Here is a 57,671-nt window from a genome sequence, read left to right as displayed (position 1 = left end):
TCTACGGTGCCGCAAAAAAAGATCCGTGGGAGCTCTACTGGATGCGCATCGAGGGCAGATCCCTGGACCGCATCGCCGAACTCCTGCAAGTGCGCTCGCAGCCCGTTCTCGAAGGCATCAATGAGCAGGCGGTGAAGCAGGAGTTTGAGCGCGCCTTCCAGTACATGAGCGGCACCCGCCCCAGCGATGCCGCTCTCGCCAGCGCCGCCGTCGCCTCCATCATCGGCCTCGCATTCCACGTGCGCCTCTCGGAGCCGGGCCTCGTTCAGCCCGAGCTCCCCTCCGCCGTCTCCAAGGCGCTGGAGCGCATGCGCCTCTACTTCCATCTGCCCATGCGCGTGATCGAGCTCGCCCAGCTCAGCGGCATGAGCGAAAGCCACTTCAGCCGCCAGTTCAAATCGGCCATCGGCACCAGCCCCATCGACTGGCTACGGCGTGAGCGCATCAATCAGGCCAAGCGCCGCCTCATTGAATCCGACGATCCCGTCAAAGAAATCGCCCGCCAGGTCGGCTACCACGATCAGTTCTTCTTCTCCAAGGACTTCAAGAAAATGACCAAGCTCACCCCCACGCAGTTCCGTGAGCAGGAAAAGCAGCCCTAGCAACTTCTCCGTTCTGAGTACGTAGTTCGGGCTTTAGCCCGTTCTGGAAGCCTCCGCATCTTCCCAAAACCTAAAACCGCCCTGCGCACGTATTGTAGTCCCGGCTTTAGCCGGAATCTGGAAGCTTGGTTCGAGCAAACAGCTTCCAAAGAACCTCTCCTTTCACTCTCCGGTCCCCAATCCAGCCCCCAGGTTCAGTCGCTCCACACCGCCTAACCCACCAGCGCCTTCTGCTTCACTCGCTGCTCCACCCACGCATGCGTGCGGCGGAAAATAAAGTCCAGCAGCAGCGCCAGCATCGCGCCTGCAAACGCCCCGCCGATGCCGCCATACACGGCGATCATCCAGCTCTCATCCACATGCTCCAGCACTGACCGGCCCACCCAGGCAGTGACCGCTCCGGCGGGAATGCCCGCCAGAATGCCGCACTGCAGCAGCAGCGCCCGCACCGCGGTGGCAGGCCGCTTCGTGAGAAAGCCCAGCGCCACAGAACTGGACACCACCCCCAGCATTGCCAGCCCCGCTGCAATCGCGCAGGCAAACAAACCAATGCCGATGCCCGCGCCGACAAGGACGACCATGACGAGCAGCATGATGAGGCCGGGGATTCCCATGGCAGCAGCATCAAACCCAAATCTCGAATTTCAAATGCTCATTTCATCGCCACTGTTGCACACATGACCACCCCCCCCGCACCCCAGGGACTCCTCGGCATGAAGCCGGAGGAGATCGCTGCCGTGTTCGCAGAGCTGGGCCAGCCCGCCTTCCGTGCCAAACAGCTCGTCGAGTGGGTCTTCGCCAAACGCGCCGCCACCTTCGAGGAGATGACCAATCTCCCCAAAGCCACCCGCGAAGCCCTCGCCACCCGCTTCGTCACGCGCACGATGACCATCGCCAAAGTCGCTGGCTCCAGCGACACCACGCGCAAATTCCTCCTCAAGCTCCACGACGGCCGCTACGTCGAAACCGTGCTCATCCCGGCCAATCCCGCCCTCTACGGCGGCAGTTCGGATCGCCGCACCCTCTGCGTCTCCAGCCAGGTCGGCTGTGCCTACGACTGCAAATTCTGCGCCAGCGGTCTTGCCGGTTTCGCGCGCAATCTGACCGCCGCCGAAATCGTCGAGCAGATCGTGCAGGTGGAGGCCTATGCCGGAGAGCGCGTGGACAATCTCGTTTTCATGGGCATGGGCGAGCCCCTCGCCAATTACTCGAACGTCACCAAGGCCATCGAGATCCTGAATGCCGAATGGGGCATCGGCATCGGCGCACGCCACATGACCGTCAGCACCAGCGGCCTCGCCCCGCAGATCAAAAAGCTCGCCGATTTCCCCCTGCAGATCCGCCTCGCCATCTCGCTGCATGGCGCCACCGATGAAGTGCGTGAGAAAATCATGCCCGTGAACCGCAAGCACAATCTCGGTGAGCTCTTTGAAGCCCTCGATTACTGGAATCAGAAGCGGAAGCAGTTCCTCACCTTCGAGTTCATCCTCATCGCCGACGTGAACGACAGCCTCCAGCAGGCCCACGCCCTCGCCAAACGCGCCCGCAGTGCCAATGCCAAGGTCAATCTGATCCCCTACAACACCGTCGATGGCCTGGACTGGGTGCGCCCCAGCGAAGCCACCCAGGATGCCTTCCTCGCAGTGCTCACGAATGCTGGCGTCACCGCCACCCTCCGCCGTGAAAAGGGCCACGACATCGCCGCCGCCTGCGGTCAGCTCCGGCTGAAACAGGAAACCGAACTCGGCATCATCGAATCCCCCATCCCCGCCAAACGCATCACGATTGGCGGCGGTGCGGAATGATCCGACGGACTACCTCACCCGCGCCGGCTTCCTCACCACCTTGGCAGGGGCGCGTTTCACCGGTCGCTTAAGCTTTGGCGCACTTGCCGGTTTGGCAGCCGCTGGTTTCGCGCCAGCCTTGGCTTCCTTCAGCTCGCGCAGTTCCTTCTCGACCTCGGCCAGACGGCGCGAAGTGGCCTCCAGCTTGCGCACAACTAGACGCGCGACGAATTCATACAGCGCCGCATGGAAATCCGGGTCTTCCTCGCGCGGATGGATGTCCTGCAGGAATTTCTGGTCCACCGCCAGACACACCGCCTTCGTGGAGGCGATGACGGACGCGAGACGCTTGTCGTGGTTCACGAGCGCCAGCTCGCCGAAAACTTCCCCAATGCGGGTGATGGCAGCCACTTTCTTGGTGCCGACCCGCACCTCCAGCTCACCGCTGAGCAGGACGTAGATGCGGGAGTCGATGCTTCCCTCCTTGATGATGTGATCGCCCGGCTCGCATTGCAGCAGGCTGCTCGAGTTCAGCACATCATCAAGCTGGTCATCGCTAAAACTGGCGAGGGCAGGCACCGCGCGCAAAGGCGACGGGCTGTTTTTCTCGTCATGGATGTAAGCAAACTCTTTCATGGAATTCGCCCGGATTCTGTCAGGAGGAAGGCGGGGGGGAAAGATAAATTTTGGTCATTTTCCGCCACTCTTCACCGCCGCATCATACGCGGGCCAGAAGCTGGCGGGAGGCATCAGGTCCTTGCCGCCGTCGTCAAAGCGCGTCCCGATTTCCTGCAGCGGCAGTGATTTCGCCACCTCAATACCCGCCGTGATGTTCGCCGGAGTAAACACAAGACGCGTGAGCTTCATGCCCTTCAGCGGCGTCAAATCCGTCACCGGTGTCTCGGCAATGTGCAGACGCTGCAGCGCCGTGCCGGTCAGTGGGGAGAGATCCTTCACCTTGGTGCGGTGCAGCGTCACACTCACCAGCGGCACCGTTTTCAGCGCGCTGATGTCCGCCACCGGGCAGTCCGTCAGCCACAGCATCTGGATCGGGCATTTGGCTATGCCCGAGATGTCACCAATCGGGCAGCCCACTGCGTTCAGCTCCACCAGCGGCATGTTTTCCAGCGCCGCCAGATTTTCCACCGGCGTGCGGCTCAGGTACAGTTTTTCCAGCGGCATGCCACGGATCGGCGAAAGGTCCCGCACCTTCGTGTCTTCAAGATAAAGCTCCACCAGCTTCTTTCCCTTCATCGGCCGCAGGTCGGTGATCGGCGTCTCGCTCAGATCCAGCGCCAGCGGTTCGATGTGTTCGAGAAACTTCACGTTCTCAATCTTCGCCCCACGCAGGCTCAGCGCCACCACGTTCCCGCCTTCGATGTTGAACTGCCCGTTCCCCGCATACCCCGGATTGTGAAACTTGATCTCCGTATGCATCATCTCCTGCGTCCAGTACACCTTCTTCGGCGCATCCTTGGCCGGAGCCGGGGCGGCAGTCGTCGCCGCCGCAGGCTTTTCCGCCACGGGCTTCGCCGCAGACGCAGGTTTCTTGGGCTCATCACCACACTGGGTCAGAAGGAGAGGAAGGAGGAGCAGGCTGGGCTTCATGCCATGGGCATGCCGGAATTCCGTGTGTGATGCAAGCCTGAAGTGAAACAAGAGCTGCAAACCCTCGTTTACCGCGCCTCACCATGCGCCCGCTCCTTGTCCTCGCCACCCTGCTGCTCAACGCATCCGCCTTCGCCGTCAAACCCAACGTGCTCCTCATCATCGCGGATGATCTCGGCTACCACGACCTCGGTTTCCAAGGCTCCAAGGAGATCCCCACCCCAAACCTCGACAAGCTGGCCGCACAAAGTCTCGTCTGCACCAATGGCTACGTGTCGCATCCGTTTTGCAGTCCCACCCGGGCGGGCATCATGACGGGCCGCTACCAGCAGCGCTTCGGGCATGAAAACAATCCCGCCTGGCTGCCGCAGGACACCGTGGCAGGCCTGCCGCTGACGGAAACAACCTATCCGCAGCTCATGCAAAAAGCGGGCTACACCACGGGTGCCGTGGGCAAGTGGCACCTCGGCGCGCATCCGCAGTTTCACCCAAACAAACGCGGCTTTGACGAATACTTCGGCGCTCTCGGCGGCGGGCACATGTACTTCCCGGGCACCAGCGGCGGCGCGGAATACAACATCCCGCTGAACCGCAATGGCAAGGATGAGGCCCAGACCAAATACCTCACCGAGCAGTTCGGCGATGAAGCCTCTTCGTTTGTGGAACGTCACGCCGCTGAAGCCAAGCCATGGATGCTCTACCTGGCCTTCAACGCCCCCCACACACCACTCCAGGCTCCGCAGAAGTGGCTGGACAAGTTTTCCCAGATCACGGACAAAAACCGCCAGACCTACGCGGCGATGGTGTGCGCCATGGATGAAGCCGTCGGCGGCGTGCTGTCCAAACTCGACGCCACCAAGCAGCGCGAGAACACACTGATCTACTTCGTCAGTGACAACGGCGGCCCCAATCTGCAGGGAAAGAGCGGCTCCAATTTCACCAATAACTCCCCGCTGCGTGGTGCCAAGGGCATGGTCTACGAAGGCGGCATGCGCGTACCCTTCTTCGTGAGCTGGCCCGCCAAAATCAAACCGGGCAAATACGACCAGCCCGTCATCGCACTCGATTTCCTGCCCACCTCACTCGCCGCCGCAGACTCGTCTGACTTGACCCCGAAGAATCTGGATGGCGTCAATCTGCTGCCCTTCCTCAGCGGTGAAAAAACCAGCGCCCCTCATGACACCCTCTTCTGGCGCACCGGCGGCCCCGGCGGCAACAACGCCATACGTCGCGGCAGTATGAAACTCGTGCGCCTCGGCAAAGCAGATCCCGAGCTCTACGATCTCGCCACCGACATCGGCGAATCCAAGAACCTCGCCGCTGAAAAGCCCGAGGTGGTGAAAGAGCTCGTCTCCGCCATTGCCGGATGGGAGAAAGGCACCATCGCCCCCATCTTTGAAAGCCCGAAGGCTGGCAAACCTGCCGCGAAGAAGAAAAAGAAATAGGCTGCCACATGGCGTTTCTGGCAGGATGAGTTTCTTCATGCTGCGCTCGCTCACTTTTCTTCTTCTCTGCTCCTTCGCGCACGCGGATGAGTTCGACTCACTGCGTGCCGTGGTCAGCAAAGCCGTGGCCAAAGGCAATCCACCCGGGGCCGTGCTCTGGTTCGAGAGCGGTGACAAAAAGATGACAATGGTCGAAGGCCAGCGCGCGCTTGTCCCCGAGAAGGAGCCCATGACCGAGGACACCGTCTTTGACGCCGCATCACTGACCAAGGTGGTGGCCACGCTGCCAAGTGTGCTGATCCTCATGGAGCAGGGAAAGATCGAGCTGGAGGCCGAAGTGCGGCGCTACCTTCCAGGATTTCGCAGCGGCATCACCGTGCGTCATCTCCTCACCCACACCTCCGGCCTGAAAGCCGGCCTTCCCAAAGAGCCCGAATGGACCGGTTACACCGCAGGCATCGCCCTTGCCATCGCATCAGAACCAGAAGGCCCTCCCGACCGCTTCTTCCGCTACTCCGACATCAACTTCATCCTCCTCGGCGAGATCGTTCGGCGCGTGAGCGGCATGGGCTTGAACGAGTTCGCCGACAAGCACGTGTTCGCGCCACTGCACATGGACTCCACACGCTTCCTCCCACCGGAGGATTGGCGGCCACGCATCGCACCCACCGAGAAAGATGAGACCGGCATCATGCTTCGCGGCGTGGTGCATGACCCCACCTCACGCAAAATGGGCGGCGTCACCGGCCACGCAGGCCTCTTCACCACCGCCGGCGATCTGGCGAAGTACGCGCGCATGATTCTCGCGGGCGGTGCCGGCATATTGAAACCGGAGACGGTCAAACTCATGACGACCCCGCAGACCATCGCCACAGTCTTCGAACGCCGCGGCCTCGGCTGGGACATCGATTCCACCTTCAGCAGGCCCCGTGGCAAAGTGTTTCCCATCGGCTCCTTTGGCCACACAGGATTCACCGGCACAAGTTTATGGATTGATCCCACATCGAAGACCTTCGTCATCTTCATGAGCTCACGCCTCCACCCCCATGGCAAAGGCAGCGTGCGTGATTTGTATGAAGAGATCGGCACAGCGGCTGCCAAATGCGCAAATCTCATCCCCTCAAATGGCCCCCCATGGCCGCGCGCCGAAACGGAAGTGCCCACCGTGTTGAACGGCATCGACGTACTTACCCGGCGCAAGTTCGCCGACCTGCACGGCCTCCGCATCGGCCTCATCACCAATCAAACCGGCATCGATGCCCAGCGCCACAGCACCATTGATCTTCTGGCCAATGCCCCCGGCGTGAAATTGAAAAAACTCTTCAGCCCCGAGCACGGCATTCGCGGTGAACTCGATCAGGAAAAAATCAGCAACTCCACCGACAAGAAAACCGGCCTCCCCGTGCTGAGCTTGTTCGGCGAGCAGCGCGCCCCCACGCAGGAACAACTCGCAGACATCGACGCCCTGGTCTTCGACATCCAGGACATCGGCTGCCGCTTTTACACCTACATCGGCACCATGCGTCTTTGCATGGAGGCAGCGGCCAAGGCAAAAAAGACGTTCTATGTTCTGGACCGCGTCAATCCCATCGGCGGCATCCAAGTCGAAGGCCCCGCCGTCATCGATGCCGAGAAACCCACCGCCACGCACGCCATCCCGCTCCGCCACGGCATGACCGCCGGCGAACTCGCGGCCATGATGAACACCGAGCGCAGCATCGGCTGCGACTTGAAAGTGATCCCCGTCGAAGGCTGGCAGCGCCACATGCGCTTTGATCACACCGGCCTGCCCTGGATCAATCCCTCGCCCAACATGCGTTCATTGAGCGCCGCTCTGCTTTATCCAGGCATCGGCCTCCTCGAGTTCAGCATCACCGTCGGGCGCGGCACCGACACCCCGTTCGAAGTCCTCGGCGCACCCTACGTGGATGATCTGAGCCTGTCCTATGAGCTGAACAAGCTCGGCCTCACCGGCGTGCAGTTCACCCCCATACGCTTCACGCCCACCGCCAGCATCTTCAAAGGTGCTGCCTGTGGCGGCGTGCGCATGTCGATCACAGATCGCGCCGCCTTGAATTCAGTCGAAGTAGGCATCGCCATCGCCAGCACATTGCAACGGCTGTATCCAAAAGAGTTCAAGCTGTCGCTGGTGGACACCCTCCTCAATCGTACCGCCAGCGTGAAGGCCCTGCGCGGTGGCGATGCATGGAAAAAAGTCGTGGCAGACTGGTCTGCGGAGACACAGGCATTTGAGGAAAGGCGGCGGACTTTTCTCCGCTATTGATGGAGAAGACGAGCTCGTGTTAGCATACCCATGATGAAACTCCGCCACATCCTTCTGGCCTCCACCCTCCTGCTTGCCGCATGCGGCAAGACTTCGGATCAGCATGCGGAATCCAAAGGCACCATCGCCGTGTCCCTGCTCTCCTTGCAAAATCCCTTTTTCAAAGTGATCGGCGACAGCATCATCGCCGAGGCTAAGAAGAACGGCTATGACACGCTCGTGGTCAGCGCAGACGGCGACGTGGCGCGCCAGAGCAACCAGATCAAAGACTTCATCGTGAAAGATGTCGCCGCCATCGTGCTAAGCCCTACGGACTCGAAGGCGATTGTAACTGTGATCCAGGAAGCCAACGCCGCCGCCATTCCCGTCTTCACCGTGGATGTGCCCTGCAACGAGCCCGGCGTGAAAATCGCCACCCAGGTGGCCACCGACAACTTCGGCGGCGGCAAAATGGCGGCAGAGGCCATGATCGAAGCGCTGCAAGGGCAGGGGGGGAAGATCGGCGTGCTCGACATGAAGCAGGTGGAGTCCTGCATCCTGCGCGTCAAAGGCTTCAAGGAAGTTCTGGCCGCTCACAACGCCACGGCGGCAAGAAAAATCGAGATCGTGAGCGAGCTCGACTGCCACGGCGCCAATGACAAAGGCTACAAAGCCACCGAAGACATGCTGCAGGCGCAGCCAGACCTCGTCGGCATCTTTGCCATCAATGACCCCGGCGCACTCGGCGCACGCGGAGCCATTGAGAAGGCGGGCCGCACGGACAAGGTCGTCATCATCGGTTTCGACGGCCAGCCCGAAGGCAAGCAGGCGATCAAGGAAGGCAAGATCTACGCCGACCCCATTCAGTTCCCGGACAAGATGGGTGCCGAAGTCGTGCGCGCCTTCATGCGCTACTCGAAAGGTGAAGAACTTCCTCCTCAGATGCTCATTCCGACAAGTCTTTATCGCAAAGCCGATGGCGCGGCGGATGCTTCGCTGAAATGATCCCATGCTCACTCTCATGAACCCGCTCACCGCCCTCGCCCTGCTGGCGCTTGCCACCTCCGTCGTCTCTGCCGCGGATCCAAAACCCGAGTCCGAATTCACCACCACCGACCCCAAGAAGGTTAAAATCCTCGAAGACTCGTCACGCGAAAAAGATCCCGAGATCGATCACTTCAGGCATCTCTGCCCCGGTCTTGGCGGCTATCAGGTCATCCATGAAGGCGGCGATCTTCGTAGCTGGATCAATCTGATCTACGACGGCAGCAAGACCGACCTCATGAACGACACCCTCACCGCCTGCCCCGGCCAGTTCCCGGCCAAGGCGAACAACGTCGTGCAATGGCGCGGCTTCCGCAAAGGCGGCTCCTTTGCCCCTTACGCCATCATCTATCGCATGATGTCCAGCGCCGATGACGAAAAGCAGACGCGCCTTGAAACGTTCGTCATCATCAAACTCGACAAGGACAAATCATCCGTCGTCGGCCATGTGCCCGCGAAGGAGGGCAATGAAAAAGCCGAGATGCTCGCGGACAAGCTCTGCAAGCCATGAGCAAACACACATGAAGGCAGGCTCATCCATTCATTGGTCCCGACGCACCTGGCTGCTGGCAGCTCTCGCTGCTTGCTGCTGCTTGCCGGCGAAAGCCGCCGACGAGCTGCCGCAAGTGCGCATCCTCTTTCTCGGCAACAGCTACACCGCGTTCAATCTCCTTCCCGGCATGGTGGGAGAGCTCATGCTCTCCTCCCAAATGCTGGCACCGCACATCGGCAGCAGTCTTCAGGGCAACTACACCCTTGAGCGCCACACCACCAATGCGGAGGGCATGGAATTGCTGAAAAAAGGCGCTGACGACGGCAAGCCCTGGGATGTCGTCGTCGTGCAGGAGCACAGCGTCGTCTCCGCCGCCGCCGCCGTGGATGCAGATGCCAGAATGCTCATGGAAAACGGCCTCGCCAAGCTCGTCAAAGCCGCCCACGAATTGAACCCCAAAGTGCTGGTCGTCGTCTTTCAGGTATGGGCCCGGCACGAAAAGCTCTGGAAGGAAAAATCCGCCGATGCCCTCGCCACCGGCAACAATCCTGAGCAGGCCCTGGCCCGCATCCACGTCGCCAATGCGAACGCCGTGAAGGCAGCGCAGGAAAAAATTCCGGGCGCACAAATCATCGTCAGCCCCGTGGGAGATTTCTGGTGGCGCGTGCATGATCTCTATCCCGCGCTCTCGCTCTACGCCGAAGACGGCACACATCCCGATCTGCTCGGCACCCTGCTCAGCGCCTACGTCATTCTCGGCAGCATCGGCGGGCGCGAGGTTCTCGAACAATCCTCATGGCTGCCGCCAGACTGTCCCGCAGTTCAGGCAGCACGCGTGAAGAAAATGGTGCTGGATCACCCCGAAGTATTCAAGGCGGCTGGCAAATAGCCCCTCGCAGCAGTGGCCGGCTCATTTAGGCCGCCAGGAAGTGACGTCATCACTCGTGCCTGGGATCTGATCCTTGCCGCTGCTATAGACAGCCACCTTGGCGACAACATGCGCCGCCTGTCCCGTCGAGATTTTGGGGTCGGTATTGCTGACATCAGGATTCTTCACCTGATTGTCACCGTTTGTATCCATCAGGATGTGATAAGGCTGGCCGTACATGTCAGCGAGCTTGTAGGGGCGTGCGGCTCCTACCAAGCCATGGCGGCCATTGTTCGCAGGGGGAAATGATGCAAACGGCGTGCGTTTGGGATTCAGATCCACCGCGCCGCCCGACGCCGGAGGGATGCCCATGAGAGTATCCACCAGCGAATTGTTGCCATCGGTCAGCACTTCGGCTGCGTCCTCTCCGTTGGCACCTTGGGCAGTGACCTGAATGGGCCAGCGGCCGTAGTCGATCTGGAACTGCTCGATGCCATTCTTGAGATCCACCAGCACCGCTCGCACTTTCAGGCGATTGGCTTGGTCGATGGCATAGCTGATTCCCGCAGCTGTCATGCTCGCAAGGATCGCGATGATGGTGATCGTAATGAGCAGTTCGATCAGGGTGAACGCTCTCGTAGCAAGCTGCCGGTGCGTTTTCATATTCAGAGTTTACCTGAAATGCCATTGGCAGGTCAATACTGCTTTTTTCACCCTTGATCCCCCTCTGGAAACAGCGCACGGCTTGACTCCCCGTGAACAAACCAGCCGTCCTCGATCAAATTCTCTCCGTGCTCAATGCCGAACTCGCCGCACTCACCCGCGCCGCGCAGGGTGCCTTCGCCGCCGCCACGGACCCGGACAGCAAGGCGGAAAACAAGTACGACACCCGCACCCTGGAAGCCTCCTACGTCGCCCGTGGTCAGGCCCAGCGCGTGGCGGAGCTGCAAGAAGCCGTGCGCGCCTTCGGCGCCTTGTCTGGCAACACCCTGGATTCAACTGCCGCCGTCACCCTCGGAGCCCTCGTGACCTTGGAGACCCCCGGCGAAAAAACACACTACTTCCTCGGCCCATTCGCAGGCGGGACGGAGATTGTGCATGCAGGCCAGGAAGTCGTCGTCATCACCCCCGCATCCGCCTTGGGTCAAAAACTCATCGCCAAGCGGGCAGGGGACACCATCGCACTGCGCCCCGGCCTTTCCGCAAAGGTGATCGCAGTGGCCTGATCACGGCGAATCGAGCCCGTTATGCAGAATGCGACTGCACGTCCCTCAAAGCGTCGCACTGCATGGGGTCTGAAGGACCCACGGAGTCAGCCCAGGGCGCTGGAGCGCAGCGACAAGCCCTGGGTCACATGAGCCAATGCCCGGCGTTTCTTCAGGAAGCGCCCTGAATGGGCGCGGGAACAGGTGCTTTCGCCCCATCATCTCACTGTTCATGCTTCTTCTGGAGGTTTGCCAAATCAAGGACGGCCTGCGCTAGCAGTCACAGCCGCAGCATCCACATCCGTCGCCGTCGCAGGGATTGCAGTCGATCATGGAGCTCCCGCCGGTGCTCGATCCAGGACGGCAGCAGCGCACCACGTCACAGCATTCACAGCAGTTGCACCCATCGCATTTGTCCCAGCAGGAGCGTTTGCGCTCGGTGCCTTCAATGGGCGACTGCACATGCTTCGTGCCTTTCTCTCCTTTTCCCGCCACCTGCGCCACTCGCGCTTCCGCACCTACGATCAGCACCGCCCTCAGCAGGTCGCGATGACGCCGCAGCGGCAGGGCATCAAACGCACGCCGCAGGCTGGCCAGTGCTTGCTCAAGCGCAGGCAGCAACGCGGCACGCCGCCCCGCGAGATCAGGAAACGCATGCAGCGGGTTGAACTGTCCACGCTTCTTGTCCCGCGCCCAATCCTCCCACGCATCCTGCGCGTAGATGAGAAAGCCCAGGCTCTCACCGAGTTGATGCAGCAGAGGCTTGGCCTCCGGTGTTCCCGACACCTGCGCGAGGTGTCCCACGATTTCACCATACGCCGCACACGTCGGCCCGGCGCATGCGTCGAGGCTCGCTGAGGGATGCTCGATGTCACTTTGTCCGGCCATCCAGCCGCGAACATCGTGCACAGGAAAACGCATCGCATGCAGCAGGCCCAGCGCATCGCCGATGGGCCTGTCGAGCGCACTCGATCCCGCACGCGCCGCATGGCGTCGCCACCCCCGCTCATCCTGCGCTTCGTCGTCCAGCTTCGCGCTCAGGCCGCAAATCGTCACAGCGGCGGCATATTGCAGCACCGGGCTGTCCGCCACCAGATCACGCGGCGTTGCGAATGCATTGCAGCAGGTAGTCTTGCACAGCTCCGGCGGCGCTTCCGCCAGGGCGGAGCCCAGCAGCGTCAGAAAAGCGCTGTCCCTGTTCACCAGCCAGCGCGCCCACGCGCCATAGTGTCGGTGCAAACTCGTGCCGAGACCGCAAAAGTGCGCTCGATACAAAGACGCCGCCTTCTGGCAGCACATCGTGGGACCCGGGAGATGGCCGAACATCGCCGAAGATGGCGCAAACACCTCCGGCGACGAGTGATTTTCTCTTACCCCGCACGCCGCATCTCCGCGATCCATTCCGGTGGAATGCCCTGCCCGGGCACCGAGCTGTCCGGCTGGCGTTTCAGCCCCACCGTGTGCTCCAGCACCCACTCCAGCCCCTCCCAGAAATGCAGTGCATCCAGCACCGGGTTCAGCGCATTCGTCACCGGGCAGTAATGCACCTCCTTCGGATTCGTGTGGTGCACCGTATGGTGCTGCGGCGTCTGCAAAATGCGCAGGTCCTGAAGCATCGAGATGAAGCGCCCGTTTTCCCGCCGCGTCCGGTGCGACCACTTGTGCACCTCGTTCGCATTCCCACCCACCACAGCAAAGAGCCACACATGCCACGTCAGGCAGCCCAGCCACGCCGCCGCGATGATCAGCACCCCCATCGCCACCAGCAGCTCCTTGTTGCTCTCCCACCATGTGTTCCGCGTCATGCGCCGCGGCAGATGATGATGCACAATGTTCGGTCGCCCGATCCAGCGCCCCAGCCACGGCGTATCTTCGCGGATGTAAGCATCCTCCATCCAATGGACAAAACCGGCGGCAAAATCCGCAGCAAGCACCACGCCTGCCGCCTGTAGAGAGAGTGAGATAAGGTCATTCATGACCCCCCATCACTTGCCCACAAAAGCACGCCTCAGGACATTGATACTCTTGAAGCTTCGATTGAGGAGATCAATGATCTATATCACTGATCTTCACGCAGATCTCACTCGCAGTTCCCGCACTCGGTAATGAAATGGTGGCGAACACCTCCATGGCTTCGAGGGTGGGCAGTCATGTGCCCAATCAGGATGCCCTGGCAGTTCGTTTGGCAGGCTTCCTCGGCTTCCGAGGGAGGGGCTTGGCAATAAAGAAGCTGTTCTTGTTGCCGAGAACACCAGGAAAGTCGCCTTCAGCTTTGACGAGCTCCTTGAGGTGCTTGGTGAGGCGTTTCATTTCCGCCGGCGTCAGTTCAGAGAAGGGCTTTTGCATGGTGCCAAACTAATTCAGACCGATTTTGGGTTCAACTATGGTTTTGGGAAGGATTGGAGACGCCTGGCGAAACGGGCGATCTCGCGCTTTTCGATGGCAAAGTGGTCCTCCACGAGCTTGCCGAGCTGGCGCTGATAGAAGGGTGCTGAGTCGAGTGTGGCCTCGCCCCAGACACGTTTGCAACCCAGTTGTCGAGCGAGCAGGCAGATGGCCTGAAGTATCTGGAGGCCCACGGTCTTGATGCCGACCAACTTCCCGCAGATGTCCGGATGCACGAATAGGAAATCAATCATGAGATGGTGGCACCAAGTGCGGCGAACCATCGCCGCTCCCAAGATGCCTGGAAACCAGTCCGCAGTGATTTTGAGATGGAAACAATACTCGCCGTGCTGGTCCGCAGTGATCAGCTGAAGCAGCGCTTCAAGACTGGCAGCGAAGGTGCGGGTGTCCCGATAATGACGCCAGCGCTTCGCCGCGAGTTTGGCAAATTCGCACGCATCCGCTGCACGGGCGCGCATGGACATGTTGGCCCTCAACCGAGGCGAAACGCGCCATCTTTTGACACATTGCACGTCAGCATCGCTGGCGAAGCTCATGAACACCTCGGCCGGCAGGTCTTCCCGCATGACCGCGAAGCGAACCGGCATGAAGAATGAGTCTGCGGCTGGAGCTTTGGCGCTCATGTCAATGGGATGCGCATTGACGAATTCACTTCACCAGCCTCACCATCAAATCCTTGCTCTCCACACTCTCACTGATCTTCACGCAGATCTCCTTCACAGTCCCCGCAATCGGTGACGAAACCGCCGCAAACATCTTCATGGCCTCCAGCGTCAGGAGGGTCTCCCCTTCCTTCACCTTCTGCCCCACGCTCACCGCAATGCTCGCCACCATCCCCGGCATCGGCGCGCCCACCTGAGTCGGGTCCGCAGGATCTGCCTTGGTCTTCGTCACAGCATTCTTCGCCAGCGACTTGTTGGTCACCGTCGTATGGCGTGGGTAGCCGTTCAGCTCAAAGATCGCCGTCTGCTGACCCGCAGCATCCGCCTCGGTCATGTTGAGCAGGCGCACAAAGAGCGTCTTGCCTGCTTCCAGGCTGATGTGGATCTCCTCCTTGTCCTGCAGGCCGTAGTAATAGGCCGGCGTTGGCAGGGCGGACACGTCGCCGTAGGTCTTGCGGAATTCAGCAAACTTCAGGAACACATCCGGATACATGAGGTAGCTCCACACGTCGTCTTCAGTCGGCTCCTTCTTCAGCTTGCCCTTGAGCTCGGCTCGCACGTCCTCCAGCTTGATCTTCGCAGCATGCGTGCCCGGGCGGCCTTTGATCCGCTTGCCGCCTTTGCCCACGATGGCATCGGCCAGCGCATTCCACTTCTTGCGTGAATCCGCCGCCTTGGCCGACTCCATGCCGTAGAACGGTTCGCCCAGCCAGCCTTCAAACATGCTGGTCACGTCCTTGCTCCACTTGGTGCCTTGCAGATTGATGATGTCCGTGGGCTTCACGCCACGCGCCACGCACTCGATGGCCAGGTCGCCCACGACCTTGCTCGATGGCGTCACCTTGACGATGTCACCGCATAGCTGGTTCACTTCCGCATACGCATGCGCGATCTCCGGCCAGCGTGGCCCCAGGCCCATGCCGATGGCCTGCTCCTTGAGATTCGTGTACTGGCCGCCGGGCATCTCGTGCAGGTAGACTTCCGCCGTGCCGTAAGGTTCGGAGGTGTCGAAAGGCTTGTAGAAACTGCGCACCGCAGCCCAGTAGTCGCTGAATTCCTGCAGCGCCTCGACGTCCAGTCCGGTGTCACGCGGCGTGTTCTGCATGGCAGCCACAATGGAGTTCAGGTTCGGCTGCGAAGTGCCGCCAGACATGGATGCAATGGCCGCATCCACCACATCGACACCCGCCGTGGCGGCTTCGATGATGCTCGCGGCGTTCAGCCCGCTGGTGTCATGCGTGTGGAAGTGAATCGGGATGCCCACTTCATCCTTCAGCGCCTTCACCAGCTTCTTCGCGGCAAACGGGCGGACGAGTCCGGCCATGTCCTTGATGCACAGCATGTGCGCGCCCATCTTTTCCAGCTCCTTCGCCAGGCGGACGTAGTACTTCAGGTCATACTTGTCGCGCTTCGGATCCAGGATGTCGCCCGTGTAGCACAGCGTGCCTTCACAGATGGAGTTCGTGTCCTCGCGCACCGCATCCATCGCCGCCTTCAGGTTCGGCAGGTAGTTCAGCGAATCAAAGATGCGGAAGATGTCCATGCCGTTCTCGGCGGCATGTTTGATGAAGCCCTTCACCACGTTGTCCGGGTAGTTCGTGTACCCCACGGCATTCGAGCCGCGGAAGAGCATCTGCAAAAGGATGTTCGGCACCTTCGCGCGGATGTCGCGCAGGCGCTCCCACGGATCTTCGCGCAGGAAGCGCATCGTCACGTCAAAGGTCGCGCCACCCCACATTTCGAGCGAGAACAGGTTCGGCGTGCGCCGTGCCACGCTGTCCGCCACGGCCAGCATGTCAAAGGTGCGCATGCGCGTCGCCAGCAGCGACTGGTGCGCATCACGCATCGTCGTGTCGGTGATCAGCAGCTTCTTCTGCTTCGCAATCCAGTCGTTGCAGAACTTCTCCGGCCCCATCTCCGTGAGCAGCTGCTTTGTACCCTTCGCCGGCGCGATGCGGTGGTCAAACTTCGGCGTTGGCGGTGCGGTGAAGGCCTTGTTGACCTTGTGCCCTTTCGCGAACGGATTCCCGTTCACAATCGTGTCAGCCAGGTAGTTGAGCAGCTTCGAGGCGCGGTCCTTGCGCGCCACAAACTTGAGCAGGTCAGGATTGTTGTCGATGAAGCGCGTCGTGGCCTGCCCCGCCATGAATTCGGGGTGATGCACCACATTCATGAGGAATGGGATGTTCGTCTTCACGCCACGGATGCGGAACTCGCGCAGACCGCGGTCCATGCGGTCCAGCGACTGCTGGTAGGTGCGGGCATAGACCGTCATCTTCACCAGCATCGAGTCATAATACGGCGTGATGACCGCGTTCGTCGCGCCCAGCGCGCCATCCAGACGAATGCCAAAGCCACCCGCGCTGCGGTAGGTCAAAATCTTGCCAAAGTCCGGCGTGAAGCCGTTTTCAGGATCTTCCGTCGTGATGCGGCACTGGATCGCAAAGCCGCTCTTCTCGATCTTGTCCTGCGGCGGCAAGGCCAGCGGCTCCTGATGCACCTGATAGCCCTGCGCGATGAGGATCTGGCTGCGCACAATGTCGATGCCCGTGATCTCCTCCGTCACCGTGTGCTCCACCTGGATGCGCGGATTCATCTCAATGAAGAACCATTCGCCCGTTTCATGATCCACCAGGAATTCCACCGTTCCCGCGTGCGTGTAGTTCACCGCATGCGCCAGCTTCACGGCAGCATCGCACAAGCCATCAATGATCTCCTGCTTGATGCCGTAGCTCGGCGCCTGCTCGATCACCTTCTGATGCCGGCGCTGCACGGAGCAGTCGCGTTCATGCAGATGCAGCACGTTGCCATGCTTGTCGGCCAGGATCTGCACTTCGATGTGCTTCGCCTTGCCCACAAATCGTTCGAGGAACACCGCCCCGTTGCCGAAGGCACGTTCCGCTTCCGTCTGCGCCTCATCCAGCAGCTTTTCCAGGTCCTTGGACTCGCGCACGATGCGCATGCCACGCCCGCCACCACCAAAAGCCGCCTTGATGATCAGCGGAAAGCCGATTTTCTTCGCGGCCGCCAGCGCTTCCTTGCGGTCGCTCACCGGCTCATCGGTCCCTTCGAGAATCGGCACCCTCAGCTTGCGGGCCACATTGCGGGCCGCCGTCTTGTCGCCCATCATGTCGAGAATCTTCGCCTCAGGCCCGATGAAGATGATCCCGGCGTCTTCGCACGCCTGGGAGAACTTCGGGTTCTCAGACAGGAAGCCATAGCCGGGATGGATCGCGTCCACGCCCTTCTCCTTCGCCAGAGTCACGATGCCTTCGATGTCCAGGTACGCTCCCAGCGGCCCCTTGTCCTTGTTCAGCTCATAGGCCTCGTCCGCCTTGAAGCGGTGCGGGCAGAAGCGGTCTTCCTGCGCATAAATCCCCACCGTTTTCAGCCCCAGTTCAGTGGCCGCACGCATGACGCGGATGGCGATTTCAGAGCGGTTCGCGACCATCAGCTTCTTGATAGGGCGGATCGTGGTGGGGGCAGGGGTCTTCTTGGACATGGGGTGGGTTGGGAAATGCGGGCGCATAGTCTCGCGAAATCGTGGGGAGGCAAGGTGCGAGCGCAGTTTTCCGACGCCGGAATCCAAGATTGGCCGTTAACTTGCTAATAATGACGTAGCGGGCATTGAGTTCCCGTCCGCCCCCAACCCTTTCGCATGTCCATCCACGTCGCCCTTCACCACCGCACCAGCTACCGCTACGAGCGACCCATCGAGCTGGGCCCCCAGATTATTCGGTTGCGCCCCGCTCCGCATTCCCGCTCTCGCATCCTGAGCTACTCGCTCAAAATCACCCCGGAGAAGCATTTCCTGAACTGGCAGCAGGACCCCCAGTCAAACTTCCTCGCCCGGCTGGTCATCCCGGAGAAAACCAAGGAGTTCAGCGTCGAGGTGGACGTCGTGGTGGAGATGGCGGTGTTCAATCCCTTCGACTTCTTCCTGGAGCCTGAGGCTGAAAATTTCCCCTTCGACTACGATGCCACGCTGGATCATGAGCTCGCCCCCTTCCTGAAGTGTGGCGAACTCACGCCCAAATTCGCGGAATACTTCACCCAGGTCGAGAGCGAGCTCCTCGCCATGAAACCCTGGCCACCGCGCACGATTGACGCCCTCGTCACCATCAATCAGCGCCTCTGGAAGGACATTGGTTACACCGTTCGCATGGAGCCGGGCGTGCAGACGCCGGAGGAGTCCCTCACCAAGCGCACCGGCTCCTGCCGTGACACCTCATGGCTCATGGTGCAGCTCATGCGCCGTCTGGGCATCGCCGCACGCTTCGTCAGCGGTTATCTCATCCAGTTGAAGCCGGACGTGAAATCCCTCGACGGCCCCAGCGGCACCGAAGTGGACTTCACCGACCTCCACGCCTGGTGTGAGGTCTACCTGCCCGGCGCTGGCTGGGTCGGGCTCGATCCGACCTCCGGCCTCTTCGCCGGGGAAGGGCACATCCCGCTCGCCGCCACCCCAGACCCGGGGAGCGCCGCACCCATCAGCGGCATGGCTGAGCCTTGCGAAACGGAGTTCGAGTTCGACATGAAGGTCGACCGAATTTACGAATCACCCCGCGTCACCAAGCCCTACACCGAGGAACAATGGGCGGAGATCGAAGCTCTGGGTCATGCCTTGGATAAAGAACTGGAAGCCAACGATGTACGCCTGACCATGGGTGGCGAGCCGACCTTCGTCTCCATCGACGACGCCGAAGGTGCCGAGTGGAACACCGCCGCCGTGGGGCCCATGAAGGCCAAGCTCTCTGACATCCTCCTCAAACGCCTGCGCGACCGCTTCGCCCCCGGAGCCTTCCTGCACTATGGCCAGGGCAAATGGTACCCCGGCGAATCCCTCCCACGCTGGTCCTATGGCTGCCATTGGCGCAAAGACGGCCAGCCTTTGTGGGCCCACCCTCATCTGTATGCCGACATGCAGAAAGACTATGGCGTGAACGAGATCCACTCCGCACGCTTCATCCACGCGCTGGCAGAGCGCATCGGCTGCAGCACCAAATGGATCATGCCGACGTATGAAGACGCCTTCTACTACCTCTGGCGTGAGCGCAAGCTCCCGGTGAACGTCGATCCGCTCAAATCCAACCTCAAAGACAAGGAGGAGCGCACGCGTCTCGCCAAGGTGTTCGAGGAAGGGCTCGACAAAATCATCGGCCACGTGCTGCCGATCAAACCCGTGGACAATGGCTGGCAAACCGGCCCCTGGTTCCTCCGTGCGGAGCGCTGCTACCTCGTGCCAGGGGATTCACCCATCGGCCTGCGTCTGCCGCTCGATTCCCAGCCTTGGGTAAAGACCACCGACTATCCTTATCATCACGAGCAGGACCCCATGCAAGACCGCGATCCGTTGCCCTCGCGGCAGCAGTTTGTGCGTGGCATCGCCGGCGTGCCGCCCTCTTTCTGGAAAAAACTCGCGCAGCGTCGTGGCCCCTCCGATGCCGAAGGACTGACCGAAGAAATCGGTGAGGAAGATCAGCAGGGGATTGACCCCGCCGCCCAGCCGCCTGCCGTGGGACAATCTGCCGATCAGGTCGTGCGCACTGCCCTCTGCGTGCAGCCGCGTGATGGCAAGCTCTTCATCTTCATGCCGCCCACCAAGACGCTGGAGGAATACCTTTCCGCCCTGGGTGCCGTGGAGGATGTGGCGCTGGCGCTGGATCAGCCCGTCGTCATCGAAGGCTACCCGCCTCCCTATGACCCGCGCCTGCACGTTCTCAAAGTCACCCCCGACCCCGGCGTGATCGAAGTGAACGTCCATCCCGCCAAAAGCTGGGATGAAATGGTGAACATCACCGAATCACTCTACGAAGAGGCCCGTCTCACCCGCCTCGGCACCGAGAAATTCATGGTCGATGGCCGCCACACCGGCACCGGCGGTGGCAATCACATCGTCATGGGCGCGGAAACGCCCAAGGACAGCCCCTTCCTGCGGCGGCCCGATCTCTTGCGCAGCCTCACCAGCTACTGGCAGAATCATCCGTCGCTCTCCTTCATGTTCGCCGGCATGTTCATCGGCCCCACCAGCCAGAGCCCGCGTATTGATGAAGCGCGCAACGACTCGCTCTACGAACTCGAGGTGGCCTTCAAGGCCGCCTCTGAGGCCATGGCAAAGGGCGGAGAGGTGCCCCCATGGCTGGTGGATCGCTTGTACCGCAACCTTTTCATCGACTCCAGCGGCAACACCCACCGCGCCGAGTTCTGCATCGACAAACTCTACTCGCCAGACAGCAGCACCGGCCGACTTGGCCTGCTCGAAATGCGCGGGTTTGAAATGCCGCCTCATCCGCATATGAGCCTCGCTCAGGCGCTCATGCTCCGCACCCTCATCGCCCGCTTCTGGAAGGAGCCTTACGAGGCGCCGCTCGTGCGCTGGGGCACCGACATCCACGACCGCTGGATGCTGCCTCACTTCGCCTGGAGCGACATCGAGGACGTCTGCCATGACACGCAGCAGGCCGGGTTTGAACTGAAGCCCGAGTGGTTCGCCCCGCATTACGAATTCCGCTACCCGCTCAGCGGTGACTGGTGCACTCGCAACGTGAACGTGGAAATCCGCCAGGCGCTGGAGCCTTGGCACGTGCTCGGTGAGGACAACGGTGCCGGTGGTGCCGTGCGCTTCGTCGATTCCTCGCTCGAACGCATCCAAATCAAGGCGCAGGGGCTCGTCGAAGGCCGTTACGCCATCACCTGCAACGGCCGCACCGTGCCGATGCATCCCACCGGCACCAACGGCGAATACGTCGCAGGAGTTCGCTACCGCGCCTGGCAGCCGCCAAACTGCCTGCACCCCACCGTGGGCGTCCATTCACCGCTCACCATTGACCTCGTCGATCAGTGGAACCAGCGCTCCCTCGGTGGCTGCAGGTATCATGTCGCCCATCCCGGCGGCCTGAGCCATGAAACCTTCCCGGTGAACGCCTACGAAGCCGAAAGCCGCCGCTACGCCCGCTTCTTCCGTCACGGTCACACGCCCGGAAAGATGAAAGTGGAGCCAGCCAGGCCAAATCCCGAGTTCCCGTTCACTCTGGACCTGCGCAATGGATGAAAGTAAAGAATCGGGATGCACAATGCTTGAACGGTTCCTACTATCGCCAATCGCAAAGCTGTCCTCGCATTGATCTTCCAATCCCAAAGCTCCACCGCCGCTGCTCCCGTTCCACAACGGGCGGTGATGTCGCGCTTGGATGGTCCTGACACCCGCGGGCATTACGATGAACTGCGGGATGCCAGCGGCAAAGTGCGCCCGCATTACGAGCCGATCATCGCCGATCTCCACCGCCGGGATACCGCCGGCGTTAAGCGCCTGGCAGACACCACTCGCCGCCTGCTGGCGGAGCGCGGCGTCACCTTCAACATCTACGACGACAAAGGCCTCGACACCCCCTGGAAGATGGACCCGGTGCCGTTTGTCATTTCGGCTCGCGAATGGGAGGGCATCGAGAAGGCGCTGATTCAACGTGCGACCCTGCTGAACGCGATTTTGAACGACAGCTACGGTCCGCAGCAGTTGATCCGTGAGGGCAGCATGCCTGCGGCGCTCGTGCTCGGGCAGCCCGCCTACCTGCGGCCCTGCCACGGCATCAAGCTGCCAAACGCCAAGCCACTCCAGGTGTACGGTGCGGACCTCGCCCGTTCGCCCGACGGGCAGTGGTGGGTCATCTCCGACCGCACCCAGATCCCGACCGGTTCGGGCTACGCTTTGGAAAACCGCCTGATCACGTCGCGATTGCTGCCAGACGTGTTTCGTGATGCTCGCGTGCGCCGTCTCGCCGGGTTCTTCCGCCAGATGCAGCAGTCTCTCGCCGCCCTCGCGCCCCGGCCAGTGGAGGAGCCTCGCGTCGTGCTGCTGACCCCCGGACCCTACAACGAAACCTACTTCGAGCAGGCCTATCTGGCCCGCTACCTCGGCTACACCTTGGTGGAAGGCGAAGACCTCACCGTGCGTGACGACCGCGTCTATTTGAAGACCCTCAACGGCCTCGAACCGGTGGATGTGATTCTCCGCCGTGTGGATGACGATTTCTGCGATCCGCTGGAACTGCGCAATGACTCCATGCTTGGCGTTCCCGGCCTCGTGCGCGCCGTTCGTGCCGGCAATGTGTCCTTGGGAAACGCCCTCGGCTCAGGCCTCGCCGAAGCACCTGCCATGATGGCCTTCTTGCCGGGCCTGTGCCGCAAACTGCTGGGCTCAGAACTTCTGATGCCTTCCGTGGCCACCTGGTGGTGCGGACAGGAACGCCCCCGTGGCGAGGTGGAAAAAAACCTCGATCGTCTGGTCATCAAGAGCGCCTTCCGCGTGCGCGGACGTGAGGCTTGCTTTGGCGGGCGCCTCAGCGGTGCCGAGCGTGCCTCCCTCGCCGAACGCATGCGCTTTGCCCCGGACCGCTGGGCGGCTCAGGAAAAGATCGCCTTCTCCACCGCTCCGGTGTGGGAGGACGGTCACCTCGTCCACAAGCCCGTAAGCGTCCGCGTCTATCTCGTCGCGACCAAGGACGGCTACATGGTCATGCCCGGTGCCCTCACGCGCGTGGCCGCCTCCATGGATTCCCCTCTGGTGTCCATGCAGAAGGGCGGCACCAGCAAAGACACCTGGGTGCTCAGTGAAGGGCCGGTGGAAAACGTCACGCTGCTCTCCAGCACCAGCACTCCGGTGGAACTCCGCCGTACCGGCCACAATCTCGGCAGTCGTGTGGCGAATCATCTCTACTGGCTCGGTCGCTACGCCGAACGTGCTGAATCCAGCGCCCGCCTGCTGCGCTCCACCCTGCTGCGCTGCTCTCCGGAAAGCGGCATGAGCGAAACACCCCTCCTGCTTCCCTTGCTGGAGGCCTTGAAGAGTCTCACCGTTCTGGATGATGTCCCGGACGCCGCCTCACTCGCCTCCCAGCAGGAGCAGCTTGAGGCCCGGCTGCTGGAGGCCGTCTTCGATGCCAATCACCCTACCAGCATTCGTTCCAGCGTGGCTCACATCCAGCGCATCGGCGTCCTGCTGCGTGATCGCATATCCATCGATACCTGGCGCGTCATCAGCCAGCTTGGCGATGCGCTCGACGCTTACGACAACACGCCGAGCGTCACACCCATGTCGGACGCGCTGAACGTCCTCACCCGCATCATCCTCGAACTCGCCTCCTTCCACGGCCTCGCCAAGGAAAACATGACGCGCGCCCAGGGCTGGATGTTCCTCGACATCGGCCACCGCATTGAGCGCACCGTGTACATTTGCGAGCTTCTGCGCGCCGGACTCCGCAGCGCCGATGCCGAAAACCCCAGCCTGCTGGAGGCCATTCTCGAGGTGGGTGACAGCACCATCACCTACCGCAACCGCTACAGTCTTCTCCCGCAGCTCGCCGCCGTGTATGACCTGCTCATGCTCGACGACCTGAATCCTCGCGGCCTGCGCTTTCAGTTCGAGCGCATCCGCCAGCAGTTCAAGCATCTGCCCCACGAGCAAAACTCCGCAGTTCTCACGCCGGCGATGCGCGTGTTTTTGGAAAACAGCACCCGCTTGCAGCTGTGTGATCCCACAGAGCTCGCCCGTGTCGAGCCGGGTGGCTGGTCGCAGACCCAGGTGGCCAAGCTGCTCACCCAGCTCATCGAGGCCATGCCGGTCCTCAATGACGCGCTCACCGCCGGTTATTTCGCGCATTCCACCATCAGCAGCAGCGATGATGTGCCTGCTGACACACTGTCCACGTGATGAACTACCGCATCACTCATCGCACGACGTACGTCTACAGCTCGCGGGTGGTCGTGTCGCACCATGCCGCGCGTCTGCGCCCGCGTGATACCGAAACACAGCGCTGCCTGGAGTTCAGCCTCAGCTTTGACCCGGAGCCTGATCTGCTCACGGAGCATACCGATTCCTTTGGCAATCTGGTATCCTGCTTCTCGGTGCAGAAGCTCCACAAGCAATTTGAAGTGATCTCGCGCAGCCTCGTTTCTTTGATGCCGGTGCTGCAGCCCGATCCCCTCCAGACACCGCCTTGGGAGAACGTTGCCGCGATGTTTCGTGACCCCGTGGCCGTGGATCTCCTGGATCCCTGCCAGTTCGTCTTCGGCAGCCCGCTGCTGACCCATGAAATGCCGCTGCGTGATTTTGCCCTGCCCAGTTTCACCAAAGGCCGTCCCGTGCTCGCCGCCACCGCCGATCTCTGCCGCCGCATCTATCGTGAGTTCGTGTTTGATCCGAAGGCCACCACCATCAGCACCCCGCTGAACGAAGTGCTGGAGAAAAAACGCGGTGTCTGCCAGGACTTCGCGCATCTCGCCATCGCCAGCCTCCGCGCCATGGGCCTGCCTGCACGCTACATCAGCGGTTACCTGCGCACGCATCCGCCCGCAGGCAAACCACGGCTTCAGGGAGTCGATGCATCGCATGCCTGGGCCTCCTGTTTTGTTCCAGGCTTTGGCTGGGTCGATTTCGACCCCACCAACAACTGCTTCACTTCTCTCGACCACATCACCGTGGCCATCGGTCGTGATTTCTCGGATGTCAGCCCCGTGCGTGGCATCATTACTGGCGGTGGCAGGCACACCGTCGGCGTAGGCGTGGATGTCGAGCCGGTGGGAACCTGATCAAGACCCTCCAGCCGATGCCATTTTCAAAGACATTCAAACTCTGGCACAGGCCCTGCTATATTATATCACCTCATGTCGTCACTGTTTAACGACTACCAACCAGAGGGCTTCTTCGACGAAGTGTTTTCCAAATCCGGGAAGGCACGTCCGCACTACGGAGCCATGCTTGATAGTGTAGGTTCACTCACTCCGTCCGAATACTCCGCTCGCCAGAAGGCCGTGGATGCCGCGTTCCTTCGCCAGGGCGTGACGTTCACTGTTTATGGTGACGACCAAGGGACGGAACGAATATTTCCCTTCGATCTCATGCCGCGCATCATACCGCAGCGTGAATGGGAGACCATTGAGGCTGGGCTCATCCAGCGCATCACCGCGCTGAATCTCTTCCTCAATGACATCTACCACGGTCAGAAGATCATCACTGACAAGGCGGTCCCCGCCGAGCTGGTCCTCTCCGCCTCGCATTACCGGCCTGAGTTTCGTGGCATCAAAGTCCCTCACGGCATCTACATCCACATCTGCGGCACCGATCTCGTGCGCGATGGCAAGGGCGACTACTACGTCCTCGAAGACAATGGCCGCTGCCCTTCCGGCGCCTCCTACATGCTGGAAAATCGCAATGCGATGAAGCGCGCCTTCCCCGGCCTGCTGCAGCAGCTGCCCGTGCGTCCGGTGGATGCCTACGGCTCCATGCTGCGTGAGACGCTCGCCCACCTCGCCCCCAGCGGCGTCCTGGACCCTGCCATCGTCGTGCTCACACCCGGCATCTACAACAGCGCCTACTTTGAGCACTGCTACCTTGCCAAGCAGATGGGCGTGCCCATCGTGGAAGGCCGCGATCTCATCCTCCGCAATGACCGCGTCTTCATGCGCACCACCAAAGGCCTGGAGCAGGTGCACGTCATCTATCGCCGCATCGACGACGACTTCCTCGACCCCCAGGTCTTCCGCAAAGACTCCCTCCTCGGTGTTCCGGGCATCATCAATGCCTATCGCAAAGGCAACGTCGCCCTCGCCAACTCCATCGGTACCGGCGTCGCCGATGACAAGGCGGTCTACGCCCTCGTGCCGAAGATGATCAAATACTACCTCGATCAGGATCCCATCCTGCCGAACGTGCCCACCCATCTCGGCGTGGATGAAAAGGAATGCTCCTACATCCTCGACAACCTGGACAAGCTCGTGGTCAAGGCCGTGAACGAATCCGGCGGCTACGGCATGCTCATGGGGCCCCACGCTTCCAAAAAGGAGCGCGCAGAATTTGGCGAGCGCATCAAGAAGAACCCGCGCAACTACATCGCGCAGCCCGTTCTCCAGCTCTCCCGCCATCCCGTCTTTGTGGACGACCACTTCGAAGGCCGTCACATCGACCTGCGCCCCTATGTGCTCTGTGGCGACCGCGTTCGCGTCGTTCCCGGCGGTCTCACCCGCGTGGCGCTGAAAAAAGGCTCGCTCGTCGTCAATTCGTCTCAAGGAGGCGGCAGCAAAGACACCTGGGTGCTCTGGGATGATCCCCTCGACATGCCTGCCGAAACCCCACCCGCCGCCTGATCAAACGCCATGCTTAGCCGAGTCGCAGACAGCATTTACTGGATGGCACGCTACGTTGAGCGTGCCGAAAACCTCTCACGCCTCCTCCTTTCCACGCAGGACCTCCTGCTGGATGCCGGAGCCGAAGGCGTCGATGAAGCGCAGTTCTGGCAGCCCCTCCTCGCCACCACCGGCGATGAAGAGGCTTATTCCAAGCTGCATAAAAAAATCAAAGGCAAGGACGTCACCGAGTTCCTCGCCGTCCGCTCTGACAATCCCAACTCGATGCTCAACAGCATCCGGGCCGCCCGTGAAAACGCGCGCACCGTGCGGGATCAGATCTCCGATGAAATCTGGGAGTCGCTGAACTCCCTGCGCCTCTTCGTCGAATCCGCCGAAGGCAAGGCCATGCATCGCACCCAGAGCGCCGCCTTTTACGAGCGCGTGCTCCGCGGTTCCTATCAGTTCCAAGGCATCGCCGATTCCACCACCCCGCGCGGTGAGATCTGGCACTTCCTACGCCTCGGCACCTGCCTGGAGCGGGCGGACAAAATGTCTCGCCTGCTGGACACCTGCTCCGGCCTGTCCCTCGAACTACCCCCTCACGCACAGGCCCGGCCTCTGCGCTGGGCTGCCCTGCTGCGCTCCTGTTCCGCCTGGCATGCGTTCCAGGCCCATCACCGCCGCCTGGATCCTTCCAAAATCATTGCCTATCTGTTGCTCGACGAAACCTTCCCGCGCTCCATCGCCTGCTGCGTCGCAGAAGCTGAAACGGCCCTGAAATCTCTCTGTGCGGATGCCGGTCTCAAAGGCATGCCCTTGCCCCTCCGCCACGTGGGCCGTTTGCGCGCCGATCTGGCCTACACCACCGTTGAAGAAGTGCTCGCCACCGGCCTGCATGAATACATCGACGATCTTCAGCTGCGTCTGAATCAGATCGGCGAAGCCATCTTCCAGACCTTCGTGCAGCATGCCGAACTCTCGCAATTGAGCGACGACGACGCCCCGGTGGAAAACATCGCCCCAGGCGCCTACCACGCCCACGCCGACGAAGATCTCCAGGTCCAGCAACAGCAACAGCAGCAGCAACAACAACAGTAAAAATATCGTTGGCATCCCCTGCTGCTCGCCATGCGATTCCGAGTCTTCCACCGTACCCGCTACGTCTATCGTGCCGCGGTACGTGACAGCTACAACGAAGTGCGTTTGCGTCCCGTCACGGACGACAAATCACGTCTCGAATTCTTCCTGCTCAACGTCAAGCCGCCTGCCCGGCTCCAGCACTTCCGCGACAACTGGCTCAACTACGTTCACTACTTCGACATTCCAGAGCCGCATAAAGATCTGATCATCGAGTCCCAATCGACGATCAACACCACCAATCCCTACAAGGACGGCAAGCCCCTCGGCGTTCGCTTTGAAGCACTCAAAACTGAGACCGACGAAATGGTCTCCCCTTTTCTGGGCACCAGCCGCTACGTGGAAGTCACGCCCGAAGTCTGGCGGCTCGGCATCGACATCCGCAACGACAGCAACGACGTCTTTGAAACCGCAGAGGCGGTGATGCATCACATCTTCCGCGAGTGGACCTACGCTCCCAGCAGCACCACCGCCTCCACGCACATGAATGAGGTGCTGGAGAAGAAACAAGGCGTCTGCCAGGACTTCACCCATCTCATGATCGGCGTCTGCCGCTCCCTCGGCATTCCGGCCCGTTACATCAGCGGTTATCTCTACAACGGCCCCGACTCCCACCTGCGCGGTGCCCAGGCCTCCCACGCCTGGTGTGAGGTCCACATTCCCGGCAAAGGCTGGTTCGGCCTGGACCCCACCAACGACACCCTGGCCGACGAACGCCACATCAAAATCGCCACCGGCCGCGACTATCAGGACGCCGCCCCCGTCTCCGGCCACTTCGACGGCCCCCCCGGAGCCACTGCCGCCCTTCAAGTCGAACTCGAAGTGCGGCGCTTGGATGCATAATTCCTCGCGAGAATCTTCCGTTGTCTTTCCAACCCTGCCCGCTACATTTCTTCCATAGCGGGCCGCGCAACGGGGTTGGAAAACTTCAAAACCGATTCTGGAGCGAGGCTCCCAGAATCAATATTAAGTTTTTATGGGGTTGTTCTCTCTTCCGGTGGTGAAAATAGGGTCTGTGTCGATGGATGGCACGGAACCGGTCCTGATGCTTGGCCCTTGCGTAATCGAGAGCGAGGAATTCATCTGGGATGTCGCTGAAAAACTGGGTGCCATGGCGCAGCAGTACGGCTGGCGCTGGATTTTCAAAGCCTCCTACGACAAGGCCAACCGCAGCGCCATTTCCTCCTACCGCGGCCTCGGCTGCGAGGCCGGCTGCAAGCTGCTGGCCCAGATCGGCGCGAAACTCGGCGTCCCTGTCACGACAGACATCCACAGCGTCGAGGAAGCCCGGCAGGCCGCAGAACACATCGACCTCCTGCAAATCCCCGCCTTTCTCTGCCGTCAGACGGATCTGATCGTCGCAGCCGGTGAAACCGGCCGCGCAGTGAATGTCAAAAAGGGCCAGTTCCTCGCCCCGTGGGACGTTCGTAATATTGCTGACAAGCTGGTCAGTGCCGGCTGCCAAAATTTCATGTTCACCGAGCGCGGCACCACCTTTGGTTACAATAACCTCGTCGCTGACATGCGATCTCTCTACTGGATGAGGGAGCTCGGATATCGTGTCGTCATGGATGCCACCCACAGTGTGCAGCGCCCCGGCGGCCTTGGCACCGCCACTGGCGGAGATGGCAAGCTGGCTCCCGTCCTCGCCCGCGCCGCAGTCGCCACAGGATGCGACGGTGTGTTCATGGAAACGCACCCGGATCCTGCCAACGCCTTTTCAGACGGCCCCAATCAAATCCCGCTTTCGCAGATCGCTGAAGTGGTGGAAACCTTGCGGAAGATTCATGGCCTCGTTCGTGACATCACTTGAGCTGCTCTACCACCGCAGACTCGCGGTCTCCATCACGCTCGGCGTGCTGGCGGGCCTCGTCATGTTCGCCACCGCCCAGCAGCCGGCGCCGGCAGACTCCGGCATCAGCGCTTTTTTGCAGATGGTCCCGCCCGGAGCCGTGAACAAGGGCGCGTTCATCCCCTCCTTCGACTCCACCGGCCGTCGCACCTCGCTCATCACCGCAGACACGCTCCGCCGGGTGGATGACGAACGCATCTACGCGGAAAATCTCGTGGTCCAGATGTTCAATGCCGATCCGAAAAACGACGTCCGCATCGACCTCAAGACCGCCTTCTATCAGATGGCAGCCAGCGGCGGCATCCTGCGCAGCACGGAGCGCAGCCACGTCAGCAGTCCCACCTTCGACATTGAAGGTGACAGCCTCATCTTTGACACCGCAAAAAATCAGGGACGCATGACAGGAAACATCCACATGGTCATCTTTGACAGCAGCACTCTCAGCGGCGAGGTAACCCAACCTGCTGAATCACGCCCCACCAAGTGATATGAAGACGTCGTCCATACTGTACATTGCCCTGCTGGTCAGCAGCGTTGGCGCGTTGGCTCAAGGCCCCGGCGGCACCCGCCCGCTCTTTGATTTTCGCAAAAAGAAGGTCGATGAAGACACCAAGGCCAAGGCGATCGATGCCGCCAAGGATGCCGTCAAACAGGTGCCGGACGCGGTGAAGGACAAGGCCAAGGAACTGCTCCTCTCGCCCGACAGCGCCGAGATGCGCCAGAAGGCCCTGCAGGCTGCCCAGTCGATGATCCAAGGCCAGGGCTCGGCTTCCAGCCCAACAGCGACGACGCCCCCCGCCGCCGCAGATACCCCCCCTGCTTCTGTGCCAGCACCAGCCCCCATGGTGGCTGTCGTTGAAGCTCCTCCTCCGCCGCCCCCGGGCCCGCAGCCCAAACCTCTGCAGCCCTTGAACTTGGACGAGGCCCCCAAGGCCACCAAAGGTCAGATCGACATCACCGCGACCAAGAGCTCCTTCTTTGATGCCAACAACAACTATGGCATTTTTACCGGCGACGTGAAAGCACGTCACCCCCAGATGTACATCGAATGTGAAGAGTTGGAGCTCTTCATGACCAAGCAGGAAGGCGGAGTCCTCGGCGCCCCCAAGCCCAAAAAGGTCGGCCCAGCGGCCAAAGACGCGGACATCCTCGCAGCCCCCAAAAAGCCTGCCAACACTGATCCCCCCATCGACAAGGCGGACGCCCGCGGCCCGATGGTTACCATCGAGAAAATTTCGGAAGACGGTGAACTGCAGATCGGCCACTGCAAGCACCTCATCTACGATGGCAAAACCAAGCAGACCACCCTCCTCGAATGGCCGCAGGTTCAGGCTGGCAATCAGCTGCACAAGGCCACCGAAGCAGGCTGTATCATGATCATCGACAAGAATGGCAAGCTGACCACCACAGGTGGCCATGAGACCCTCATCCTCCAGGGAGATGAAGTGACGCCTCGTAGGAGTGGCTCGAATTCGCCCGCACCCGCACCGCAGTGAACATGGCTCCGCGAAAGAAAAGAATGAAGGATGCTGGTGGCCGGGAATCCCTGCCCGCCTCAGAACGTGCAGAATCCTGGCAGACCGCGCCTGATGCGGGTACGCCAAGGCCCATCATTCCAGACGAGAACACCCTCCTGCACACCGAAGGACTGAAAAAAGTCTATGACGGCCGCGCCGTGGTCAATGGCGTGGACATCGAAGTCAAAAGCGGTGAGATTGTCGGCCTGCTCGGCCCCAACGGTGCCGGCAAGACCACCACCTTCTACATGATCGTCGGCCTCGTGCAGCCCAACGGCGGCAAGGTCATGTTCGATGGCAAGGACACCACCAATCAGCCGATGTACATGCGCTCCCGGCTCGGCATGGGCTACCTCCCGCAGGAGGAGTCCATCTTCCGCCGCCTCACCGTGCGCGAAAACATCATGGGCGTCATGGAGACTCAGCCCTACACGCGCCAGGAGCGTGAGGAGCAGACCCAGTCCCTGATGGAAAAGTTCGGCATCGACCATGTGGCGGACAATCTCGCCATCACCCTCAGCGGTGGTGAAAAGCGCCGCCTCACCATCGCCCGCTCCCTCGTCACCTCGCCCAAGCTGCTCATGCTCGATGAGCCCTTCAGCGGCGTTGATCCCATCGCCGTCAGCGAGATCCAGGAGATCATCCGCATGCTCCGCAGCGCCGGCCTCGCCATTCTCATCACCGACCACAACGTCCGTGAAACCCTCAACATCGTGGACCGCGCCTACCTCATCTTTGAGGGCAGGGTGCGCCGCCACGGCAGCAAAGACTTTCTCGTCAATGACGATGAAGCCCGTCGCCTCTATCTGGGCGAAGGGTTCACCATGTAATTTTTAGTCCAACCAAAAAAGGAGAACCACCATGCAAAAACACAACGTCAACCTCCCCATCATCGTCACCGCACGACACATGGAAGTCACCGATGCGATCCGCGATTACGCCCACAAAAAGATCGAAGGACTCCACCTTGATTACCCCCGCATCATTGAGGCCAAGGTCGTGCTCGACGTGCAGAACCATCACCGCCACATCGCGGAAATCATCCTTTTCTGCGCCGACCACATCGTCATCGAAGTGAAGTCCGTCACCGAAGACATCTATGCTTCGATCGACGAAAGCGCCGCCAAGATCGCCCGGCGCATGCGCAAGTACAAGACCCGCCTGCTCAAAAACCACCGCCCGCGCAAGGAAGTCTCCATCCGCCACATCGAGGAGCAGGTCTTCCATCAGGAAGTGCTGCACACCGAGGACGAGCACATTGAGCCCGCCTATGTGCACCAGGAAAAATACAAAATCCGTCCTCTCTATGCGGATGAAGCCATCATGGATCTCGAAATCAGCGAGCGTCCTTTCGTGATCTTCCACAATCAGAAGACCCACAAGCTCGCCCTCCTGTTCCGTCGCAAAGACGGCGACTACGGCCTCATCGAGCCCGAAATGGAAGCCGCCGCCAACGGCGCTGCCAAGTAAGGCAAAAACAGTCAATTAACTCACCCACGGAGCGGCCTGAATTCAGGCCGCTTCTTTTTTGTGGCTCCGCCCCATGTGCTCGGACAGCAGAAATAGTTAAAGCGTTTTAAATAGTTTTGTGTCGGATAAATCCAGGGCAGCCAAAGCGGTTCTCCCTCTCCCCGCCCCTGACGCACGACGACAGCGAATCACTTTCTTCGGGGGAGAGGGGCGGGGTGAGGGGATTAGCTTTGTGCCCTCACGATGTGATGAGTCAATAAGGCTATAAAACAATTTAGAATGCGCCAATAGCATTACATACCATGAGTCATTGAAAAATGACCTGGCTCACTGTCCTCAGTGAATGATGTTCCTCGCTGCTGACATGAGGCCTGAAGCTCCGCCATTCCTCGCCACGGTACTGCTCTCTTACATCATCCCGTTCCGCTTTACACCAGCCCTGAAGGGGCTGCGTATTACAGCCCAAGGTCAGCCGAGCCTCAGCGAGGAGACCCTGGGTTGGCTCCCACCAAATGGGAAAGCAAACCCGGCGCTTTCTTCATCCACCGCGTCCACCAGCAGCGTCATCCCGCCTCCCCGCCACAGGGATTGGCGAGCGTTGCCACACCCTCCCAAGTTCACCGGTGAGGCCCGCGGACAAACCCGACTCACCCCACGGAGCGGCCTGCATTCAGGCCGCTTCTTTTTTGTGGCTCGCCAGATACTGCCGGCAGTTTTCTTCGCCCATGTACTTGGCCAGCAGCCGCGCATCCGTCTCCGTGAAATCGACCATGATCAGACCGTCCACCACAGACGAGAAATCCTTGTCCACGTTGAAGCTCAGCAGCGTCGCGTTCAGCTTCAGGTAGTGCTTCAGCAGAATCGGGATGCCCTTGCCGTCCGTCTCCAGGCTGGAGATCAGCGCCGAGCAGTCGTCCACGTTCTGCAAATCCGCGCTGATGAACTCACGCATCATGCGGCGCGTGCGCATGTACCGGAACGGATTGCGCGCCTTCACAAAACTCGAGAGGTGCGGGTGCATCCGGTTGTCCTGCAAAAACTCCACGATCATCTTTCGCGACAGGCTGCTGTAGTCCTTGCTGATGCTCACCGGACCAAACAGCTTTTTGTAATGCGGATTGCGCGCGATCCAGTGCGCGATGCCCTTCCACAGCAGCGGCAGAGAGGCCAGATTGCGCTGGTAGGCCTTGATGATGAAGCTGCGCCCCATCTCCACCGCATGCTCCAGATTCGCCAGGAACGGCTTTTCAAACCGGAACAGCGTGCTGGTGTACAAACCTTTGGAACCATACTCGCGCAGAATGATGTCCGCACGCCCGAGCCGGTAGGCCCCTGCCACCTGCTCCTTCTCCTCATCCCACAGAATCAGGTGCTCGTAGTACCGGTCGTACTTGTCGATGTCCACTTCGTTGCCGCTGCCCTCACCGACTTCACGGAAAGTGACTTCGCGCAGACGCCCGATCTCCGGCAGCAGCACCGGGATCTCATGCGAGTGCGCCTGATAGACAGACAAACCGCCCTGCCCGACCAGACGGCCCCCGCGGGCGCGAATGCGGTCGATTTCCTCCACCATGTGTGCCTGCGTCGTTTCAGACGGCGGTGTGATCGTGACGTTTTCACCCGTGACTGTCAGCTTGGCCGTCTCTTCCTTGCCACGTTGGTGCAGCACAAAAGTGTGAATGCGCAGGTAGCGCGTGAGGGATTCATCATCCTCAAATTTCTTCAGGCGCGAGAAGGGGATGGGCTGCCCCACGTTCATCTGCACCATCGTGTTGGCACGGTTGCAGAATTCACGCAGCAGCAGGCCGGTGCGCAGGCGCGGGTGGATCATCCCGGCGGCATGAAACAGCGCACTGTTGGTACCGGGGAAGTAAACCGGCAGCACCGTCGCCTGAGTGCGGCGCACCAGGGAGCCCACATGGTTGCTCCACGCCGGTTCATCGATGCCGCGCCCGGGTTTGTAGGAGGCCACTTCACCTGCGGGGAAAATGATCAGCGCACCGCCGCCGCGCAGCAGACGGATGGCCTCCTTCATCGGCGCCAGATTGCGCTTCGCGGAGCCTTCACCCCCAAAGGGGTCCACAGGGATCACGTGATCTGCCAGCTCCTTCATCGCCAGCAGCAGTGAATTCGTCATCACCTTCAGATCGGGCCGAAATTGCCCCGCCCAGCGGGCCAGCATGATGGGGTCGATCACCCCAAACGGATGATTGGCCACAATGATCAGCGGCCCCTGTTTCGGGAACTCAAACTCAGCCGGCAGATCCACTTCCTCCTGCAGGCTGAGCGAATGCGCCACGGAATCAAACCACGCGAAGGCATTCGGGTGCTGCGGGTGCATCTTGAACAGCCGCGCAGACTCCTCGTAGCATTCATTGAAACCGCGCAGCCCCAGCGCCTTTTCCAAGGCAGGGCCGACCAGTCGGTAGATTCGGCGCTGAAAAGGGGTTTTGAGATGCTCGCTGAGATCGATAACCATGAGAACGGCTCACCCATCCTCTCGAATGCGCTTCAATCAAGCGCCATCCGCGTTTCGATTTTGCCATTCTTAAAAATGAAAATTCAGTTGAGTGCATTCTGGATTTGACGCATCCAAAACTCCGCTCGGGCGGCAAAGGTCAGCTCATCCTTTTGATAAAGCACGCCCCGCGACACATTCACCAGCAGCGGCGCTTTCCGCCCGCTGCCTTTCAGCGCCGCCAGGTCGCCCCCTTGGGCGCCGAGTCCAGGAATCAGCAGCGGCACATCCGGGATGTGATCCAGCACATTCGGGGCGGCATTGGTCAGTCCCACCACCAGGCCGGCCTGCGGATGCCCGGCGGTCATCGCGGCCACCAGTTCATAAACCTGACGGTCGCCAGTCGGCTGGAGTTCAATGTCCTTCGCACCCGGATTCGAGGTCACCCCCAGCAGGTACAGCCCCTTGTCCGTGTATTTCAAAAACGGCTCCAGCGTGTCGCGGCCCATGTAGGCGTTCAGCGTCACCGCATCCACGTTCATCGCCTCAAAACAGGCCTTGGCGTAATAACCCTGCGTCTCACCGATGTCCCCGCGCTTCACATCCAGCACCACCGGGATCTCCTTCGGGATCTCTTTCAAAATCTCCTCCAGCATCTTCATCCCACGCCAGCCCAGCGCCTCAAAGTACGCCGAGTTCGGCTTGAACGCCGCCGCATACGGCGCCGTCTGCTCGATCACATCCAGAATCCACCGCTTCGTCGATTCCTCCGCGTTCTCCGCCCGCACATCCAGCCCCACGCAGAGATTGGATCCAGTCTTGGCGATGCGCTGATTCAGTTTGTCGAGAAAAGTCATGGCAAATGGCTTGGCACAGCCTGCGGCCTCGGGCAAGGGCCTTGGTAAACGATCACGAGGCCGGCTCTCAAAAAGATTGTCATCAATGCCACCCGGTTAAGGCCATGTTTCGTGCGCTTTGGCACCTTTAGAACATCCTGCCCTCCCCGCTGGTCCCCTTGCAGAATAACACAATTTTTCGCCATTCCGCTCCGCACCACACCAGCTCCAACGGAGCTGCGTAATATAGCCCAGGGTTGCCGAGCCTTGGCGAGGCTACCCTGGGTTTCAGCCATCGAAGCCGGGAAGCAAACCCAGCGACGCGATGCACACAGCGTTCACCAGCAGCGTCTGCAACCAGTCCCGCTGCGTTCTTGCGCCATAATAACACAGCTCTCCGATGCCATCCAGAGAACCCGTCTGACAGCCGATGCCAATCAAAACTAAATTCCCTCAAAGGTCCTGACCTTAAAACGAACGTTCCCGTTGTGGCGGCTGAAATCGATCTTCTTCATCAAGCTGAGCAGTAAAACCTCCCGTTCCTGCCCTGGGTAATCCGAGGGCCCCTGCCACTTGTTCGCCGCTTGCAGCATGGCCAGCAAATGCACGAGGTTCTGTTCCACTCCGGCCTCATCCGGGACGAGATTCCGCAAGCGATGCAGGCTCCTCAGCAGCAGCAGCGGTCCAGCTAGGAAGGCCTGGCTCAGCGCATAAGCCAGTCCCGTCATCTTGGCTCCGCGGTGAGCACCTGCTGTTTCTGCGCCTCCGCCAAAATCATGATAAAAAGCTGACTCCGAGTAGCTTTGGAATCCCTCACCGTTTTTCCAAGTCCGCCACCCGCTGAAGGAAATGCAGGCCAGCCCCAGCAGGGCTGTCCATGGAGCGGCCCTCGTGGACAAGGCGCATGAGTCTAAAACCATCGTCGCGCCCTGCTCGAAGAAAACCCACGCCAGCACATAGCACACCACGCTGCCCGCCAGACCGAATACCCCCCACACGACCTGGCTGCGGTTGAATGCTGAAATCATGACCGGCACCCTATCAGGCCCGGGCAAATCTCATCCAGAAAAAATTTGTGTCGGGCCACCCTGCCGCCATTCTGCCACCTATTCCGATGAGCAACACCGCCGCCAGCAAGCCCCTCGTGGGCATCATCATGGGCTCCAGTTCCGACTGGCCCACCCTCCAAAATGCCGCCCAGGTGCTCACCGACTTCGGCATCCCCTTTGAAAAGAAAGTCGTCAGCGCCCATCGCACGCCCCAGCTTCTGTACGATTACGCCACCACCGCCTCGGAGCGCGGTCTCAAATGCATCATCGCCGGTGCCGGCGGTGCCGCCCACCTCCCCGGCATGACCGCCAGCATGACCACCATCCCCGTCCTCGGCGTCCCCGTGCAAAGCCGCGCCCTCAGCGGCGTGGACAGCCTCTACTCCATCGTCCAGATGCCCGGCGGCATCCCCGTCGCCACCTTCGCCATTGGTAATGCAGGCGCCCTGAACGCCGGACTCTTCGCCGTCTCCATGCTCGCGAATGACAATCCCGAGCTCGTCGAAAAACTGAAAACCTTCCGCGAGCGCCAGACCCAAAAGGTGCTCGAAAGTCAGAAGGAACTCGAAGTCGAACCCAAGGCATGAAGTTCCCGCCTCCCTCGACCATCGGCGTCCTCGGCGGCGGCCAGCTCGGCCGCATGCTCGCCCTTGAGGCCCGCCGTGCCGGCCATCGCATCGCCATCTTCACCGACGAACCCCAGGGCTGCCCCGCAGGTCAGTTCGCCGACATCGAGATCAACGCCGCCTACCATAACAGCGCCGCCCTGAATAACTTCCTGCAGCAGGTCGATGTCGTCACCGCCGAGTTCGAAAACATCCCCGCCTCCTGCCTCGCCGCCGTCGAATCAGTAAAACCCCTGCGCCCCGGTGCCAAGGCCCTCATCACCACCCAGCACCGCGAGCGCGAAAAGAACTTCCTCCGCGATCAAGGCATCGCCTGCGCCCCCTTCCGGGTGATAGACGATCTCGCCGGACTCGAAGCCGCCGTCGCCGAGCTCGGCCGCCCCTGCGTCATCAAAACCGCCGCCTTTGGCTACGACGGCAAAGGCCAGTGCAAAGTCACCGCCGAAACCAATCTCGCCGAAGCCTGGAGCGGTTTCACCGGCCAGCGCGCCGTCGTCGAGCAATGGGTCACCTTCGTCTGTGAAGTCTCCGTCGTCGGTGCCCGCGGCATTGATGGCAGCATGGCTACTCACGGCTGCGTCGAAAACCAGCACACCCACCACATCCTCGACGTCACCATCGCTCCCGCCCGTGTCGATCCCAAGATCACCGAGCAGGCCATCGCATTGTGGAAAGCCGTCGCCGAAGGCCTCGACTACGTCGGCACCATGGCCGTCGAAATGTTCGTCACCACCGACGGCAAAGTCATCGTCAACGAGATCGCCCCTCGTCCCCACAACAGCGGCCACTACACCATCGACGCCTGCCGCACCAATCAGTTCCAGCAGCAGCAGCGCGCCATCTGCGGCCTCCCCCTCGGCGATGCCTCCCAGCACACTCCCGCCGTCATGATCAATCTCCTCGGCGACGTCTGGCCCGCCCCCCTCGTCCACCCCGACTGGTCCCCCGTCCTCAATCACCCCCGCGCCAAACTCCACCTCTACGGCAAACGCGAAGCCCGCTCCCGCCGCAAAATGGGCCACTTCACCGTCCTCGGAGAAACCATTGATCAAGCCCTCCAAGACGCTCTCGCCATCCGGAAAGCACTGGGAATCGGCGACTGACGAAAACTGATACGCATTCGAGAACGCGACAGCGTCGTGGAGTGCGGTGGGAAGCGAAGCGCCACACCGCTTTCGAGAAGGTGAAGAAAGCACTAAGGCGGGAGAACCCACGTCCGGCTGCCAAAAGCGGTGTCGCCGATGCAGGCATGCGCCTTGCATCTCTGCCACCGCACTCCAAGACGCTCTCGCGCTTGCTTCACCCATGATCATTTCGTAGCATTCATACAATGCATCCCGATGCCGATCCCAAGCTCGCATGGCCCCATGCCCCGCTTCATCGGCTCGGAACACACGGCATCTATTTTGTTACGGCAGGCACATATCTGAAGGAACATCATTTCCGTGGTGCAGAGCGCCTCGCAGTCCTGCATCGCGGCCTGCTCAAACTCTGCACTGACTTCGGCTGGCGCTTGGAAGCCTGGGCAGTGTTCTCCAATCATTACCACTTCATCGCCGAATCGCCTGCCACCGCAGAAACCCTTCCTGAAATGCTGGGCTCGCTTCATGAGAAAACAGCCAAATGGGCAAACAAGCTCGACCGCACACCCGGCAGAAAAGTCTGGCACAACTACCGCGAATCCCTGCTCACGTATGAGCGCTCCTATTTCGCACGCTTGAACTACACCCATCAGAATGCCGTAAAACACGGCCTGGTTTCCAAAGCCGCCGATTACCCATGGTGCTCCGCAGCTTGGTTCGAACGCCACACCAGCAAGCCAATGGTCGAATCCATCTATCGCTTCAAAACACAGCGCATTCAAATTCCAGACGACTACGAGGTTCACACGGACTGGTAAAAAACGCGACAGCGTCGTGGAGTGCGGTGGGAAGCGAAGCGCCACACCGCTTTCGAACTGGTGTAGCACGCACAAAGTTCCAAGAACTCCGTCCGGCTGCCAAAAGCGGTGCCGCCGATGCAGGCTTGCGCCGTGCATCTCTGTCACCGCACTCCACGACGCTGTCGCGCACTCGTATGCGCCATGCTTCATCTCTCCAGCACCTCCCTCTTCAGCATCGGAAAAAACGCCTCAAAGTCCTCCCGAAACCCCTCATGCTGCGCCCCCCGGCACCGCCAACGACGCCGCCAGATCAAACCGAAACTTCAGCCTTCGCGACATCCGCTCAGCGTCGCTTCAATGTCCGCCCCCGTCGCAAAATGGGCCACTTCACGTTGCTGGGTGACACCATTGAGAAGGAGTTCCAGGATGTGCTTACTTTGATGGCACCAGTTTGATCGTCATTGGCTCGGTCTGCTGCTTCGGTGTGAAGAGCGCCGTTTCGAACGATTCGTAGCCCTCCGCTGTGATGTGCAGCTTGTGGTCCTCGCGCATCCACCACACATCCAGCTTGAACGAGCCGTCGCGAAAACTCTGCGTTTGTTCGCTCTTCCAGAAGATGTCATTCGCAGAGCGTCGGGTGTCGCCGGGAGTGACTTTGAACGACGTCACAGGCTGGCCGGTGTGTGCATCCAGCACCGTGCCGGTAAAGCGGATCGCCGGACGCAGCGTCACGGTCTGCAACTCCGCCACAGGTAGCAGCGGAAAGTCACGCAAGGCGATGTTGTCCTTCAAGATCTCCCATTTCACCTCATCCGCAGGCGCACCGTTCCACTCAAAGCGGCCCAGAGCATCGGTCGTGGCTTCAAACCACAGCGGGCGCTTCTGCTGCCAGCGGTTCGCCACCACCCACACTGACGGCACCGGTCGCCCGGCTTCATCGACGATCTGTACCCGCAGCACGCGGCCTTTCGTGAGTTGGGCGTCAAGCTTCACGGATTTGCCCGATACGATTTCGATCTGCCTTGTCTGCGGCTCAAAGTTCGGCGCTTCAAAGGTGATCCAGTTGTTGCCCATTTCATGGGTGCGCACCCTGTAGCGGCCATCAGTCTCGGTTTTGGCCTGCGGCTTGTCTACATGACCGTGACGATCCTCCCCCAGAGTCACCGCACAGCCCGCCACCGGCTTCCCCGTTTCATCCGTGACGAGTCCGCTCACCTCGGCACTCTCGCCGTGCAGCACCACTTGGCTGCTGCCGTCACGCAGCGATTCGTAGGCCTGGCCTGTGGCAGTCCGGTAGTCCATCGCCATGCGTTGGTGATTCGGGTGTTCCACCCGGATGATCGCGCCGCTGAGATCTTCCGCGTAGCCTGCCATGCTCCAGCGCCCGTCAGCACCGGTTTTCACAGTGTGGCTCGTGGCATGCACATCAGCAAAGACATTCCATCGCTGCGGGCCTCCCGAGTGTTGGATGTTCACCTCCGCACCACTCACTGGCTGTCCTTCCTCATTCACCACGCGCCCGCCGATGGGCTTTCCGGCGGGGTAAAGTTTCATCGTGTAGCTTATGGGCAGCTTCAACGGATCGCCATAACGGCTCCATTGAACTCGCTGCATCACGAAGCCAGCTTTCATGCCCCAGAAGCGCAGATGCTTCACCTCTTCGGGTGGCAGCGGGAGGCGCAGCATGCCACCGAGATCGCTCACCGCCTCCAGACGCTTCCCTCCATTGACCTCATAGTGCACCTTGACCTCCGGCACCGGTTTTCCGGTCGCAGCGTGCACAAAACGCGTCTCCAGCTCCTCGCCATGCAAAGCCTTGCCATCGGTCGCCACATAGGGCGAGACCTCTTTTGGCGGCGGTGCCAGCAGCGTGGCGGGAATGCCAGAAATCGTCTCCAGCGAGGTGATCTGCCGCGTGTAGGTGCCCGGTCCGTCGCTGGAGTAATACTTCCACATCATGAGCATCGGATACGGCGTGCCGTCATCAAGCGCTGCCCACTTCTGCACAGACCACTCGACTGAAAACGGCTCCGGCCGCTTGGGGAAATACTGCCGGAACAATGCCAGCCCACGCTGCTTCAGATCCATCTCCCAGTGCTCCATCTGCCCGCCACCGGGCCAGTGACGCTCGATCACGACACGATCGCTTTCCTCACGAATGACATGCCTGGTCAGCCCGAACTGCTTGCACCCGCTGGCAAGCATCTGCTGCAAAGTATCCCGTAGTTCCCGCGCACGTGGCCGCGCCTCCCACAGCGAGAAGAATGCATCGTTGGGCTCCCTGCTGAAACGCACCTCATTCGACTCACTCCCTTCATAGCTCCAGCCACGCAAACCATCGGTGGCCTCGGTTTGGTCTTTGATGAACCACGGTGCCGCCCCATAGCTCCACTGCGTCACGCGCGGCCGGTATTCAGCGCGTGACTGCCGTGCGGACTCATCCACCCACGCCTCGATCACGCTGGGCTGGGGGCTGCGCACCGTTTCCTTGCCTTCAGCGATCCAGGTCTCCTTCAGCTTCACATGCACACGCTGCAGTCTTTCGATCTGCGGTTCCAACACGGCCAGACTGCGCTCCACAAGGTCCTTTTCGGCCTCGGTGAGTGGTTCGGATGGTTTTTCCGCCTGCATCACATGCCTTACTTCCACGCCCGCAGCCATCACTGCCGCCATGGCGGTCACCATGAGCGCCAGCTTCGCTTTGCGGCCAAAAACGCCGTGTTGCCCGGCACCGTTCAAGAGGGCCTTCACACGATTTTGAATGCTGCTGCGGCCCAGCATGGCCACGCCCGTCGCTGGCGTAGTCACATCGCCCCCCGCAGCGATTTCCACGAGCACTTGCGCATAATCCGTCGCCGCAATGTGCTGAGAAAGCGCACTTTCATCCGCACTGAGCTCCGCTTCGGATGTCAACTGGCGTAGCGCCAGCCATGCTAGCGGATTCCACCACCACACCGATGCTGTGAGCCAGCCAAGCCACTGCCACGTTCCATCATGCCGCGCGTGATGCGCCATCTCGTGCAGGCACACGGCGCGCAGCTTCGCATCAGGCCATTCCGCAGCCGCCTCCGGCAGCCAGATGCACGCCTTGCGCCATCCTGTAACCACTGGCGAAACAAGCCCGCACACAAGACGGTGCCCTGTGGTGCGCAAAACACCCACAGTGTTTTTGCGCAGCCAAAAATGTCCGCACACTGCGCGAAATGCCCTCCAGGCCAGCAGTACCAAGGCCACGCACCACCACCCATGAAACACGATCTGCTCAAGGCGCTCCATCCAAGGCACCCGCATGGTTGCCAGCGGCACATCAGGCCGCGCTGCGGTGGTGTAGGCAATGAGTGGTGAAGTGGCTTCCACCGTCGGTTGCGCCCTTGGTGTCTCCTTTGCGAGAAGATCGAGCGCCTGCGCCTGCGTCACCACCTGCAAGATCATTGGAGTTGGATACACATGCACATTCATCCGCCACGCATCCACGAATCGCGGAGCGAGCGCCCACAGCAGCACACTCAGCAGCGCCACGCTGCAGGCACGCCACATCCACAGACGCATCAGCGCCGGTTTCCGCCTCAAAAACGCTGTCACAAACCAGGTGAAGACCACGATGGCCGTGCTCTTCATCGCTGCAGTAATCACATACGTCAGCGCCGGATAGGTGAGGCCGCCGAGCAGCCACGAATGAATCAAAGTGAAGAACGGGTTCATTTCTCACGAGCCTCCTGGATGAGTTTCATCAACTGGTCAGCTTCCTCTTTCGAGAGCTTCGATCGGCGGTCGCCCAGCAGAGCCATTGCTGCAGCCCCGACAGAGTTGGAGAAAAAATCTCGCACCATCTGGTGCAGCGCTTTCACCCGCGCTTTTTCAGGCTCCATTGGCAGGGTAAACTCATCCGTGCGCCCATGCAGCGATTTCACCAGCAGTCCCTTTTCCACAAGGAGCCTCAGGATCGATCGCACCGCCGAGTACGTCGGCGCATCCGGCATGTCCTCCTCGATTTCTCGTGCCGTCGCCTTGCTGCGCCGCATCACGATTTCCAGCACCTGGCGCTCACGGCGGCTGACATTTTTGGAAGCTAGATTGTCCCACATAGATGTGTTGATAATTCAACACATCGGCATCCCGTCAAGTTCTATGTGTTGATATTTCAACACATAAATTTCTCATCAAAAGCTGCCGGATGCCCACTTTCATTAAAGCGTCACATGTGTCTTCACCTCCGGAAAGAACGCCTCAAAGTCCTCCCGAAATCCCTCATACTGCGCCTCCAGCACCGCCACTGACGCCGCCAGATCAAACGGAAACCGCAGCCTCCGCGACATTCGCCTCAGCGTCGTCTCGATCCCCTCCAAAGTCGCATACGAGCACAGCCAGTCTCCCTCCCTCATGTGCTTCAGCACCGCGCACGCCTCCGCAGGAATGTCCCCCTGCACCTGCGGCACCGAGTCATAAAAACCGTGCACAAATTCTCCCAGCGGTTCCTTGCTATGCATATTCCAGCCCGCCGCCAGGAAGTGATCATAAAACACATCTGTCAGCACCCCGCCATAGCGCCGGAACGGCTTCTCAAACCGCCTCACACTCCGCCTCACCAGCGGATGTGCATCCGTGAACGCATCAATCGCCCGATGCCGCTCAATCCCCCGCTGAAACCCTTCCGGCAGCCCCTTCAGCTCCCATGGCCCCACCCAGTCCGGCAGCAAATTCCCCACCCGAAACTCCACCTCCGGCTCCGACAAGTAAAGATGGGCCAGCCAGTTCATTGAAGCAGGATGACCGATTTTCTGCGAAAATCGAGCCCTTCATATGTTCAGACACCTTGATTGGACTGAAGTGGACTAGCGCAGCTTTTTCGTATTTAAGCGCTGGGCAAAATGCACCAGCGTGACGATCTCCAACTCATCGAGAAGTACTCGGTAAATGATGCGGTAAGACGCTACATGAACTTCTCGCACATCCAAGTCCGGGGCCTCATGGACTGGATGTCCCACCTGCGGATGAAGAGCGAGAACATCCGTTCGTTCGATGATTCTGGCTGCCATTCGATCCGCATAAAACACCGAATCTTTGGCGATGTAGGACCTTATGGCCCGTAAATCCTTCCGTGCCTGGCTGGACCAGAAAACATTCACGCGACCCCGAATTCGCGTTTGATGCTGGCCTGTGAATGACGCCGGCCCACATTCAAGTCAGCAAGACCGGCCTCGATCTTCTGACGCACAAAAATCTGCTGCATCACATCGTCCCATGAAGCAGAAGCGGGAAGCTTGTCGATCAACCTCCGAGCTTGGTTCTTGGCGCTGACTGCCTTGGTCTTAGCTTTCATAAATTAAGATGCCCTTGTTAGCGCATTTCTCAAGATCGCACTTTAACTCGCCAGGGTTGCAGAAAGCCAACGTCACGACGCTTCGCGCACTCAAACACGTGAGCCCTACACCTTCACCCACGTCTTCGACTCACTGCTCTCCAAGATCGCCTCGCAGAGCTTGATTTCGTGGTGGCCGTCTTCGGCGGTGGCAAACAGGACCGGGGTCTGCTTCCCGCTGGCGATGTGCTCGTAAATGGCACGGTAGTGCATCTTGTGGCCGTCGCTGAAGCCTTCGGCGTGGCCGGGGGGGTAGTCGGTGTAGTTGGCGACGTCTTCGAGGAATCCGGGCGTGCCGCGCTGCAGGATTTGGTTCGGTTCATCGCGACGACCGAGCGTGATTTCATTCGGCTGCTGCAGGTCCCAGCGCACGCTGCCCTTGGTGCCGTAGATGCCGAAGCTCAGGCTGCATTTCCAACCGGCGGCCACCTGCGAGATGCTCGCATTGGCATGCACGCCATCTGCAAAACCATGCTTCGCCTTGCCAAATTTGAGCAGCACGCTGCCGAAATCCTCGGTGTCCACCGGGTAGTCCACCATCTTCTTCGGGTCCACCTTGGCAAAGGTCTTCACCTCGCCTTTCGGACGCTTGCGGGTTTTGTAGAAGGTTTCAATGTGGGCGAAGACGCTCTGCGTTTTGGCACCGAGCACGAAGCCGACGGCGTCGATCCAATGCGTGCCTACATCGCCCACGGCGCGCAGTTTGCCGCCTTCGGATGCAAGGATGCGCCAGTTGTAGTCGGTTTCATGCAGCAGCCAGTCCTGGAAGAAGTGACCTTGGACGTGGATGATCTTCCCGAGGTCACCTCGTGCCACCATGGCGCGCATCTGGAGGATGGCGGGGAAGAAGCGGCACATGTAGTTCACTGCAAAAACCGGGCCCTTCTTGCCGCCCTTGCGCACGGCATCCACCACCATCTGCGTGTCCTTGGAGGTCATGCCCAGCGGTTTCTCACAGATGACATGCTTGCCCATCTCCAGTGCATGCAGGCACTGCTCCACATGCACCTTGTTCGGTGAGGTGATGTGCACCACGTCGATGTTCGGGCTGGTGTACATCGCCTCATAATCGTAGTCGCCGTAGATTTCCGGGATGCCCCAGAGGTTGCCCACCTGGCGCGCGCTTTTGGTGGAGCCGCAGATGCCGTTCACGGTCACGCCGAGACGTTTAAGTGCCTCAATATGAACAGGTCCGATGAAGCCGGTGCCGATCACGCCGGCGCGAAGTTGGTGAAGGGGAGTCATGCAGGTGCAGTGAAGCGCGAGGAGGGGCTTGGTCAATGCGGCAAAGTACTCGATGAATGAATTGATGCATCATCCTGCGTTCTTAAGGATACTCAGTTCACATGCCTCCTGCCTCCCATGCCTTTTCAGCAACCTCCGCAGCAGCCCTGCTGGAGGATGGCATGACGCCCCTGGAGGCGGGCGATGAAAAGCCCGGCGATGTCCTGGGCGACTTTCGGCTGATCGAAAAGCTCGGTGAGGGCGGCTTCGGGCTCGTGTGGCGTGCGGAGCAGACGCACCCCGTGCGACGTGAGGTGGCATTGAAGCTCCTCAAGCGCGGCATGGACTCGCGGCAGATCCTCGCCCGCTTTGATCAGGAGCGCCGCATGCTCGCGGCGATGGAGCACCCCTGCATCGCCACCATGCTGGATGCGGGCATGTCTCCGGATGGGCGCCCCTTCTTTGTCATGGAACTGCTGCGCGGCAGGCCCATCACGGCGTTTTGCGAAGAGCACCATTTGACGCTGCGGGAGCGCATCACGTTGTTTCGGGAGGTGTGCAGTGGCGTGCAGCATGCGCACCAGAAGGGTGTCATCCACCGCGATCTGAAGCCCACCAACATCCTCGTCACCGAAGTGGATGGCCGCCCCGTGCCCAAGATCATCGACTTCGGCATCGCCAAGGCCCTCGCCTCCGGCGGCATCGAGGCCATGACCTTCGCCACGCAGGCGAATTTCGTGCTCGGCACGCCGCAGTACATGTCCCCGGAGCAGATCGAAGACGTGGGCAGCGTGGACACCCGGAGCGACATCTACGCGCTGGGCACGGTGCTGTACGAAATGCTCACCGGCAGCCCGCCCTTTGCCGAAGTGACCAAGCAGGGCCAGACCCGGCAGGAGTTCTGGCGCATGGTGCGCGACAAAAATCCGCCGCGTCCTTCCACCAGTTTCACCACTACGATCCTTGCTGCGCCCTCACCGGCCCAGGAAGCGCGCATGGATGTGTCCAAGCTGCCGGCGGATCTCGACTGGATCGCCCTGCGCGCGCTGGAAAAAGAGCCCCAGCGCCGCTACCAGAGCGCCGCCGAATTCGCCGCTGATTTGCAGTGCTTCCTCGATGGCGCACCCGTCTCCGCGCATCCGCCCAGCAAGTCCTACATTGCCTCGCGCTGGATCAGACGGCATCGCGTCGCTTTTGCAGCGGGTTGCTTCAGTGTGCTGGCTTTGGTCACAGGAGCGGGCGTGGCCATCTGGCAGGCCAAGCTGGCCCGGGAGGCGCAGGGGCGGGCGGAGTCCGAGGCACTGCGCAGCCGGGAGTCGGCTTCATTCCTCACGGAACTGCTCAAGGAAGTCGCCGAAGAAGTGCGCAACGGCCGGAATCCCGAGGCCCTGCGGCTGGCGCTCATCACCAGCCAGCAGCGCATTGAGGACATGCGCCAGGACCCCGATCTGCAGATCGAGCTCATGAACCAGGTGGCCCGTCTGTTTGATTTGATGAGCGACCGCAAGCTGTCTCTGGGTGCACTCAGACGCACCGCGGAGCTCACGGCTGCACGATTGGGGCCCGAAAATCCGGCGGCGCGTGAGGCCGCCTTTCAGCACCTCATCATGGCCGTGGACCACGGGTCCCGGATCGAGGCCGTGGAGCTGCTTAAAACCCTCCGAACGCACATCGAGGAGCATGAGGGGCGCGGCAGCCCGAGCTGGTTCCGGGCGCAGGGCATGCTGGTGCGCGCGTGGACGAAGCTGCGCCGTGGCAAAGACGCGGCGCAGGCCAGTGGTGAGGCCGTGGCGGAGGCGCGGCAGAAGCAGCTCCGTGGGGTGGACCTTCACAAAATTCTCATGACCCATGCCGAGGCCCTGGAGTCCGCCCGGGAGTTTGATGCGGCGGAGAAGCAGATTTTGGAATGTGTCTCCCAAGCCAAGAAGGATGGCGATCTCCCGAAGCACCAGTGGGAGTTTGATATCCGGCTGGTGGAGCTTCAGATCCATCGTGGCAACCATGTGCGAGCTGCTGAAATGCATGGCGAGGTGGTGCAGCGGCTACGGGAGCTGCCGGACGCCGCCAATCTGCCGCATCAGCTCATCTGGTTGGCAGAGATCGAAAATCGCGCCCGTTTGCATGATCAGGCCATCAAGCACACCCAGGAGGCCATCGAACTCATCCAAACGCGCACCGCCGCCATCTCCCAAGAGGATGCCCGGGCCAACACGCTGCGGGAGGACATGCAGGTGGCGTTTGAAGCCCAGAGTGCCGCTTATCGTGCCTTGAAGCAACCGGACGCAGCCATCGCGGCGGCGAAGGAAGGCCTGCGTGTGGCGCAGCAGGGGGGCAATGAGACCTTCATGACCCGCGCGCTGGCGGCGCTGGCGGGGGCGCAGGAGGCAGCGGGGCATCTTGAGGAGGCTTGGGGGCTGCACCGCCAGCTCTATGAGAACCACGCGGAGCACAACGCCACCTACAAGAACCGTTTGGACGATTTGAGGGAAATGACGCGCATCCGGCTGCGCCAGAAGCGTTTTGAGGACGCCCTGGCCCACGCGCGGGATGCCTGGAGGCAGACGCTGGCGGAGCCCTCCTCCCAGCTGGAGCCGGATTACCTCGAATACATGGCGGACTTTGCCCTCAAGACCTGGAAGATGGTCCTGGCCGCCTGCCCGGGGGTGGGGGTGCCGGAGGAGGTGGGGGCTTGGGAGAAAGCGGCGGGGGTCAAGGGGGCCCAATGAGGGGATAGAGGGTGCGGATGGAGGTCAAGAATCGTCATGGTACCGGGGGATGGACAGTGGGCGTTTTTGTGTGTCGGATCTGGCAATCTTGCAGGTTGGTTGCGGTTGAGGAGGTTTTGGGGACGATTTGGAGGAGATTTGGACAGGATTCAGAGGAGGGCAGAATGGACAGGATTTTTGAGATGGGATTTAGGTGCCGCTGCTGTTGCTGGCGGTGTTTGGGGGTGATGGAGGGCGCGCTGAATTTTGGCAAAGGAATGAAGGAGCAATGGAATGTTCCGGAATGTTCCTTGTGTCCGGAGGCCGGAGTGGATTGACCACGGAGCTGAGCGAAGCGAACCGGGTCGAAGACCGCCGCGAGGCAAATGGCCGAAGGCAACGCAGACGACTGAAAGAAGCCGGAGGGTGAGCGAAGCGAATCAATGCACTGAATACACGAAGCCGAACGAAGTGAACCGGAGCGCAGCGGAGATAGCCGAAGGCAAACAGACAGCCGAAGGCTGCCCGCAGGGCAAGCGGAGCGCAGTCAACCCGGATGGGCGGGACGGGACAGCGGGGCGAAGGATGCTTGGGTGGTCCGGATTTTTGCACCGCAGAGATTGGGAGAACGCAGAGATGAGATGAGTTGAATCTGTTCTCTCGGGGGTCGGACGTGGCTGCGGGGAGAAGAGTTTTTAACCGCTGATTAGACGCTGATAAAACGCTAATAAAGGCATCAGAAATCCCAGATTTGATCTCACCGCAGAGGCCTAGCCGAGGGAACGGAGGGCTGGACGGGACAGCGGGGCGAGGCGGGCCCGTTCTTCGCTAAAGCTTCGAAGGGCAAGATGGAATCTTGGAGGCGCTGATTTTGGATGGGGAGGTGATCCTGGGGACGTGAGGGAGACGCGAGTGGCTGCCAAGGAACACTGATTTTTACAACGCAGAGATTAGAAAACCGCAGAGATGAGTTGAGTTGAGGCTGTTGTCTCGGGGGTCGGACGGGACGGCGGGGTGAGGCGGCCCCGTTCTTCGCTACCCATTCTTCGCTAAAGCTTCCTTCTTCGCTCTGCCCGTTCTTCGCTAAAGCTACGAAGGGCTGGCTGAGCTACGAAGGACAGGCCTACGGGCTTGCGAGCTTCGAAGGGCAAGATGGAATCTTGGAGGCGCTGATTTTGGATGGGGAGGTGATCCAGGGGACGTGAGGGAGACGCGAGTGGCTTGGCTGTGTTGAGGGGCCTCGGTGCGGCGTCGGCTCTCTTTTTGGGCTGGGCGGCCTTTTGCCACCCAGTTTTGTGTCGATAAAGCGGCGTGCCTGTACGAAAGTAGGTGAGTCTGTGCAAGACCCCGAAGCATACAAAGACACTCTGGGAAAACTGAAATGACCAACGAGGTATGTTTCAATACTTTAAGCACCTTTTACCGATGATCAAAAATAAGTAAGAATCCGAGGTAATCGCCCACCGTGGACGCGATATTTATCTATTTGACCGTATCCATGACTCCATCCACCGTGCAAACGAGAAGTAGCTAAAATAATAAATTTTCACCACATTTGCTCCCAAAGATATGTCCTCTCCGACCGTCCTTATGTTTTCTGGTGGTCGCGATTCCACGCTTTCAGCCATACGGTTGGGTCTGAAACGCTCTCCTTTAATTCTAGTCACAGTCGTGGCGGAGCACTTATTTGGCCTAAGCACGGTGCGCCGCCGTGTGGCGGAGTTGCAGCCCTTTCTTCCACAACAAAGCCGCTGGATTATTGTTACCCAACCAATCTGCATGAGTCCAACCAGCTTGAATCGCGACACATGCCTGCCCTGCCAGAGAGATTATGTGGTTTGTGGAGCGGCGGTAGCCGCTCTCGAATCAAGTGATGCAATAGCGTTAGGATATACTAGCTACCAATCATCCTGGCCAGAACAATCATCTGAGGCGACTGATGTCTTACGACCAATTTTAAAAGCCAAAGGTCTTGAGCTGCTACTTCCAGTATATGATTTGCAGTCGAAAGAGGAAGCAAAGTTAGAATTGCGTAAACATTCGCTTTCTGACGAAGCATTAGAACAAAAGTGCATAAAACAAATTTCTAATATTACCCTAAGCGCTGACCAGCTTCAAAGCGAACTGCAAATGTGGAAATCCAGCCTACAACTTCGACTAGATTCAAATATAGATATAAAGAGTCATATTCTCGAAAACACTCCGCTTACCTGATATTAATTAGCTAATCATGCCTACAATTATAACACCTGAAGACATCTTTCGCAATGGAGTCACTCTCCTTGCCTTCGTAATGGCGTTTTATGCATTAGTAGCCAAAGAACGCAAGACACCTTACATGGTGCATTCAGTATATAGGATTATATTTGTAGTATTTATGTCCTTGGGCTGCTCCATCGCAAGTTCATGCTTGAAAAATATAAATCCCTGGTGGAGCGAAAAATTGAATATTGGCGCAGCACTACTTCTCGGGTTTGGAATGCTCTATGTTTACATAAAAATCTGGACAGAGCAAAACAGACACCTTTGCTATCGTAGTGATCAGCTTCTCCTGAACCTCTTTATTGTGCGATGGGTGGTAGAGAAGTGGAGTTTGTTCAAAGGAAAGACTGCGTATGAGCACAACCCCATGAGATTGCCTCCCGCTTTGATTAGCTCATTGGGTGAATCAGAAAGTATTCCAAAAGAAGCACTAGACGCTGCTTTAAAGCACCACGTTGCATCGGAAGAAATGTCAATCGCCGCCTTTTTTAAGACAAATACACTAATTCAAACTGACCAACTTCTAACTGACCTGGCGATCCGCTTTCTTGATACAGGTTGTTTCGTGCAATACACCTGCTGCTCTCGCCATCCCATCGAATTTCTTCTTCAGTTGAAACATGCCTGGCAAAGTAAACAGAGAAATGCTGATTGGAAAAAAATGGCAAAAAGGATTGTTCTCGTCGATGGTTATACCCCGCATTTTGGTTTTACCGACACCATTTATAGAGAAAGATCAAAGCAAGCCGAATTAGATTGCATCAAAGTCGTGTCTTCAAAACCCACATTTGCTGGTATTCACACATCCATCGCTCGAGCATTTAACTTCATTAAATCAAATGACACGGAAGGTGTCAGGACTCCCACTCTTGTTATATACGAGGGGTGCAATGCACTGACCGATATTGAATCAGCGGAGCAATACAGAGTCTTTGTTAGGCATGTGATTCCTTCTGAGCGACTGTGGGGAGGGATGTTCACGGTGTTTGTAGAATCATCAGTTTCTACCGAGAGCGAGGCGCTAATAAATAGTCTTGTCAGTATGAGTGTAGATATGACCACAGGCAAAACGGACAATCAACCCAAGACCGCCTAGTTTATAACTACAGAGATGGAGACGAATTTTCTAGATCCTCTTTACGGACAGTGCACTTTATCCGACGCAATGGGACAGCTTGCGCGTTCTGCATCCGTGCAAAGATTGCGCGAAATTAGGCAATCTAATATAGACTCCCTCGACCTCCCTGGATTTGCAAATACCACTCGATATGAGCATGCACTTGGCACCGCATATTTGGCATCAGCAGTCGAGGGTGCGGGTTGGTTAGATGTGAGTGAAAAAATGACGCTGGAAGCAGCAGCTCTGCTCCATGACTCTGCAATCTCCTCATACGGACACCTTCTTGAAGAGGCATTCGGATATTCCGGTATTCCTTCAGACCATGAGCAGCGTTGGAGCTGGTTACTATCAGGAACGGATTCCACTCTTATTGGCGGAGTTCGCTCTCAAATATATCTAGGCCGCCAAGCAGCCCTGGACTCATGGATAGCTAAGTGGGGCAGCAGCAAAATAGCCGCACATTCAATTTTTGAGACTATACGAGGAAGAGGCAAACTGGGTCCTTTGGTTTGTGGAAGCTTGGATTTAGACAACCTCGACAATGTCACTAGAGCTGCGTTCCATGTCGGTCTGTGCCCAGATCGCAATCTTCCACTTCGGATTGCCAAGAATATAGTGGGTTTAGCAAACAGTCATCCCATCTACTTGCCCGCCACGCTTATTGATATTCAGGCTTGGCTTGATTTGCGTAAAAGCTTGTACAATAAATTAATGTTTGCTCAGCAGGATTTTACTGGAAAAGCGATGTTAATTTCAGCGGCAGTAAGTGCATTAGAGTCTGGTCTGCTTAAACCCTCTCATTGGATCTTGACCGACCGTGAATTTATATCTTTGCTACTCTCAGGATCCCAGGACATTGCTTCTCCCGTAAAGGATTGGCTCTCTGGTGACTTGTGGCCATTCTCCGGAATTCTAACGTTAAAGGGAAACGCACCAACTTTGACGGAATTATTTGAAATTGGAAAGCAAGTGTCTGAAACTTTGAAGCGTGAATGCTTTGCTTACCGTATTAAGGACAAAAGAACGCGGGCTATCGTTGTAAATACATCAGACGGACACACACACATGATGGGTAAAGAATCAAACTTATGGTTTTTTGGAGTAGTTTCTCGGAAGAAAAGTCCTTTCAAGAAACGCGAGCTAACTGTTCTCCGCCAACTCATAGAAAAGTTGGTGCCACAATCAGCCACGACTAGTGATTTTGGCTGTCCAGAAATAGGTTCCTTTCAAGATCCTCACCTTATTTAGTACGGTGGACGCAATCGCCCAATTGGATCGAATTGATTGGAACTTTCCAGGGACTGGAACGTCCGAAACGAGTGTTCATCGCTTAGCAAGGTTCCCGGGCAATTTCATGCCTGATATACCGGCATATCTTTGTGAAATATTGACATCCGCCAACCAGGTAGTGCTTGATCCCTTTTGCGGCTCAGGAACCACAGGTATTGAGGCGGCAAAGCTGGGCAGGCGTGTTTTATTATCTGATTCGAACCGAGTGGCAATAGAGTTGTCTCTAGCGAAATGTGCGCTACTTAGTGAGCCTAATCTGGTGGAACAACTTCAATCGTTGTCTGAAAACATTGATCCACTATTTAATGCAACGCCTGTGGAAATAGGCTTGCAATCCGAGGAGCTTTTAAAGTGGTACCATCCAGAGACGCTTGCCAAGTTGCGTCTGTTATGGAGTCATATAAGTCAAACTCCTGACAAGTGTCGGGCGGTAGGGCGAATGTTGTTTTATGAGGTTCTTTTTGATTGTTCGGCTCCACTTTTGCAAACAACGGCATCCGGCAAGAAAAGGCGCCATCACTGGGGGTGGGTCGCCGATAATGTGGTTCCCCGTGTTTGCGGTGTATACGACGTCTATCATAATTTCCGCCAAAGGATCCAGCACACGATTTCAATAATCAAGTTTAACAACTTCGGGGTTTCTCCAATAGATGTGGAAGTTGTTCGAGCAACAGCTGATAGACTTCCATTCCAAAATGAGGTGGCGGATGCTATCATAACCTCGCCGCCGTACGTCAGCATGATCGACTACACATTGGCAAACCGGTTAGTCTATTACTGGAATAACTGGTCTTACAAGGAAGAGCTCGCTTCCGAGATTGGAGCTCGCCGGTTTAGGAACCGAACCACCGCTTTGATTGACTACTTATCTCAGATGGAATCTTGCTTTCGAGAGATGCACCGTCTTCTCAAGCCAGGAGGTTATTGCGCTCTTGTAATTGGGGCATCGCGAAAACACGACGATGCCGTGGGTTTGGCCATTAATCAGCTCAAGAATCATTTTTCCGTTATATGGGGGCCAAAGAAACGTGAATCATCTCGTAGACGGGTTGCTGACCGACTTGGGCGAGCATCTGGTGAGTCTATTATTATTCTGCAAAAATGAAGAAAACAATTGCTGTTTGTGGTTCATCCGGCGTTGGCAAGACGACTGTCGCTAAAATTCTCACAGAGAGGACGAGGGGGGCGCTTCGATCTTGCGGGGAAGAGGTGAAACAGCGTGCGATGCAGCTAGGAATTGAGCCAAGCACGCTCCCATCAAATGAACATGCAGTGATCGACTCTCTCACACGTGAGCTTGCTCAAGGGACTCTCGAAATGCTTATAGTGGAGGGCCGCTTCCTCGATAAAGTCTTACAAGATGTTTCAAATACATTTCTTGTGAGGTTAGTCTGTGATGACGTTATTAGAAATAATCGTTTATTTGAAAGACAGGCTACCTCCAACCTTGCCAGTGTTCCGAACCCTCCATATGCCGCTGAGATGATTACTGTCAGTTCAGATGGGATCATGCAGATTGACAATTCGCATTTGTCGGCCGAAGAGACCGCTGATAGGATTTTGCGCGCATGGGCAAACTTGCCAAAAATACCAGGTTGAACTTGATCATGCCCTACCCGGCAATGATCGCAGATGAATTGGCCGTTGCCATTGCGCAAAAACATATTCACCCTGGCGACTTAGTTCTTGATCCATTTGTGGGCACTGGGCGAATTCTTGCTGCTGCGGCACAGGCAGGGGCAAGTGGCGTAGGTATAGATGTAAATCCATTAGCTGTAATAGTGACTAACGCGAAGTCGGTATCAGGTGGACAACGCCGTCTCCGAGATTTCGCGCTTGAGTTGACGAGGAAACGCTTTCCAGCCGATTCTAGTGGAATACGTCTTTTGATGGGCCGACGTGTTGAATGGTTTCATCCCCGCACGCATCGTCAAATTGACTATCTCAAAGGACAGATTAACCGAGCTAAGCTGCCAAGGGCAGCGCTTACGGTTGTTGTGGCCGTTTTTTTTGCTACAATTCGTGAAGTTAGCTACTGTCGCAAGGATCAATGGAAACTTCACCGCCTCTCAAAGGCGTCCCGCAATGCACAGAGAGTCGATGTTAAGCAAACATTCTTGCGGAGATTGAGTCAGGTTATTAACAGTTTCGAGGTGCCTACACATAACCTCTATAAATTTCGCGCTGTCATTGGCGATTCGAAGCGACTATCTCACGTGCTATCTGATCAGGGAGTCAAGTTTCCGATTGATTGCGTTGTGACATCTCCTCCCTACGGGGATTCCAAATCTACAGTTCAATACGGAGGTATATCCCAACTTTGCTTGGAAATGGCGAAAGGTATACTTGGGCTGAAGGCATTGGATTATTGCATCAGTGGTATTGATGCGAATTGCCTTGGAGGAAAGATGTCATTAGATGGTAAACTGTACGCTATTCCGAAGCGTATATGGGCAGGAGATCTTTGCACAAGTATTGGTAAAAGAGTGGCTCAGTATCTTGATGATATGCGGAGTGTCTGTGAGCAGATTGTCCGTGTTTTGAAGGCCAATGGGAAAATTGTTTTTGTAGTCGCCCGGCGCAACGTCGGAGGTGCGACTCTCAATCTGGACCTGTGGTTTCGTTCGGAATTTGAGAAGCTTGGCTGTACGCTAATAGAATGGACAACAAGAGAGATTAAAAGAAAACTGACTCCATATCTCGTAGTTCCCAAAGCTCGATCGGTTTCTTGCGAAACCGAAATGTCTGCCGTGCCTACCATGCGCAAAGAATATATTTTGGTGTTTTCTTCGCCCAATCACTTGACTAGGGCGTCTGCGAATTTCGAACGGCCCATTCCAAGTAGAAGGCAATCTCGGCTCCCCCAGTAGGGAGGGAGCTGGGGATGTGCCGGGGCGCCGCACACGGAGTCTGCGGACCACTATTTGATGCTCACGCTTCGAGAATGTAGCCGCAGGCGAGTTTTTGGAAGTGGTCGATTTCGTGGGCGGTGCGGGCGGGGGGCCAGTGGAGTTCGGTGGCCATGAGGGCGGCGACTCTCGGAGCGGCGGACATGGAGGCCTGGGCATCGAGGAGGAGGCTGCGGCTGCGGCGGGCGAGGACGTCCTCCACGGACAAGGCCATTTCGTGGCGGGTGTGGAAGATGACTTCGGCGCAGGTGACATCGAGCCGGGGGTGGACTTTGCCGGCGAGTTCGGGCTGCTGGGCGGCGAGGGCGCGGATCTGGGCGGCATCGCTGCCGTAGACGGCGAGGGGATCGTGCTGATCGAGGACGGTGGCGGAGCCGTGGATCATGAGGCTGGGGGTGACGCAGTGGCGCATGCCGAAGCCGCCGACCATTTCGGCGTGATCGATGACGTCTTCGGCCATGCGGCGGTAGGTGGTCCATTTGCCGCCGGTGATGGTGATGAGGCCGGAGTCTGCGACGAGGATGGTGTGATCCCGGGAGAGGGCGGCGGTGGCTTCTCCTTTCTTCATGGCGACGAGGGGGCGGAGGCCGGCGTAGATGCTGAGGACGTCTGAGGGGTGGGGATCGCGTGTGAGGTAGCGTGCGGCGTGCTGCATGAGGAAGGCGATTTCATCTGGCAGGGCGCGGGGCTCGAGGGAGACGTGTTGGACGGGGGTGTCGGTGGTGCCGATGATGACGCGGCCGTGCCAGGGGACGGCGAAGAGGACGCGGCCGTCGTCGGTGCGGGGGATCATGATGGCGGAGTCTCCGGGGAGGAACTCGCGGGGGAGGACGAGGTGGACGCCCTGGCTGGGGGCGACGATGTTTTCGGCCTTGGAGTCGTCCATGTGGCGGATGGCATCGACGAAGACGCCGGTGGCATTGATGACGCAGTGGGCGCGGATTTCGTACTGGCAGCCGGATTCGGCGCACTCGGCCTGGACGCCGATGATGTGGCCGTTTTTCTCTTTCATGAGGCCGCAGGCGCGGGTGTGATTGAGGACGATGGCGCCGTGATCGACGGCGGTGCGGGCGAGGTGGATGGCGAGGCGGGCGTCGTCGAACTGGCCGTCGTGATAAACGACGCCGCCGGAGAGGCCTTCGGTTTCGAGGGTGGGGAGGAGCTGGATCATGTCCTCACGGGAGAGGGAGCGTGAGGGCTCGAGGCCGAGCTGGCCGGCGAGGGTGTCGTAGACCTTCATGCCGATGCCGTAGAAGGGGCCCTCCCACCAGTGGTAGCTGGGGATGACGAAGGGGAGGCTGTGGACGAGGTGGGGGGCGTTGCGGACGAGGAGGCCGCGCTCGCGGAGGGCCTCGAGGACGAGGGAGACGTTGCCCTGCTTGAGGTAGCGGACGCCGCCGTGGACGAGCTTGGTGCTGCGTGAGGAGGTGCCTTTGGCGAAGTCTGACTGCTCGATGAGGACGACGGAGTGGCCG

48 protein-coding genes (1 of these 48 running past the window's edge) are annotated in these 57,671 nt (G+C 59.2%); 29 read left to right on the top strand and 19 right to left on the bottom strand.

Going from position 1 to position 57,671, the window contains the following annotated elements; translation table 11 throughout:
- Positions 1–602: the 3' portion of an AraC family transcriptional regulator gene (locus WAW39_RS11380; protein WP_422318839.1), read on the top strand. Its footprint begins 259 nt before the window's first position; 602 of the gene's 861 nt are visible here — the last part of the coding sequence; the start codon falls outside the window, past its left edge; it ends in the stop codon at positions 600–602.
- Positions 603–814: 212 nt separating this feature from the next.
- Here the strand turns inward: WAW39_RS11380 and WAW39_RS11375 are convergent, their stop codons facing one another.
- Positions 815–1,216 carry a hypothetical protein gene (locus WAW39_RS11375; protein ID WP_422318837.1) on the bottom strand — a complete coding sequence of 134 codons (402 nt, stop codon included), beginning with the start codon at positions 1,214–1,216 and terminating at the stop codon, positions 815–817.
- 63 nt (positions 1,217–1,279) lie between these two features.
- Between WAW39_RS11375 and rlmN the strand changes: the two genes are divergently transcribed.
- The gene (rlmN, locus tag WAW39_RS11370) at positions 1,280–2,407 is read left to right on the top strand and encodes a 23S rRNA (adenine(2503)-C(2))-methyltransferase RlmN (RefSeq protein WP_422318835.1); all 1,128 of its coding nucleotides are present in this window, start codon (positions 1,280–1,282) and stop codon (positions 2,405–2,407) included.
- Between the two features lie 9 nt (positions 2,408–2,416).
- Here rlmN and WAW39_RS11365 read toward each other — a convergent pair whose 3' ends face one another.
- Together WAW39_RS11365 and WAW39_RS11360 are read right to left on the bottom strand one after the other, a co-directional pair.
- Entirely contained in the window at positions 2,417–3,022 is a 606-nt protein-coding gene (locus WAW39_RS11365) for a cyclic nucleotide-binding domain-containing protein (protein ID WP_422318833.1), read from the bottom strand.
- A gap of 54 nt (positions 3,023–3,076) precedes the next feature.
- Positions 3,077–3,994 (bottom strand): leucine-rich repeat domain-containing protein, encoded by a 918-nt coding sequence (locus WAW39_RS11360; RefSeq protein WP_422318831.1) that lies wholly within the window; start codon positions 3,992–3,994, stop codon positions 3,077–3,079.
- Positions 3,995–4,077: 83 nt separating this feature from the next.
- Between WAW39_RS11360 and WAW39_RS11355 the strand changes: the two genes are divergently transcribed.
- From WAW39_RS11355 to WAW39_RS11335, 5 genes are all read left to right on the top strand, one after another.
- Positions 4,078–5,439: a sulfatase gene (locus tag WAW39_RS11355; protein WP_422318829.1), complete on the top strand. Its 1,362-nt coding sequence runs from the start codon at positions 4,078–4,080 to the stop codon at positions 5,437–5,439.
- A 37-nt stretch (positions 5,440–5,476) separates the two neighbouring features.
- Entirely contained in the window at positions 5,477–7,723 is a 2,247-nt protein-coding gene (locus WAW39_RS11350; protein WP_422318827.1) for an exo-beta-N-acetylmuramidase NamZ domain-containing protein, read from the top strand.
- A 30-nt stretch (positions 7,724–7,753) separates the two neighbouring features.
- Positions 7,754–8,707 carry a substrate-binding domain-containing protein gene (locus WAW39_RS11345; RefSeq protein WP_422318825.1) on the top strand — a complete coding sequence of 318 codons (954 nt, stop codon included), beginning with the start codon at positions 7,754–7,756 and terminating at the stop codon, positions 8,705–8,707.
- Between the two features lie 16 nt (positions 8,708–8,723).
- Positions 8,724–9,257, top strand: a complete 534-nt coding sequence (locus WAW39_RS11340) for a hypothetical protein (protein ID WP_422318823.1) — start codon at positions 8,724–8,726, stop codon at positions 9,255–9,257.
- 82 nt (positions 9,258–9,339) lie between these two features.
- Positions 9,340–10,128: a hypothetical protein gene (locus WAW39_RS11335; RefSeq protein WP_422318821.1), complete on the top strand. Its 789-nt coding sequence runs from the start codon at positions 9,340–9,342 to the stop codon at positions 10,126–10,128.
- 21 nt (positions 10,129–10,149) lie between these two features.
- Here WAW39_RS11335 and WAW39_RS11330 read toward each other — a convergent pair whose 3' ends face one another.
- Complete coding sequence (locus tag WAW39_RS11330) at positions 10,150–10,770, bottom strand: prepilin-type N-terminal cleavage/methylation domain-containing protein (RefSeq protein WP_422318819.1); 621 nt, start codon at positions 10,768–10,770, stop codon at positions 10,150–10,152.
- A gap of 92 nt (positions 10,771–10,862) precedes the next feature.
- Here WAW39_RS11330 and WAW39_RS11325 point away from each other — a divergent pair, with 92 nt between their 5' ends.
- A complete protein-coding gene (locus tag WAW39_RS11325; RefSeq protein ID WP_422318817.1) occupies positions 10,863–11,333 on the top strand; it encodes a transcription elongation factor GreAB in 471 nt (156 codons plus the stop codon).
- Between the two features lie 252 nt (positions 11,334–11,585).
- Here WAW39_RS11325 and WAW39_RS11320 read toward each other — a convergent pair whose 3' ends face one another.
- From WAW39_RS11320 to WAW39_RS11300, 5 genes are all read right to left on the bottom strand, one after another.
- Positions 11,586–12,638 (bottom strand): DUF5685 family protein, encoded by a 1,053-nt coding sequence (locus tag WAW39_RS11320; protein ID WP_422318815.1) that lies wholly within the window; start codon positions 12,636–12,638, stop codon positions 11,586–11,588.
- A 44-nt stretch (positions 12,639–12,682) separates the two neighbouring features.
- Positions 12,683–13,288, bottom strand: a complete 606-nt coding sequence (locus WAW39_RS11315) for a fatty acid desaturase CarF family protein (RefSeq protein WP_422318813.1) — start codon at positions 13,286–13,288, stop codon at positions 12,683–12,685.
- A gap of 184 nt (positions 13,289–13,472) precedes the next feature.
- On the bottom strand, positions 13,473–13,658 hold the full coding sequence (locus WAW39_RS11310; protein ID WP_422318811.1) for a hypothetical protein: 186 nt from the start codon (positions 13,656–13,658) through the stop codon (positions 13,473–13,475).
- A gap of 35 nt (positions 13,659–13,693) precedes the next feature.
- Complete coding sequence (locus WAW39_RS11305; protein ID WP_422318809.1) at positions 13,694–14,341, bottom strand: hypothetical protein; 648 nt, start codon at positions 14,339–14,341, stop codon at positions 13,694–13,696.
- A gap of 25 nt (positions 14,342–14,366) precedes the next feature.
- The gene (locus WAW39_RS11300) at positions 14,367–17,882 is read right to left on the bottom strand and encodes a pyruvate carboxylase (protein ID WP_422318807.1); all 3,516 of its coding nucleotides are present in this window, start codon (positions 17,880–17,882) and stop codon (positions 14,367–14,369) included.
- Positions 17,883–18,038: 156 nt separating this feature from the next.
- On the opposite strand from WAW39_RS11300, the gene WAW39_RS11295 reads away from it, so the two are divergent.
- The 11 genes from WAW39_RS11295 to hpf all read left to right on the top strand — a co-directional run bounded on the left by WAW39_RS11295 (position 18,039) and on the right by hpf (position 32,476).
- Entirely contained in the window at positions 18,039–21,431 is a 3,393-nt protein-coding gene (locus WAW39_RS11295) for a DUF2126 domain-containing protein (protein ID WP_422318806.1), read from the top strand.
- Between the two features lie 69 nt (positions 21,432–21,500).
- The gene (locus WAW39_RS11290; protein ID WP_422318804.1) at positions 21,501–24,086 is read left to right on the top strand and encodes a circularly permuted type 2 ATP-grasp protein; all 2,586 of its coding nucleotides are present in this window, start codon (positions 21,501–21,503) and stop codon (positions 24,084–24,086) included.
- Positions 24,086–24,964: a transglutaminase family protein gene (locus tag WAW39_RS11285; RefSeq protein ID WP_422318802.1), complete on the top strand. Its 879-nt coding sequence runs from the start codon at positions 24,086–24,088 to the stop codon at positions 24,962–24,964. The genes WAW39_RS11290 and WAW39_RS11285 overlap by 1 nt, the downstream gene beginning before the upstream one ends.
- Positions 24,965–25,039: 75 nt before the next feature.
- Positions 25,040–26,518, top strand: a complete 1,479-nt coding sequence (locus WAW39_RS11280; protein WP_422318800.1) for a circularly permuted type 2 ATP-grasp protein — start codon at positions 25,040–25,042, stop codon at positions 26,516–26,518.
- 9 nt (positions 26,519–26,527) lie between these two features.
- Positions 26,528–27,598 (top strand): alpha-E domain-containing protein, encoded by a 1,071-nt coding sequence (locus WAW39_RS11275; RefSeq protein ID WP_422318798.1) that lies wholly within the window; start codon positions 26,528–26,530, stop codon positions 27,596–27,598.
- A 30-nt stretch (positions 27,599–27,628) separates the two neighbouring features.
- Positions 27,629–28,480 (top strand): transglutaminase family protein, encoded by an 852-nt coding sequence (locus WAW39_RS11270; RefSeq protein ID WP_422318796.1) that lies wholly within the window; start codon positions 27,629–27,631, stop codon positions 28,478–28,480.
- Between the two features lie 133 nt (positions 28,481–28,613).
- Positions 28,614–29,450, top strand: coding sequence for a 3-deoxy-8-phosphooctulonate synthase (kdsA, locus tag WAW39_RS11265; protein ID WP_422318794.1), 837 nt, complete (start codon positions 28,614–28,616; stop codon positions 29,448–29,450).
- On the top strand, positions 29,425–29,976 hold the full coding sequence (locus tag WAW39_RS11260; RefSeq protein WP_422318792.1) for a hypothetical protein: 552 nt from the start codon (positions 29,425–29,427) through the stop codon (positions 29,974–29,976). Before kdsA ends, WAW39_RS11260 begins: the two co-directional genes overlap by 26 nt.
- A 1-nt stretch (position 29,977) precedes the next feature.
- The gene (locus tag WAW39_RS11255; protein WP_422318790.1) at positions 29,978–30,985 is read left to right on the top strand and encodes an LptA/OstA family protein; all 1,008 of its coding nucleotides are present in this window, start codon (positions 29,978–29,980) and stop codon (positions 30,983–30,985) included.
- 23 nt (positions 30,986–31,008) lie between these two features.
- Positions 31,009–31,836, top strand: coding sequence for an LPS export ABC transporter ATP-binding protein (lptB, locus tag WAW39_RS11250; protein WP_422318788.1), 828 nt, complete (start codon positions 31,009–31,011; stop codon positions 31,834–31,836).
- A gap of 31 nt (positions 31,837–31,867) precedes the next feature.
- Positions 31,868–32,476 (top strand): ribosome hibernation-promoting factor, HPF/YfiA family, encoded by a 609-nt coding sequence (gene hpf, locus WAW39_RS11245; protein WP_422318786.1) that lies wholly within the window; start codon positions 31,868–31,870, stop codon positions 32,474–32,476.
- 670 nt (positions 32,477–33,146) lie between these two features.
- Here the strand turns inward: hpf and WAW39_RS11240 are convergent.
- The 3 genes from WAW39_RS11240 to WAW39_RS11230 all read right to left on the bottom strand — a co-directional run bounded on the left by WAW39_RS11240 (position 33,147) and on the right by WAW39_RS11230 (position 36,798).
- Positions 33,147–34,955, bottom strand: coding sequence for a lysophospholipid acyltransferase family protein (locus tag WAW39_RS11240; protein ID WP_422318784.1), 1,809 nt, complete (start codon positions 34,953–34,955; stop codon positions 33,147–33,149).
- Between the two features lie 83 nt (positions 34,956–35,038).
- The gene (gene pyrF / locus WAW39_RS11235) at positions 35,039–35,791 is read right to left on the bottom strand and encodes an orotidine-5'-phosphate decarboxylase (protein ID WP_422318782.1); all 753 of its coding nucleotides are present in this window, start codon (positions 35,789–35,791) and stop codon (positions 35,039–35,041) included.
- Between the two features lie 422 nt (positions 35,792–36,213).
- A complete protein-coding gene (locus WAW39_RS11230; RefSeq protein ID WP_422318780.1) occupies positions 36,214–36,798 on the bottom strand; it encodes a hypothetical protein in 585 nt (194 codons plus the stop codon).
- An 86-nt stretch (positions 36,799–36,884) separates the two neighbouring features.
- On the opposite strand from WAW39_RS11230, the gene purE reads away from it, so the two are divergent.
- From purE to WAW39_RS11215, 3 genes are all read left to right on the top strand, one after another.
- The gene (purE, locus tag WAW39_RS11225) at positions 36,885–37,406 is read left to right on the top strand and encodes a 5-(carboxyamino)imidazole ribonucleotide mutase (RefSeq protein WP_397380775.1); all 522 of its coding nucleotides are present in this window, start codon (positions 36,885–36,887) and stop codon (positions 37,404–37,406) included.
- Complete coding sequence (locus tag WAW39_RS11220) at positions 37,403–38,548, top strand: 5-(carboxyamino)imidazole ribonucleotide synthase (RefSeq protein ID WP_422318777.1); 1,146 nt, start codon at positions 37,403–37,405, stop codon at positions 38,546–38,548. Before purE ends, WAW39_RS11220 begins: the two co-directional genes overlap by 4 nt.
- 227 nt (positions 38,549–38,775) lie before the next feature.
- Positions 38,776–39,345 (top strand): transposase, encoded by a 570-nt coding sequence (locus WAW39_RS11215; protein WP_422318775.1) that lies wholly within the window; start codon positions 38,776–38,778, stop codon positions 39,343–39,345.
- Between the two features lie 414 nt (positions 39,346–39,759).
- Here the strand turns inward: WAW39_RS11215 and WAW39_RS11210 are convergent, their stop codons facing one another.
- The 6 genes from WAW39_RS11210 to WAW39_RS11185 all read right to left on the bottom strand — a co-directional run bounded on the left by WAW39_RS11210 (position 39,760) and on the right by WAW39_RS11185 (position 45,931).
- A complete protein-coding gene (locus WAW39_RS11210) occupies positions 39,760–43,029 on the bottom strand; it encodes a M56 family metallopeptidase (protein WP_422318773.1) in 3,270 nt (1,089 codons plus the stop codon).
- Entirely contained in the window at positions 43,026–43,412 is a 387-nt protein-coding gene (locus tag WAW39_RS11205) for a BlaI/MecI/CopY family transcriptional regulator (protein ID WP_422318771.1), read from the bottom strand. The genes WAW39_RS11210 and WAW39_RS11205 overlap by 4 nt, the downstream gene beginning before the upstream one ends.
- Before the next feature lie 102 nt (positions 43,413–43,514).
- A complete protein-coding gene (locus WAW39_RS11200; RefSeq protein ID WP_422318769.1) occupies positions 43,515–44,084 on the bottom strand; it encodes an ACP phosphodiesterase in 570 nt (189 codons plus the stop codon).
- A 75-nt stretch (positions 44,085–44,159) separates the two neighbouring features.
- A complete protein-coding gene (locus WAW39_RS11195) occupies positions 44,160–44,453 on the bottom strand; it encodes a type II toxin-antitoxin system RelE/ParE family toxin (RefSeq protein ID WP_422318767.1) in 294 nt (97 codons plus the stop codon).
- Positions 44,450–44,647: a hypothetical protein gene (locus tag WAW39_RS11190; RefSeq protein WP_422318765.1), complete on the bottom strand. Its 198-nt coding sequence runs from the start codon at positions 44,645–44,647 to the stop codon at positions 44,450–44,452. Before WAW39_RS11190 ends, WAW39_RS11195 begins: the two co-directional genes overlap by 4 nt.
- 105 nt (positions 44,648–44,752) lie before the next feature.
- Complete coding sequence (locus WAW39_RS11185; RefSeq protein ID WP_422318763.1) at positions 44,753–45,931, bottom strand: Gfo/Idh/MocA family protein; 1,179 nt, start codon at positions 45,929–45,931, stop codon at positions 44,753–44,755.
- Positions 45,932–46,032: 101 nt separating this feature from the next.
- Between WAW39_RS11185 and WAW39_RS11180 the strand changes: the two genes are divergently transcribed.
- The 7 genes from WAW39_RS11180 to WAW39_RS11150 all read left to right on the top strand — a co-directional run bounded on the left by WAW39_RS11180 (position 46,033) and on the right by WAW39_RS11150 (position 56,157).
- Positions 46,033–48,636: a protein kinase domain-containing protein gene (locus WAW39_RS11180; RefSeq protein ID WP_422318761.1), complete on the top strand. Its 2,604-nt coding sequence runs from the start codon at positions 46,033–46,035 to the stop codon at positions 48,634–48,636.
- A 1,548-nt stretch (positions 48,637–50,184) separates the two neighbouring features.
- Positions 50,185–50,829: a hypothetical protein gene (locus WAW39_RS11175; RefSeq protein WP_422318759.1), complete on the top strand. Its 645-nt coding sequence runs from the start codon at positions 50,185–50,187 to the stop codon at positions 50,827–50,829.
- Positions 50,830–50,845: 16 nt separating this feature from the next.
- On the top strand, positions 50,846–51,973 hold the full coding sequence (locus WAW39_RS11170; protein ID WP_422318757.1) for a hypothetical protein: 1,128 nt from the start codon (positions 50,846–50,848) through the stop codon (positions 51,971–51,973).
- Positions 51,974–52,069: 96 nt separating this feature from the next.
- On the top strand, positions 52,070–53,245 hold the full coding sequence (locus WAW39_RS11165; protein ID WP_422318755.1) for a hypothetical protein: 1,176 nt from the start codon (positions 52,070–52,072) through the stop codon (positions 53,243–53,245).
- Between the two features lie 4 nt (positions 53,246–53,249).
- Positions 53,250–54,392, top strand: a complete 1,143-nt coding sequence (locus WAW39_RS11160) for a DNA methyltransferase (protein WP_422318753.1) — start codon at positions 53,250–53,252, stop codon at positions 54,390–54,392.
- Positions 54,389–54,886 (top strand): AAA family ATPase, encoded by a 498-nt coding sequence (locus tag WAW39_RS11155; RefSeq protein WP_422318751.1) that lies wholly within the window; start codon positions 54,389–54,391, stop codon positions 54,884–54,886. The genes WAW39_RS11160 and WAW39_RS11155 overlap by 4 nt, the downstream gene beginning before the upstream one ends.
- Positions 54,856–56,157, top strand: a complete 1,302-nt coding sequence (locus WAW39_RS11150) for a DNA methyltransferase (protein WP_422318749.1) — start codon at positions 54,856–54,858, stop codon at positions 56,155–56,157. Before WAW39_RS11155 ends, WAW39_RS11150 begins: the two co-directional genes overlap by 31 nt.
- A gap of 61 nt (positions 56,158–56,218) precedes the next feature.
- Here WAW39_RS11150 and WAW39_RS11145 read toward each other — a convergent pair.
- Positions 56,219–57,671 (bottom strand): glycerol-3-phosphate dehydrogenase/oxidase (locus WAW39_RS11145; protein ID WP_422318747.1); only part of this gene is annotated, 1,453 nt, incomplete at its 5' end.

The organism is Prosthecobacter sp. (assembly GCF_049294395.1).
GTDB lineage: Bacteria > Verrucomicrobiota > Verrucomicrobiia > Verrucomicrobiales > Verrucomicrobiaceae > Prosthecobacter.
Note: the sequence above shows the minus strand (reverse complement) of the source record. Positions and strands in the feature narration are given on the sequence as shown.

Bases quoted from the DNA above. Each gene is read 5' to 3' on its own strand.
- WAW39_RS11315 (WP_422318813.1), bottom strand. From the start codon at position 13,288: ATGAATGACCTTATCTCACTCTCTCTACAGGCGGCAGGCGTGGTGCTT.
- WAW39_RS11205 (WP_422318771.1), bottom strand. From the start codon at position 43,412: ATGTGGGACAATCTAGCTTCCAAAAATGTCAGCCGCCGTGAGCGCCAG.
- WAW39_RS11255 (WP_422318790.1), top strand. From the start codon at position 29,978: ATGAAGACGTCGTCCATACTGTACATTGCCCTGCTGGTCAGCAGCGTT.
- WAW39_RS11215 (WP_422318775.1), top strand. From the start codon at position 38,776: ATGCATCCCGATGCCGATCCCAAGCTCGCATGGCCCCATGCCCCGCTT.
- WAW39_RS11200 (WP_422318769.1), bottom strand. From the start codon at position 44,084: ATGAACTGGCTGGCCCATCTTTACTTGTCGGAGCCGGAGGTGGAGTTT.
- WAW39_RS11345 (WP_422318825.1), top strand. From the start codon at position 7,754: ATGATGAAACTCCGCCACATCCTTCTGGCCTCCACCCTCCTGCTTGCC.
- WAW39_RS11365 (WP_422318833.1), bottom strand. From the start codon at position 3,022: ATGAAAGAGTTTGCTTACATCCATGACGAGAAAAACAGCCCGTCGCCT.
- WAW39_RS11330 (WP_422318819.1), bottom strand. From the start codon at position 10,770: ATGAAAACGCACCGGCAGCTTGCTACGAGAGCGTTCACCCTGATCGAA.
- WAW39_RS11170 (WP_422318757.1), top strand. From the start codon at position 50,846: ATGCCTACAATTATAACACCTGAAGACATCTTTCGCAATGGAGTCACT.
- WAW39_RS11305 (WP_422318809.1), bottom strand. From the start codon at position 14,341: ATGAGCGCCAAAGCTCCAGCCGCAGACTCATTCTTCATGCCGGTTCGC.
- WAW39_RS11295 (WP_422318806.1), top strand. From the start codon at position 18,039: ATGTCCATCCACGTCGCCCTTCACCACCGCACCAGCTACCGCTACGAG.
- WAW39_RS11375 (WP_422318837.1), bottom strand. From the start codon at position 1,216: ATGGGAATCCCCGGCCTCATCATGCTGCTCGTCATGGTCGTCCTTGTC.
- WAW39_RS11180 (WP_422318761.1), top strand. From the start codon at position 46,033: ATGCCTCCTGCCTCCCATGCCTTTTCAGCAACCTCCGCAGCAGCCCTG.
- WAW39_RS11260 (WP_422318792.1), top strand. From the start codon at position 29,425: ATGGCCTCGTTCGTGACATCACTTGAGCTGCTCTACCACCGCAGACTC.
- WAW39_RS11320 (WP_422318815.1), bottom strand. From the start codon at position 12,638: ATGTTCGGCCATCTCCCGGGTCCCACGATGTGCTGCCAGAAGGCGGCG.
- purE (WP_397380775.1), top strand. From the start codon at position 36,885: ATGAGCAACACCGCCGCCAGCAAGCCCCTCGTGGGCATCATCATGGGC.
- rlmN (WP_422318835.1), top strand. From the start codon at position 1,280: ATGACCACCCCCCCCGCACCCCAGGGACTCCTCGGCATGAAGCCGGAG.
- WAW39_RS11240 (WP_422318784.1), bottom strand. From the start codon at position 34,955: ATGGTTATCGATCTCAGCGAGCATCTCAAAACCCCTTTTCAGCGCCGA.
- WAW39_RS11155 (WP_422318751.1), top strand. From the start codon at position 54,389: ATGAAGAAAACAATTGCTGTTTGTGGTTCATCCGGCGTTGGCAAGACG.
- lptB (WP_422318788.1), top strand. From the start codon at position 31,009: ATGAAGGATGCTGGTGGCCGGGAATCCCTGCCCGCCTCAGAACGTGCA.
- WAW39_RS11220 (WP_422318777.1), top strand. From the start codon at position 37,403: ATGAAGTTCCCGCCTCCCTCGACCATCGGCGTCCTCGGCGGCGGCCAG.
- WAW39_RS11350 (WP_422318827.1), top strand. From the start codon at position 5,477: ATGCTGCGCTCGCTCACTTTTCTTCTTCTCTGCTCCTTCGCGCACGCG.
- kdsA (WP_422318794.1), top strand. From the start codon at position 28,614: ATGGGGTTGTTCTCTCTTCCGGTGGTGAAAATAGGGTCTGTGTCGATG.
- WAW39_RS11310 (WP_422318811.1), bottom strand. From the start codon at position 13,658: ATGCAAAAGCCCTTCTCTGAACTGACGCCGGCGGAAATGAAACGCCTC.
- WAW39_RS11280 (WP_422318800.1), top strand. From the start codon at position 25,040: ATGTCGTCACTGTTTAACGACTACCAACCAGAGGGCTTCTTCGACGAA.
- WAW39_RS11275 (WP_422318798.1), top strand. From the start codon at position 26,528: ATGCTTAGCCGAGTCGCAGACAGCATTTACTGGATGGCACGCTACGTT.
- WAW39_RS11285 (WP_422318802.1), top strand. From the start codon at position 24,086: ATGAACTACCGCATCACTCATCGCACGACGTACGTCTACAGCTCGCGG.
- WAW39_RS11300 (WP_422318807.1), bottom strand. From the start codon at position 17,882: ATGTCCAAGAAGACCCCTGCCCCCACCACGATCCGCCCTATCAAGAAG.
- pyrF (WP_422318782.1), bottom strand. From the start codon at position 35,791: ATGACTTTTCTCGACAAACTGAATCAGCGCATCGCCAAGACTGGATCC.
- WAW39_RS11190 (WP_422318765.1), bottom strand. From the start codon at position 44,647: ATGAAAGCTAAGACCAAGGCAGTCAGCGCCAAGAACCAAGCTCGGAGG.
- WAW39_RS11175 (WP_422318759.1), top strand. From the start codon at position 50,185: ATGTCCTCTCCGACCGTCCTTATGTTTTCTGGTGGTCGCGATTCCACG.
- WAW39_RS11360 (WP_422318831.1), bottom strand. From the start codon at position 3,994: ATGAAGCCCAGCCTGCTCCTCCTTCCTCTCCTTCTGACCCAGTGTGGT.
- WAW39_RS11355 (WP_422318829.1), top strand. From the start codon at position 4,078: ATGCGCCCGCTCCTTGTCCTCGCCACCCTGCTGCTCAACGCATCCGCC.
- WAW39_RS11230 (WP_422318780.1), bottom strand. From the start codon at position 36,798: ATGATTTCAGCATTCAACCGCAGCCAGGTCGTGTGGGGGGTATTCGGT.
- WAW39_RS11210 (WP_422318773.1), bottom strand. From the start codon at position 43,029: ATGAACCCGTTCTTCACTTTGATTCATTCGTGGCTGCTCGGCGGCCTC.
- WAW39_RS11150 (WP_422318749.1), top strand. From the start codon at position 54,856: ATGGGCAAACTTGCCAAAAATACCAGGTTGAACTTGATCATGCCCTAC.
- WAW39_RS11270 (WP_422318796.1), top strand. From the start codon at position 27,629: ATGCGATTCCGAGTCTTCCACCGTACCCGCTACGTCTATCGTGCCGCG.
- WAW39_RS11185 (WP_422318763.1), bottom strand. From the start codon at position 45,931: ATGACTCCCCTTCACCAACTTCGCGCCGGCGTGATCGGCACCGGCTTC.
- WAW39_RS11340 (WP_422318823.1), top strand. From the start codon at position 8,724: ATGAACCCGCTCACCGCCCTCGCCCTGCTGGCGCTTGCCACCTCCGTC.
- hpf (WP_422318786.1), top strand. From the start codon at position 31,868: ATGCAAAAACACAACGTCAACCTCCCCATCATCGTCACCGCACGACAC.